50 protein-coding genes and 1 riboswitch are annotated in these 55939 nt (G+C 70.1%); of the genes, 36 read left to right on the top strand and 14 right to left on the bottom strand.

Going from position 1 to position 55939, the window contains the following annotated elements:
• Positions 1–229: 229 nt before the first annotated feature.
• Genes ACILR4_RS09760 through ACILR4_RS09740 form a run of 5 tightly spaced genes read left to right on the top strand, consistent with a single transcriptional unit; the run spans position 230 to position 4662 of the window.
• Positions 230–1537: a polyhydroxyalkanoate depolymerase gene (locus tag ACILR4_RS09760; protein ID WP_395700655.1), complete on the top strand. Its 1308-nt coding sequence runs from the start codon at positions 230–232 to the stop codon at positions 1535–1537.
• Between the two features lie 8 nt (positions 1538–1545).
• Positions 1546–2238: an electron transport complex subunit RsxB gene (rsxB, locus tag ACILR4_RS09755; RefSeq protein WP_395700654.1), complete on the top strand. Its 693-nt coding sequence runs from the start codon at positions 1546–1548 to the stop codon at positions 2236–2238.
• Positions 2235–3143, top strand: a complete 909-nt coding sequence (locus ACILR4_RS09750; RefSeq protein ID WP_395700653.1) for a DMT family transporter — start codon at positions 2235–2237, stop codon at positions 3141–3143. The genes rsxB and ACILR4_RS09750 overlap by 4 nt, the downstream gene beginning before the upstream one ends.
• Positions 3140–3775: an endonuclease III gene (nth, locus tag ACILR4_RS09745; protein ID WP_395700652.1), complete on the top strand. Its 636-nt coding sequence runs from the start codon at positions 3140–3142 to the stop codon at positions 3773–3775. The genes ACILR4_RS09750 and nth overlap by 4 nt, the downstream gene beginning before the upstream one ends.
• Positions 3772–4662: a cobalamin-binding protein gene (locus tag ACILR4_RS09740; protein WP_395700651.1), complete on the top strand. Its 891-nt coding sequence runs from the start codon at positions 3772–3774 to the stop codon at positions 4660–4662. The genes nth and ACILR4_RS09740 overlap by 4 nt, the downstream gene beginning before the upstream one ends.
• Positions 4663–4670: 8 nt before the next feature.
• Here the strand turns inward: ACILR4_RS09740 and ACILR4_RS09735 are convergent, their stop codons facing one another.
• From ACILR4_RS09735 to ACILR4_RS09725, 3 genes are read right to left on the bottom strand one after another with little or no spacing between them, the layout of a single operon-like run.
• Entirely contained in the window at positions 4671–5414 is a 744-nt protein-coding gene (locus ACILR4_RS09735; RefSeq protein WP_395700650.1) for an ABC transporter ATP-binding protein, read from the bottom strand.
• A complete protein-coding gene (locus ACILR4_RS09730; RefSeq protein ID WP_395700649.1) occupies positions 5411–6346 on the bottom strand; it encodes a FecCD family ABC transporter permease in 936 nt (311 codons plus the stop codon). The genes ACILR4_RS09735 and ACILR4_RS09730 overlap by 4 nt, the downstream gene beginning before the upstream one ends.
• Positions 6347–6367: 21 nt before the next feature.
• Positions 6368–8233, bottom strand: a complete 1866-nt coding sequence (locus ACILR4_RS09725; RefSeq protein ID WP_395700648.1) for a TonB-dependent receptor domain-containing protein — start codon at positions 8231–8233, stop codon at positions 6368–6370.
• 88 nt (positions 8234–8321) lie between these two features.
• Positions 8322–8564: riboswitch (cobalamin riboswitch) on the bottom strand.
• A 46-nt stretch (positions 8565–8610) separates the two neighbouring features.
• On the opposite strand from ACILR4_RS09725, the gene ACILR4_RS09720 reads away from it, so the two are divergent.
• The 4 genes from ACILR4_RS09720 (at position 8611) to ACILR4_RS09705 (ending at position 10734) form a co-directional block, all read left to right on the top strand.
• A complete protein-coding gene (locus ACILR4_RS09720; RefSeq protein WP_395700647.1) occupies positions 8611–8838 on the top strand; it encodes a DUF904 domain-containing protein in 228 nt (75 codons plus the stop codon).
• Positions 8835–9158, top strand: coding sequence for a cell division protein ZapA (locus ACILR4_RS09715; RefSeq protein WP_395700646.1), 324 nt, complete (start codon positions 8835–8837; stop codon positions 9156–9158). Before ACILR4_RS09720 ends, ACILR4_RS09715 begins: the two co-directional genes overlap by 4 nt.
• Before the next feature lie 294 nt (positions 9159–9452).
• Positions 9453–9917: an EVE domain-containing protein gene (locus ACILR4_RS09710; RefSeq protein ID WP_395700645.1), complete on the top strand. Its 465-nt coding sequence runs from the start codon at positions 9453–9455 to the stop codon at positions 9915–9917.
• A gap of 4 nt (positions 9918–9921) precedes the next feature.
• Positions 9922–10734: a sulfite exporter TauE/SafE family protein gene (locus tag ACILR4_RS09705; protein WP_395700644.1), complete on the top strand. Its 813-nt coding sequence runs from the start codon at positions 9922–9924 to the stop codon at positions 10732–10734.
• Positions 10735–10749: 15 nt separating this feature from the next.
• Here ACILR4_RS09705 and ACILR4_RS09700 read toward each other — a convergent pair whose 3' ends face one another.
• Both ACILR4_RS09700 and ACILR4_RS09695 read right to left on the bottom strand, forming a co-directional pair.
• Positions 10750–11766 (bottom strand): GGDEF domain-containing protein, encoded by a 1017-nt coding sequence (locus ACILR4_RS09700; protein WP_395700643.1) that lies wholly within the window; start codon positions 11764–11766, stop codon positions 10750–10752.
• Between the two features lie 163 nt (positions 11767–11929).
• Positions 11930–13201 (bottom strand): ANTAR domain-containing protein, encoded by a 1272-nt coding sequence (locus tag ACILR4_RS09695; RefSeq protein WP_395700642.1) that lies wholly within the window; start codon positions 13199–13201, stop codon positions 11930–11932.
• A gap of 277 nt (positions 13202–13478) precedes the next feature.
• Between ACILR4_RS09695 and ACILR4_RS09690 the strand changes: the two genes are divergently transcribed.
• Positions 13479–14741, top strand: a complete 1263-nt coding sequence (locus ACILR4_RS09690) for a nitrate/nitrite transporter (protein WP_395700641.1) — start codon at positions 13479–13481, stop codon at positions 14739–14741.
• 101 nt (positions 14742–14842) lie between these two features.
• Here the strand turns inward: ACILR4_RS09690 and ACILR4_RS09685 are convergent, their stop codons facing one another.
• A complete protein-coding gene (locus tag ACILR4_RS09685; RefSeq protein WP_395700640.1) occupies positions 14843–16558 on the bottom strand; it encodes a protein kinase domain-containing protein in 1716 nt (571 codons plus the stop codon).
• A gap of 71 nt (positions 16559–16629) precedes the next feature.
• Between ACILR4_RS09685 and nirB the strand changes: the two genes are divergently transcribed.
• From nirB to ACILR4_RS09630, 11 genes are all read left to right on the top strand, one after another.
• Complete coding sequence (gene nirB, locus ACILR4_RS09680) at positions 16630–19101, top strand: nitrite reductase large subunit NirB (protein ID WP_395700639.1); 2472 nt, start codon at positions 16630–16632, stop codon at positions 19099–19101.
• Positions 19102–19112: 11 nt separating this feature from the next.
• Positions 19113–19493, top strand: coding sequence for a nitrite reductase small subunit NirD (gene nirD / locus ACILR4_RS09675; RefSeq protein WP_395700638.1), 381 nt, complete (start codon positions 19113–19115; stop codon positions 19491–19493).
• Between the two features lie 17 nt (positions 19494–19510).
• Entirely contained in the window at positions 19511–22282 is a 2772-nt protein-coding gene (locus ACILR4_RS09670; RefSeq protein ID WP_395700637.1) for a molybdopterin-dependent oxidoreductase, read from the top strand.
• Positions 22283–22357: 75 nt separating this feature from the next.
• Positions 22358–23311: a DNA-binding protein YbiB gene (gene ybiB / locus ACILR4_RS09665; RefSeq protein WP_395700636.1), complete on the top strand. Its 954-nt coding sequence runs from the start codon at positions 22358–22360 to the stop codon at positions 23309–23311.
• Between the two features lie 109 nt (positions 23312–23420).
• The gene (locus ACILR4_RS09660) at positions 23421–24554 is read left to right on the top strand and encodes a sterol desaturase family protein (protein WP_395700635.1); all 1134 of its coding nucleotides are present in this window, start codon (positions 23421–23423) and stop codon (positions 24552–24554) included.
• A gap of 3 nt (positions 24555–24557) precedes the next feature.
• Entirely contained in the window at positions 24558–25772 is a 1215-nt protein-coding gene (locus tag ACILR4_RS09655; protein ID WP_395700698.1) for an NAD(P)/FAD-dependent oxidoreductase, read from the top strand.
• Positions 25773–25882: 110 nt separating this feature from the next.
• Positions 25883–26095 carry a 30S ribosomal protein S21 gene (rpsU, locus tag ACILR4_RS09650; protein ID WP_012346814.1) on the top strand — a complete coding sequence of 71 codons (213 nt, stop codon included), beginning with the start codon at positions 25883–25885 and terminating at the stop codon, positions 26093–26095.
• 124 nt (positions 26096–26219) lie between these two features.
• Positions 26220–26666: a GatB/YqeY domain-containing protein gene (locus ACILR4_RS09645; protein WP_395700634.1), complete on the top strand. Its 447-nt coding sequence runs from the start codon at positions 26220–26222 to the stop codon at positions 26664–26666.
• An 11-nt stretch (positions 26667–26677) separates the two neighbouring features.
• Positions 26678–27031, top strand: a complete 354-nt coding sequence (locus tag ACILR4_RS09640; protein ID WP_395700633.1) for a TIGR01244 family sulfur transferase — start codon at positions 26678–26680, stop codon at positions 27029–27031.
• A gap of 150 nt (positions 27032–27181) precedes the next feature.
• Positions 27182–27787: a TRAP transporter small permease subunit gene (locus ACILR4_RS09635; RefSeq protein ID WP_395700632.1), complete on the top strand. Its 606-nt coding sequence runs from the start codon at positions 27182–27184 to the stop codon at positions 27785–27787.
• A complete protein-coding gene (locus ACILR4_RS09630; RefSeq protein ID WP_395700697.1) occupies positions 27787–29547 on the top strand; it encodes a TRAP transporter large permease subunit in 1761 nt (586 codons plus the stop codon). Before ACILR4_RS09635 ends, ACILR4_RS09630 begins: the two co-directional genes overlap by 1 nt.
• Positions 29548–29697: 150 nt before the next feature.
• On the opposite strand, the gene ACILR4_RS09625 is transcribed toward ACILR4_RS09630, so the two are convergent.
• Positions 29698–30777 carry a TRAP transporter substrate-binding protein gene (locus ACILR4_RS09625; protein WP_395700631.1) on the bottom strand — a complete coding sequence of 360 codons (1080 nt, stop codon included), beginning with the start codon at positions 30775–30777 and terminating at the stop codon, positions 29698–29700.
• Between the two features lie 192 nt (positions 30778–30969).
• Positions 30970–32373, bottom strand: coding sequence for a metalloprotease PmbA (gene pmbA / locus ACILR4_RS09620; RefSeq protein WP_395700630.1), 1404 nt, complete (start codon positions 32371–32373; stop codon positions 30970–30972).
• 24 nt (positions 32374–32397) lie between these two features.
• On the opposite strand from pmbA, the gene yjgA reads away from it, so the two are divergent.
• Genes yjgA through ACILR4_RS09605 form a run of 3 tightly spaced genes read left to right on the top strand, consistent with a single transcriptional unit; the run spans position 32398 to position 34700 of the window.
• A complete protein-coding gene (yjgA, locus tag ACILR4_RS09615) occupies positions 32398–32970 on the top strand; it encodes a ribosome biogenesis factor YjgA (RefSeq protein ID WP_395700629.1) in 573 nt (190 codons plus the stop codon).
• Positions 32963–33544, top strand: coding sequence for a molybdopterin adenylyltransferase (mog, locus tag ACILR4_RS09610; RefSeq protein ID WP_395700628.1), 582 nt, complete (start codon positions 32963–32965; stop codon positions 33542–33544). Before yjgA ends, mog begins: the two co-directional genes overlap by 8 nt.
• Before the next feature lie 49 nt (positions 33545–33593).
• Positions 33594–34700, top strand: a complete 1107-nt coding sequence (locus ACILR4_RS09605) for a serine hydrolase domain-containing protein (protein WP_395700627.1) — start codon at positions 33594–33596, stop codon at positions 34698–34700.
• Between the two features lie 3 nt (positions 34701–34703).
• Here ACILR4_RS09605 and cysE read toward each other — a convergent pair whose 3' ends face one another.
• Complete coding sequence (gene cysE, locus ACILR4_RS09600; RefSeq protein ID WP_395700626.1) at positions 34704–35483, bottom strand: serine O-acetyltransferase; 780 nt, start codon at positions 35481–35483, stop codon at positions 34704–34706.
• Positions 35484–35599: 116 nt separating this feature from the next.
• The gene (locus ACILR4_RS09595) at positions 35600–36295 is read right to left on the bottom strand and encodes an RNA methyltransferase (protein WP_395700625.1); all 696 of its coding nucleotides are present in this window, start codon (positions 36293–36295) and stop codon (positions 35600–35602) included.
• 137 nt (positions 36296–36432) lie between these two features.
• Between ACILR4_RS09595 and ACILR4_RS09590 the strand changes: the two genes are divergently transcribed.
• Both ACILR4_RS09590 and ACILR4_RS09585 read left to right on the top strand, forming a co-directional pair.
• Complete coding sequence (locus ACILR4_RS09590; protein WP_395700624.1) at positions 36433–37461, top strand: inositol monophosphatase family protein; 1029 nt, start codon at positions 36433–36435, stop codon at positions 37459–37461.
• 95 nt (positions 37462–37556) lie between these two features.
• Entirely contained in the window at positions 37557–37976 is a 420-nt protein-coding gene (locus tag ACILR4_RS09585) for a peptidoglycan-binding protein (RefSeq protein ID WP_395700623.1), read from the top strand.
• A gap of 48 nt (positions 37977–38024) precedes the next feature.
• Here the strand turns inward: ACILR4_RS09585 and pal are convergent, their stop codons facing one another.
• Positions 38025–38579, bottom strand: a complete 555-nt coding sequence (pal, locus tag ACILR4_RS09580) for a peptidoglycan-associated lipoprotein Pal (RefSeq protein ID WP_395700622.1) — start codon at positions 38577–38579, stop codon at positions 38025–38027.
• A gap of 183 nt (positions 38580–38762) precedes the next feature.
• Between pal and ACILR4_RS09575 the strand changes: the two genes are divergently transcribed.
• From ACILR4_RS09575 to ACILR4_RS09560, 4 genes are all read left to right on the top strand, one after another.
• The gene (locus tag ACILR4_RS09575) at positions 38763–40385 is read left to right on the top strand and encodes an MASE1 domain-containing protein (protein WP_395700621.1); all 1623 of its coding nucleotides are present in this window, start codon (positions 38763–38765) and stop codon (positions 40383–40385) included.
• Positions 40378–40977, top strand: coding sequence for a response regulator transcription factor (locus ACILR4_RS09570; protein WP_395700620.1), 600 nt, complete (start codon positions 40378–40380; stop codon positions 40975–40977). The genes ACILR4_RS09575 and ACILR4_RS09570 overlap by 8 nt, the downstream gene beginning before the upstream one ends.
• A 136-nt stretch (positions 40978–41113) precedes the next feature.
• Positions 41114–43675, top strand: a complete 2562-nt coding sequence (gene mutS / locus ACILR4_RS09565; protein WP_395700696.1) for a DNA mismatch repair protein MutS — start codon at positions 41114–41116, stop codon at positions 43673–43675.
• Positions 43672–44499 carry a peptidase gene (locus ACILR4_RS09560; RefSeq protein WP_395700619.1) on the top strand — a complete coding sequence of 276 codons (828 nt, stop codon included), beginning with the start codon at positions 43672–43674 and terminating at the stop codon, positions 44497–44499. The genes mutS and ACILR4_RS09560 overlap by 4 nt, the downstream gene beginning before the upstream one ends.
• Here the strand turns inward: ACILR4_RS09560 and ACILR4_RS09555 are convergent, their stop codons facing one another.
• Positions 44500–45900: a hypothetical protein gene (locus tag ACILR4_RS09555; protein WP_395700618.1), complete on the bottom strand. Its 1401-nt coding sequence runs from the start codon at positions 45898–45900 to the stop codon at positions 44500–44502.
• 267 nt (positions 45901–46167) lie between these two features.
• Between ACILR4_RS09555 and ACILR4_RS09550 the strand changes: the two genes are divergently transcribed.
• The gene (locus tag ACILR4_RS09550; protein ID WP_395700617.1) at positions 46168–46944 is read left to right on the top strand and encodes a winged helix-turn-helix domain-containing protein; all 777 of its coding nucleotides are present in this window, start codon (positions 46168–46170) and stop codon (positions 46942–46944) included.
• 7 nt (positions 46945–46951) lie between these two features.
• On the opposite strand, the gene ACILR4_RS09545 is transcribed toward ACILR4_RS09550, so the two are convergent.
• Positions 46952–48481, bottom strand: a complete 1530-nt coding sequence (locus ACILR4_RS09545) for a PLP-dependent aminotransferase family protein (protein WP_395700616.1) — start codon at positions 48479–48481, stop codon at positions 46952–46954.
• Between the two features lie 156 nt (positions 48482–48637).
• Between ACILR4_RS09545 and ACILR4_RS09540 the strand changes: the two genes are divergently transcribed.
• Positions 48638–49462, top strand: a complete 825-nt coding sequence (locus ACILR4_RS09540) for a response regulator transcription factor (protein WP_395700615.1) — start codon at positions 48638–48640, stop codon at positions 49460–49462.
• Between the two features lie 38 nt (positions 49463–49500).
• On the opposite strand, the gene ACILR4_RS09535 is transcribed toward ACILR4_RS09540, so the two are convergent.
• On the bottom strand, positions 49501–52242 hold the full coding sequence (locus tag ACILR4_RS09535; RefSeq protein ID WP_395700614.1) for a TonB-dependent receptor: 2742 nt from the start codon (positions 52240–52242) through the stop codon (positions 49501–49503).
• A 289-nt stretch (positions 52243–52531) separates the two neighbouring features.
• Between ACILR4_RS09535 and ACILR4_RS09530 the strand changes: the two genes are divergently transcribed.
• The 4 genes from ACILR4_RS09530 to ACILR4_RS09515 all read left to right on the top strand — a co-directional run.
• Positions 52532–53332 carry an alpha/beta fold hydrolase gene (locus tag ACILR4_RS09530; RefSeq protein WP_395700613.1) on the top strand — a complete coding sequence of 267 codons (801 nt, stop codon included), beginning with the start codon at positions 52532–52534 and terminating at the stop codon, positions 53330–53332.
• A 97-nt stretch (positions 53333–53429) separates the two neighbouring features.
• Positions 53430–54770 carry a dicarboxylate/amino acid:cation symporter gene (locus tag ACILR4_RS09525; RefSeq protein WP_395700612.1) on the top strand — a complete coding sequence of 447 codons (1341 nt, stop codon included), beginning with the start codon at positions 53430–53432 and terminating at the stop codon, positions 54768–54770.
• Positions 54771–54802: 32 nt separating this feature from the next.
• Entirely contained in the window at positions 54803–55693 is an 891-nt protein-coding gene (locus ACILR4_RS09520; protein ID WP_395700611.1) for a dienelactone hydrolase family protein, read from the top strand.
• Positions 55694–55823: 130 nt separating this feature from the next.
• On the top strand, positions 55824–55939 hold a 116-nt coding region (locus ACILR4_RS09515; RefSeq protein WP_395700695.1), incomplete at its 3' end, for a hypothetical protein.

The following is a 55939-nucleotide window of genomic DNA, read 5'->3' as shown; positions in this document are numbered from 1 at the left end:
CCCCCTGACGAGCCCGGCAATGCCGGGCTTTTTCGTGCCCGGACGTGACCCGGTGTCGCCCGCGCGACAGGCTCCCCGGGCAAATGCGGCTGGGAGGCCATCGTTTTTGCCGGATCATCTGGACGCGTGCAGGTTCACGATGCAAGCGTTACCATTGGCGAATTGTTGCGGTGCACAAAATCGCCGGGCAGCCTGTTGAAAGTTATCCCTACCGGAGTGGTTCTGAGCCATGCTGTACCAGTTCTATGAGACCCAGCGCGCGCTGATGGCGCCGTTTTCGGAGTTCGCGAGCGCGGCGTCCAAGCTGTACAACCACCCGCTGTCGCCGTTCACGCACACCCCGATGGCGCAGCGCATCTCGGCCGGGCTGGACCTGATGCACCGGCTGGCCAAGGACTACGAGAAGCCCGAATTCGACATCCGCAGCGCCACGGTGGCCGGGGTCGAGGTCGCGGTGCAGGAACAGGTGCCGATCACCAAGCCCTTCTGCCGGCTGCTGCGCTTCAAGCGCTTTTCGGACCACGCACCGGTGCTGGAGCTGATGAAGACGCAGCCCACCGTGCTGGTCGTGGCGCCGCTGTCGGGCCACCACTCGACCCTGCTGCGCGACACCGTGAAGATGCTGCTGCAGGACCACAAGGTGTTCATCACCGACTGGACCGATGCGCGCAACGTCTCGACCGACGAAGGTCCGTTCCACCTGGACGACTACATCGCCTACGTGCAGGAGTTCATCCGCCACATCGGGCCTGAGGTCAACGTGATCTCCGTCTGCCAGCCCACCGTGCCGGTGCTGGCCGCCGTGTCGCTGATGGCCACGCATGGCGAGTTCACGCCCCGCACGCTGACGATGATGGGCGGCCCGATCGATGCCCGCAAGTCGCCCACCGCGGTGAACAACCTGGCGATGAACAAGAGCTTCGAGTGGTTCGAGAACAACGTGATCTACCGCGTGCCGCCGAACTTCCCCGGCGCCGGCCGCCGCGTGTACCCGGGCTTCCTGCAGCACACCGGCTTCGTGGCGATGAACCCGGACCGCCACCTCAGCTCGCACTACGACTACTTCCTCGACCTGGTGCGCGGTGACGAAGACTCGGTCGACGCCCATCGGGCGTTCTACGACGAGTACAACGCGGTGCTCGACATGCCGGCGGAGTACTACCTCGACACGATCAAGACCGTGTTCCAGGACTTCGCGCTCGTCAACGGCACCTGGGACGTCGACGGCACGCTGGTGCGGCCGCAGGACATCAGCACCAGCGCCTTGCTGACGGTGGAAGGCGAACTCGACGACATCTCGGGCGCGGGCCAGACCCGCGCGGCCCACGATCTGTGCACCGGCATCCCGAAGGCCCGGCAATTCCACTACGACGTCGAGGGCGCCGGCCACTACGGCATCTTCTCGGGTCGGCGCTGGCGCGAGAAGGTGTACCCGGAGATCAAGGCCTTCATCGCACGCTTCAATGCGCCCGAAGCCCCGGTCCAGGCCGAGGCGCCGAAGTCACCCGCCCGCAAGCGCGCCCCCCGGAAGGGATAATCCGGCGGGTGACCGTCACCGCCGCGCCGCCCTCTTCCAACGGCCTCGCCGACCGCATCGACGCCGCACTGCCGCAGACGCAGTGCACGCGCTGCGGCTTCCCTGATTGCCGCCGCTACGCCGAAGCCGTGGCGGCCGGCGAGGCCGCGATCAACCGCTGCCCGCCAGGCGGCGCCGAGGGCATTGCGCGCCTGGCCCGCATCACCGGCCAGCCCGTGCTGCCGCTGGACGCCGAGCGCGGCCACGAAGGCCCGCTGAACCTGGCGGTCATCGACGAAGCCTGGTGCATCGGCTGCACGCTGTGCATCAAGGCCTGTCCGGTGGACTGCATCATCGGCGCGCCGAAGTTGATGCACACGGTGATCGACGAGCTCTGCACCGGCTGCGAGCTGTGCATCCCGGTGTGCCCGGTGGACTGCATCTCGCTGGCCCCGGTCAGCGGCGATCGCACCGGCTGGGCAGCCTGGTCGCAGGCGCAGGCGGACGCGTCACGTGAACGTTATGCCTTCCACCAGCTGCGGGTCGAGCGCGACAAGCGCGAGAACGACGAGCGACTGGCCGCCAAGGCCGCGGCCAAGCTGGCCGACCTGCCCAGCCACACGCGGCTGACCGACCCCGACGCGATAGAAGCCAAGCGCGCGGTCATCGAGGCGGCGCTGGCCCGCGCGAAGGCGCGGCAGTCCGAAGGCGGCCCGCGATGAACGGCGCCGGCCTGACCCGCCTGCAATCCGGCGGGCTGTTGCTGCTGGCGGCGCTGATCTGGGGCTCGGCCTTCGTCGGCCAGTCGCTGGGCATGGCCGGCGTGGGCCCGCTCACCTTCACCGGCGTGCGCTTTGCGCTCGGCGCCTTCGTCGTGCTGCCGCTGGCCTGGCGCGAGCGTTCGCAGCTGCAGGCCGCCGGGCGCCGGCTGCAGCGGCGCGATGCGGGGTGGATCGTGCTGCTGGGCCTGCTGCTGTGCACCGGCGTCGTGATGCAGCAGATCGGGCTGATGAGCACCAGCGTCACCAACGCCGGCTTCCTGACCGCGCTCTACGTGCCGCTGGTGCCGCTGCTGGCCTGGCTGGTGCACCGCCAGCTGCCGCACTGGAGCGTCTGGCCCGCGGCCGCCGGCTGCCTGGCCGGCACCTGGCTGATGACCGGCGCCTCGCTGCAGCAGCTCTCGCGCGGCGACCTGTGGGTGCTGGCCAGCGCCCTGCCCTGGGCCCTGCATGTGTTGCTGGTCGGCCATATCGCCAACCGCCTGCACGGCGCCTATGCGGTGGCCTGCGGCCAGTTCAGCATCTGTGCGCTGCTGAGCCTGATGCTCGGCGGCGTGCTGGAGCCCATCACGCTCGATGGCCTGCGCCTGGCAGCGGGCGCCATTGCCTACACCGGCATCGTCTCGGTCGGCATCGGCTTCACCCTGCAGGTGATCGGCCAGCGCCACGCGCATCCGGCCGATGCCGCGATCATCCTGTCGTCCGAGACCGTCTTTGCGGCCACCTTCGGCGCGCTGTTCATGGGCGACCGGATGGGCGCCACCGGCTTCGCCGGCGCCGCGCTGATCCTCGGCTGCATCCTCGCGGTGCAGATCCAGCCGCTGCTCAATTCCCGACGCAACGCATGAAGACCGCCGACATCGAACCCTTCTTCGCCACGCTGGCCGCCGCCAACCCGCAGCCGGCCAGCGAGTTGGAATACACCAGCGTGTTCGAACTGCTGGCCGCGGTGCTGCTGTCGGCCCAGGCCACCGACGTCGGCGTCAACAAGGCCACCCGCAGGCTGTTCCCGGTGGCCCACACGCCGCAGCAGATGCTGGCATTGGGCTACGACGGCCTGTGCGACCACATCCGCACCATTGGCCTGTACCGCAACAAGGCCAAGCACCTGCTGCAGACCTGCCAGATCCTGGTCGAGCGCCACGGCGGCGAGGTGCCCCGCAGCCGCGCCGAGCTCGAGGCGCTGCCCGGCGTCGGCCGCAAGACCGCGAACGTGGTGCTGAACGTCGCGTTCGGCCAGCCGACGATGGCGGTGGACACGCACATCTTCCGCGTCAGCAACCGCACCGGCCTGGCGCCGGGCAAGACGCCGCTGGCGGTGGAACTGCAGCTCGAAAGACGCGTGCCTGAGCACTACCGCATCGAGGCGCACCACTGGTTGATCCTGCACGGCCGCTATGTCTGCGTCGCGCGCTCGCCGCGCTGCCATGTGTGCACGGTGCGGCCCTGGTGCGACACCGGCCGCCAAGGCGGCGCATGAAGCGATTGCGCTGCGCCTGCGCATGTGTGGTGGTGCTGGTGTGGGCGCTGCTGGCCGGCCCCCTGGCCAGCGCCGCCCCGGTGACGGTGCGCGACGATGCCGGCCACGTGCTGAGCCTGCCCGCGCCGGCGCACCGCGTCGTCGCGCTGGCACCGCACCTGGCGGAACTGGTGTTCGACGCTGGCGCGGGCGAACGCCTGGTCGGCGTGATGCGCTACAGCGACTTCCCGCAGGCCGTCAGCCGCCTGCCAGTCGTCGGCGATGCGTTCGCGGTGAACCTCGAAGTCATCGCGTCGCTGAAGCCCGACCTGCTGCTGATGTGGTCCAGCGGCGTGAATCCGCGCCAGCAGCAGCGCCTGCAGACATTGGGCGTGACGACCTTCGACAGCGAGATCGGCAGCATCGAGGCGCTGGGCTCGACGCTGCGCCGGCTGGGCACCCTGTTCGGCACCGAGGCCATCGCCGAAGCCGCCGCGCAGCGGGCTGAGGGCCGCTGGCAGGCGCTGAAGGCGCGCTATGCCCAGCGCCGGCCGGTGCGGGTGTTCTACCAGCTGTGGCACGAGCCGCTGATGACGGTGAACCGCCAGCACCTGATCGCGCAGGCCATCGAGGCCTGCGGCGGCATCAACGTGTTCGGCCAGCAGCCGCTGTTGACGCCGACCATCAGCTGGGAGGCCGCGGTGGCCGCCGACCCGCAGGTGGTGATCACCGGTGCCGGGCGCGACGAGCCGGCGCGGCTGGAAGCCTGGCAGCGCTTCGGCCGGGTCGAGGCGGTGAAGCGCGGCCTGGTGATCGCGCTCGATGGCGAGCAGCTCGCGCGCATGACGCCCCGCTTCATCGACGCGGCGCAGTCGCTGTGCGAAGCAATCGACCGCGCACGCCGCTAGCACGCCTGTTACGCGGCCACCCAGACGCCGCCGGCCTCGCGCCAGGCACAACCGTACACCGCCGCCAGCCGCGGCGCGCGAATCATCTCGTCGCAGCGCCCGGCCGACCAGTGCCCCTCACCGTGCAGCGCCAGCACGTGGGTCGCGGCGCGCAGGATCCAGTTCACGTCGTGGGCACTGGCCACCAGCGCCGCCCCGCTGGCGCTGGTGGCCAGGCCGGTCAGCCACTGCGCCACCAGCGCCTGGTGCGCCGGGTCCTGGAACGAGACCGGTTCGTCCATCAGCATCAGCGGCGCGCCTTGCAGCGCGCACTGCGCCAGGGCCACGCGCTGGCGCTCGCCGCCCGAAAGCTGCATCACGCCGCGCTGCGCCAGGTGGGTCACGTCCAGCTGCGCCAGCACCGCCTCGGCCGTCAGCGCGCCGGGGCGCACCATGCTCAGGCTCAGCAGGCGCTCCACGCTGATCGGGAAGCGGTCCACCGCCTGCTGCGGAGCATAGGCACGGGCCCAGGCCGCATCGGCTGCCGGCCATTCGGCCTGTGGCCGGCCGAGCCAGCGGACCTCACCGTGGCGCTGCGGCACCGGCAGGCCGGCCAGCGCGCGCAGCAGGGTGCTCTTGCCAGCGGCATTGCGGCCGATCACGCACCAGCGCTCGCCGGGGTGCACCCGCCACTCCAGGTCCCGCACCAGGCAGCGGCCGGCCGCGTGCAGGCTCAGGCCGCGCGTCTCGAGCAAGGCGGGCGCCGGCGTCATCGGCCACCTCGCGCCAGCACGGCAATGAACAAGGGCGCGCCGACGAGCGACATCACCGCGCCCACCGGCAACTCCAGCGGCGCGACGACGGTGCGGGCCACCAGGTCGGCCAGGGTCAGCAGGGCCGCGCCGCCGATCGCACTCATCCACGCGAGGTCGCGCGTGCGCTGCACGCCGATCAGGCGCAGGGCCTGCGGGACCACCAGGCCGACGAAGCCGATCGCGCCGGCGCTGGCCACCGCGAGCCCGGCCGCCAGCGAAGCGCCGACCAGCAACAGCCAGCGAAGCCGCCGCACCGGCTCGCCGAGCAGCGCGGCCACCTCGCTCCCAAGCATCAGCCGGTCGATGCCCGTGTCATGCCAGCTCAGCAATGCGACGAAGACCAGCGCCGCCGCGCCGCAGGCCAGTCCGCCCTGCGCGCCCGAGAGGTCGCCCACCAGCCAGAAGATCGCGCCGCGCAGGCGCTGGTCCGGCGTCACCGCCAACAGCAGGGTGGCCACCGCGCCGCACAGCGCGGCCAGCATCGCGCCGGTCAGCACCAGGCGCGGCGAGGCATCGTCGGCCGAGGCCAGCGCGCTGCGCGTCAGCGCCAGCAGCAGGACACCGGCGGCGAGCGCGCCGAGACCGGCGCCCAGCCAGAGGCTGGCGCCGACCATCAGGGCCAGCAAGGCGCCGACCGATGCGCCACCCGAGGTGCCCAGCACGTAGGGATCGGCCAAGGGATTGCGCAGCAGCACCTGCATCGCCAGCCCGGACAGCGCCAGCAGCGCGCCGACGCCGACGGCCGAACCGACCCGCGGCGCGCGCAGCGCGACGATCAGCTCGGGGTCGAAGCCGGCACTGCCCAGCGCCAGCCCGGCGCCCACCGACAGTGCCAGCAGCCCCAGCAGGCCGGCAGCCAGCGCGGCCAGGCGTGCACCGGTCAGGCCCATGCGATTCCGCCTAACGCAACATCAGAGCGGCAGCCTGTAGCGCAGGCCGGCGAAGAAGCCGCGCGCGGGCTGGTCATAGCCCTTGGCCGTCTCGTAGTGCACATCGGCCACATTCTCGATCCGGGCGAAGGCCTGCCAGGCCCGCGAGACGTCCCACTGCAGCGTGATGTCGCCCACCGTGTAGGCCGGCAGCGTGATGTCACCGCTGTCGGGTCGGTCGCCGGCATGGCGCAGCGCCACGCCGGCGCGCCAGCCCTGGCCCAGGTCCTGCGTGAGGTTGAGCGACGCCAGGATGTCGCTGCGCCGCAGCCGGCGCGCACCGGTGACGCCGTCGATCGCGCGCTGCGACGTCAGGCTCGCGCGCAGGTCGGTGGCGCCGAAGCGGCCGGTATACGACAGCTCCAGCCCACGGTTGCGCGTCTTCGCGAGATTCGAGAACGTGAAGGTGCTGAAGTCGTAGTCGATCTCGTCGGCGATGCGGGTGCGGAACAGCGTCGCGCGCAGTCGATGGTTGGTCACGGCCCACTGCAGGCCCAGCTCCACGCTGTGGCTGAACTCGGGTTTCAGGTCCGGATTGCCCGAGTACGGCGCGTACAGGTAGCCCAGCGGCGCCACGCCGAAGGCATTGGCCACGCTGGCAATCGCCTTCCAGGCCGGATCGAACTGCCAGCCCCAGGCCAGGCTGCCGCTGGTGCGCGAGTCGCTGCCTTCGACATGGTCGTAGCGCAGGTTGGCTGCCAGCTCGTGCGTGCCGAAAGTGGCCCGCGCGCCACCGAACAGCGCCGAAAGGCTGCGCGCGTGGTCGTAGACGCCGCCAAAGCCGTCGTCCGCGCCGATGCGCTGGCGCTGCTGGTCCAGGCCGGCGTTGAGGTTCAGGTGCTCGGACAGCTTGAACGCGTTGTCCCAGTTCAGCGAATCCACCGTCGTGCGGTAGCGCGCGTGGTAGCCGAAGTCGCCCGTGGTGTCGTCGTGCACTGTCTCGCGCTGGCTGGACAGACGCACGCGGCTGCTCCACACGCGGGTCCAGCTGTCGTCGCTGCCGACGTGGACCAGGTGCTTCGCGGTGTTGGCATGCTGCAGGTCGGTCGGCGCGCCGAACTTGCTGTCGTAGTCCAGCCTGCCCTCGGTGTAGACCCAGCCGGCCGACAGGCGATGCTGGCCGCTCCATTCGTGCGATAGATTCAAGGTGGCGCTGGTGTTGCCGTAGCCATCGCGATCCGGGTTGGCGTTCGGCACCTCGGCTGGATTGATCGCCGAATACCCGCGGTCGTGCAGGCCCGAGAGGCCCAGCGACAGCTGCGTGGCACCCCAGCGCTGGTTGAAGCCGGCCGAGGCGTGCACCAGCCCGCGCGAGCCGGCCTCCAGCGTCACGCCGGCGCCCGACGCGGCGCCATTCGTGAAGACCTGGATCACGCCGCCGATGGCGCCCGCGCCATACAGGGCCGAGGCGTTGCCGCGCACGATCTCGATGCGCTCGACCTGGTCGAGCATCAGATGCTCGATGCCGATCTGGCCGGTGGCATCCTGGCGCGACAAGGGCACGCCATCGACCAGCACCAGCACCTGGCGCGACTGCGCGCCGCGCACGAACAAGGAGGTGGCCGTGCCGCGCGGGCCATTGCTGGCGAACTGCACACCGGCTTCGGTGGCCAGCAGCGAAGCCAGGTCGATGGCCTGCGCGCGCTCGATGTCGCTGCGCGTGATCACCGTGGTGTGCGGCAGGGTGTCGGCCAGTGACTGCGGGCCGCGCGCGGCGGTGACCACCACGGCCTGCAAGGGTGACGAGACGTCCTGCGCTGCAGCGGCGCTGCAGACGAGGACGGGACAGACGGCAGCGCAGGCAGCCAGCCAGGGCGTGGCGCGAAGCGCCAGGGAGGGGACGGACATGATGTGGAACGGAACCCGATGACAGGACCGGCCCGCGCTTCCCCGCGCGGGCACTGGCAATGTGGCCCGGCACCACGCAGCAGCACGCGTTGCCGAGCCCCCTGTTGGCCGGTATCCGGGCTGGCGGAGGCAACCCCTGTGGCCTTCCCGGCGACCGTGGTCGCCAGTGGCTTGAAGTCACAGGAGCGGAGGCTGGATCAGCCTCGTCCGCTTACCGTTGCGGGGGCAGCGCAGGTTGGGTGGCCGTCCGTGGGACGACCGCCTTCCTGCTTCCCGTTTAACCCACCGGCGACCGAAGCGCCGACGGAGCACCAACAGCCGGCATCCTACCAGCGCCGCCTACAATGGAAGGCTCCACAGCTGGCGGCGGGCGGCCCATGTCCAGATTCGACGAACTTGCCGAGCGCATCGAGCGCCTCGTGCTGCGCCACGAGGAACTGAAGCGCACCAACGCACTGCTGGAACAGCAGCTGGCCAGCGTGACGGGCGAGCGCGACAGCCTGCGCTCGCGCCTGCTGGCCGCACGCAACCGCATCGACGCCTTGATCGAGCGCATTCCCGCCGACCAGACCATCATCGCCGAGGCCGGCGAACCCAAGGCATGAAGCAGATCGAAGCCACCATCCTCGGCCAGAGCTACGTGCTGGCCTGCCCACCCGGCGGCGAGGCGCTGCTGCTCGAAGCCGTGAACATCGTCGACCGCGAGATGAGCGCGATCCGCGACGCCGGCAAGGTGAAGGCCCGCGAGCGCATGGCGGTGCTCGCCGCGCTGAACCTTGCCTACCAGCGCGCCGAGCAGGCCCAGACCGCGCCGGCACCGGCCGCGAGCAGTGCGCGCAGGGCGCCCGATGCGCCGGCCGGCGATGTCGATGCGCTGATTCGCCGCATCGACGCGGCGCTCGGCGACGACGGCCTGCTGCTGTGAAGAATTGATCGCCGAACGACCTGCATTCACTTGTCCGAACCGCGGCGCGACGTGCTTAAAATGTCTTCGTCCGGCGTGTCAGCGTGGGTTTTATATTTCCTTGAACCGATGCTCAATGAGCTAGGGCTTGGAACATTGCCTGGCAGGTGCGATCGTCTCGCGTCAGATGAACCCGAAGCCTTGCTGACCTCGCCCACCTGAATCTGACCACTTGGGTTCAGGAATGCGGCCCACGGGGCATGCCGGACACCCTCCCTCTCCTTCGCTCCGTCGTCACCTCCTCCGCGCAGCACGATGCCCAGCTACTGGCTGATGAAGAGCGAGCCTGACGAGTGCTCGATCGACGACCTCGCTGCCGCGCCGCGGCAGACGGTGCCCTGGGTCGGTGTGCGCAATTACCAGGCGCGCAACTTCATGCGCGACGCGATGCGTGTCGGCGACGGCGTGCTGTTCTATCACTCATCGTGTGCGGAGCCCGGCATCGCCGGCCTGGCACAGGTGGCCAGCTCCGCCTACCCGGACGCAACGCAGTTCGACCCCGACAGCCCCTACCACGATCCCAAGTCCCGGCCCGAGGAGCCGCGCTGGCTGCACGTCGACGTGAAGCTCGTGCGCAAGACCCGGCTGCTGTCGCTGAAGGACATGCGCGCGCTGCCGCAACTGGCCACCATGCGCGTGCTGCAGCCCGGCAACCGGCTGTCGATCACACCGGTCACGCCGGCCGAATGGCAGGCCGTGAACACCTGGCTGAAGGGCTGAGCGCTTGTTCCTCGATCCACTGGTGATTGGCGGGCTGCTGCTGCTGGGCAGCGTGGCGGGCTTCCTGGCCGGCCTGCTGGGCGTGGGCGGCGGCATGATGATGGTGCCCTTCCTGACCTGGTTCCTCACCGCGCACGAGGTCGATGCCGGCCTGGCGGTGAAGATGGCCATCGCCACCTCGATGGCGACGATCCTGTTCACCTCGGTCTCCAGCGTGCGCGCCCACCATCGCCGCGGCGCGGTGCGCTGGGACCTGTGGCGCGCGATGGCGCCGGGCATCGTGATCGGCGGCCTGGTCTCGGGCGGTGCGGCCTTCGCGCTGGTCAAGGGCCGGGCGCTGGCGCTGTCGTTCGCGCTGTTCGTCGGCTTCGCCGCCACGCGCATGCTCTTCATCAGCAAGCCGCGCAACACCTGGCCGCTGCCCGGTCCACTGGGCCTGGCCTCGGTGGGTGCGGGCATCGGCTGCGTCTCCGGCCTGGTGGGGGCCGGCGGCGCGTTCATGTCGGTGCCGTTCATGGGCCGTTGCGGCATCCCGATCCACCAGGCGGTGGCCACCAGCGCGGCCATCGGCCTGCCGGTGGCGCTGGCCAACACGGTGGGCTACGTGATCGGCGGCTGGCAGGTGCACAGCCCGGTGCCGGGCAGCCTGGGCTTCCTGGTGCTGCCGATGCTGCTGATCATCGCGCTGGCCAGCATCAGCACCGCGCCACTGGGTGCGCGCCTGGCGCATGCGATGGATGTCTCGCAGCTGAAGAAGGTGTTCGCGCTGCTGCTGTATGGCCTGGCCGGCTACATGGCCTGGCGCGCCTTCGGCTGACCCTGCGGCCCGGCTTCAGCCGGCACCGAAGCGGATGCTGGCCAGCGCCACCGAGTTGCCGCCACGCCGGCGCGCGGCCGACAGCGCCGCCTCGCACGCGGCGATCACCTCTTCCTGCGTGTGCGCGGTGTGCGGATAGCTGGCCACGCCCATCGAGACGGTGAAGCCCAGTTCCTGCCCCTCGATCGCAAGGATCTGCGTCGCGCACTGACGGCGCAGCCCTTCCATGCGCGAATGCGCGGTGGCCAGGCCGACGCCCGAGAGCAGCACCGCGAAGCGCCGGTCGTCGATGCGGCACGACGCATCCATCGCGCGCGTGTTGCCACGCAACAGCCGGCCCATCGATTCGTGGATGCGCTCGAACGCGCGGTCGCCGAAGGCCTGGGCCTTGTCGCTCAACGGATCGATCTCCATGAACACCAGCGCGAACTCGCGGTGCTCGCGCATCGAGAGATCCACCTCGCGGCGCATCTGGTCGTCGAAGTGGGCGCGGGTCGAGAGGCCCGTGGCCGAATCCCGCAGGCCCTGCTCGCCGAACTCGCGGCGTAGCGCGACATTGGCCTGCTGCTGCTGTTCGAGTTGCTCGAGCGCGGCCTTCAGCTGGGCTTCGCGCTGGCGCTGCGCCAGCAGGTCCTGCCAGATGCTGCACAGCACACGACGGCCTTCGAACTGGCAGGCCAGGCGCAGCACCGACCACTCCTGGCGCTCGCCGCGCCAGTCGAACTTGTGCTCGCTGCTCAAGGCCGCGCCGTGGGCCAGCGCGGTCTGGTCCGCCGAGCGCAGCGAGGTGGCCAGCGCCGCTTCCAGCAACTCGGCATCGTGGTGGCCGATGAGCTCGGCGGCGCTGCGCCCGAAGAAGGCGGCCAGCGCGGCATTGGCATGCAGGTAGCGCCCGTCCGCCGCGTCCTTGATACCGACCATCCAGCCACGCTGGGCGGCCAGCGCCGCCAGGCCCTGGCCCAGCACGGCCAGCAAGGCCGCATCGGTGGGCATGGCGCCGGACCCGGCGGTCGGCTCGGACAGGGCATTCATGGGCGGGGGATGCACGGGCAGCAACAGGGGCGATGCGATCGATCGGAAGGGCTCATGTCATTCTGGACAGCGCTGGCATGGCAGATCAAGCCATCGGGCTGCCGTGCTCCCTAGGTTCGATCATACCTATCGGCCCCTCTGGACGGGACTGAAGCCGCCGGTCTCAGCCCAGCAGCAGCTGGATGCTGTGCTCGTACAGCGAAGTCAGGCACTCGAAGCTCTGCAGCAGGGCCTCGCTGTCGCGCGCCAGCACCAGCCGGCTGTCACGCTGCCGGGCGTCTCGCATCGCGCCCAGCATGCGCTGCCACTGGCCGCGCGCCACGGCCAAGGCTTCGCGGATCTCCTGGCTCGTGAGGGGGGCCTGTTCCAGCTGCAGCAGCGCGGTGTCGAACTCGTGGATGGCCGCGAGGGCGGCATCGGCATGCAGCTGCCCCTGCCCTGCCGGCAGCAGCCCGGCCAGCAGGGCCTGCTTGGCCAGGCGCTGGCTCAGCATGCGCTGGCGACCACTGAGGTTCACCACCTGCAGGTTGCGGCGGCCGCTGGCGGCCTGCAGTCCGTCGGTCAAGGCCTGGGCCGCTTCCAGCAGGGCCTGTGCCTGCAGGTCGAGTTCGGCCAGGTCGGGCGTGCCGCTCCCGCCCTGCAGCACGCCTTGCAGGTCCTGCCAGGCCTGCAGCGATTGCGCAAGCAAGGGCTGCAGCGGCTCGGCCAGCGCCAGCGCGGCCAGCTGGTCGATGTTGGCCTGCCCGCGGGTCAGCGAATCGCGCAGCATGTCCTCGGCCGCCGCGCGCTCGACGCCCGCCTGCGACAGGGCCAGCGCCTTGACGATGCGCTGCGACAGCATGCGCAGCTGGCCGGCGCGGTTCACCGCATCGGCGGCCTCGGCGGCCTCGATCAACGCGCGCGACACCTCACCCACGCGCAGGTTGGTCTGCATCGAGGTCGTGCGCAGCAGCGCGAAGGCATCGGGCTCGCTGAGCTGCTGCGCACTCATCAGCATGCCCTTGGCGCGGTCGACCCACTTGCGCTCCTCCAGCCGCGCGAGGGCACCGGAGAGCTCTCGCTGCAGGTCCTGCACCTGCTGGAAGCGGGCGCGCGCCCATGGCAGCGCCATCCGCAGGCCCGGTGCCAGGGCCGGCCCGGCCGCCAGGTGCATCACCCCGCCGGCCAGGGCCCTCTCGGCCAGCGCCGGCGGCAGCGAATCGCAACACAGCAGCACCGGCACCGCGCGGGCGGCCTGCAGCAGCACCAGCGCGTCGAGCAGTGCCGCATCCACCACGCTGGTGTCGACCACGACCGCTTCAGGTGCGAGGCGAACGGCTTCGCGCACCAAGTTGCGCCATGCCGTGGCGCCCGCCACCCGCAGGCCTTCGGCGCGCAGGCGCTCTGCCAGGTCCTGGGCAGCCGCATCTTCGGGACAGGCGATCAACAGCAGCATCGGCGGGTTCTGCGAGGCAGGGAGGGCATGAGCAGCGGCAAGCATAGGCCAGCTTGGCACGGCCGCGGCGGCAGGTGCGCAGCCGCCATGCGCGCCGGGCGGCACGCTTATTGCGACGAGGGCTGCGCCGGGCGTGACGATGCGCCCTGGGCCGGTTGCCACCGGCCGCAGCCGGTCTCCCCGGCTGTGCCGCGATCTCTCCCGGGCCCTTGCGCCCCGGCCCGCCTGTCGCCCCGTGGCCCCGCGCCGCGGCCCGCCGGCTCTCTTGCCATCCACCATGTCGACCTTCAAGACCTTCCTGCGGGCCGGGCACGCCCCGACCCTGTTCGCGTCATTCCTGTACTTCGACTTCTGCTTTGCCGTCTGGGTGCTCAACGGCGCCATGGGGCCGTTCATCAGCGAGTCCTTCTCGCTCTCGCCGGCCCAGAAGGGCTTCATGGTCTCGGTGCCCATCCTGGCCGGCGCCCTGATGCGCTTCCCGCTCGGCGTGCTGTCCCAGTACATCGGGCGCAAGAACGCGGCGATGGTGGAGATGACGCTCATCGTCGCGGCACTGGCCTTCGGCTACTTCTTCGTCAACAGCTACGACACCGTGCTGGCGATGGGCGTGCTGCTGGGCATTGCAGGCGCCAGCTTCGGCGTGGCCCTGAGCCTGGGCTCGGGCTGGTTCCCGGCGCGCTACAAGGGCCTGGCCATGGGCATTGCCGGTGCCGGCAATTCCGGCACCGTGCTGGCCGTGCTGTTTGCGCCGCCGCTGGCCATGAAGTTCGGCTGGCAGGCCGTCTACGGCATGGCCGCGCTGACGATGGTGCTGCCGCTGGCCGTGATGTGGATCTGCGCGAAGGAGCCGCCGGATCGCGAGCACCAGACGCTGCGCCAGCACGTGAGCTGCCTGTTCGAGAAGGACGGCTGGGCCTTCAGCCTGATCTACATCGTCACGTTCGGCGGCTTCATCGGCCTGGCAAGCTTCCTGCCGACCTACTTCTACGACCAGTTCAAGGTCAGCAAGGTGGAGGCGGGCCAGCTGACGATGCTGGCCACGCTGATGGGATCCGGCGTGCGCGTCGTCGGGGGCTACATCTCCGATCGGGTCGGCGGCATCAACACGCTGGGTGGCGTGCTGTTGCTGGTGGCCGGCTCACTGGCGCTGTGCGGCCTGATGGGGGGCTCGCTGGTGTTGACCACGCTGCTGTTCATGCTGTGCTTTGCCGCGCTCGGTGCCGGCAATGGCGCGCTGTTCCAGCTGGTGCCGCTGCGCTGGCCGCTGACCACCGCCGTCGCCGGCTCGATGATCGGCGAGGTAGGGGCACTGGGCGGCGGCTTCCTGCCGAACGCGATGGGCCTGTCCAAGCAGTATTCCGGCAGCTACCTCGGCGGCTTCCTGGCCTTCACCGCGCTGGCGCTGTTGATGCTGGCGATGCTGCGCGTGGTGCAGATCCGCTGGACCCGCACCTGGGCCGAAAAGGGTGGCCGCGCGCGACCCACGTCAGACGGCGTCCACGCCCCGGCCGCCACCCGCCCGCTGGAGCGCCGTGCGTGAACACCCGCGCGCGTCAAGCAGACACCGCGGATCCGGCTCCGCCGGGCTGGTGGTGGCGCCCCCCTGGGGTGGAAGCGCCGAAGGCGCTCCGGGGGGGAGCCCTAACGGGGCAGGAAGAGCAGCCAGACGATCAGCAGGACATTGAAGCCGACCGACACGGCCAGCGCGATCTTCCACAGCGCGGCCGGGTCGCGCTGCACCAGCGGCGTGGCGGGCGGCGCGGACAGCGGGCGCGAGGCGCCACGCTCCAGCGCCAGCAGCAGTTCCTCGGCGGTCTCGAAGCGCAGGCGACGGTCGCGCGCCACGGCCTTCAGCACCGCATGGTCGAGCCAGATCGGCAACTCGGGCCGGATGCGCGATGGCGCTTGCGGGTCGCGCCGGAAGCGGGCGGTCTGGTAGGGCTCGACCTCGCCGTACGGCAGTCGGCCCGTGAGCCAGCGGTACAGCGTGACGCCCAGCGCGTAGAGGTCGCTCATCGCATCGGCGGCGCTGCCTTCTTCGCCCGCTGCCCATTGCTCGGGGTTCATGTAGCTCGGCGTGCCGGCATGCAGGCTGCGCACCGCGGCCGGCTCGTTGCCGGAGACGGCCACACCCAGGTCCAGCAGGCGCCACTGGCCGTCCTCGGCCAGGTGCAGGTTGCCGGGCTTCACGTCGCGATGGATCACGCGCTGGCGATGCAGCCGGCCCAGGGCCCGCGTGATCGCGATCGCGCCCTGCACCACCTCGTCGATGCCGAAGCGCCGGCCCTCGGCCAGCAGCTGCTCCAGCGTGGCACCGCTGTGCCAGTCGAACACCACGTAGAAGCAGCTCGGCGCGCGCTGCGGCCGCACGCGCACGAAGCCCTGGCCATCGCGCTCGGTGACGGTCTGGCCCAGCCAGGCCTCGTGCGCCAGCATTCCGCGTTCCTCGGCGTCGGAAGCCCGGCTCTCGTGCAGGGTCTTGATCGCCACCAGCTCGCGCGTGGCCGCGTCACGTGCCTGATAGAGCCGGTGTACGCCGGTGTCGGCCACCAGCGCGGTGATGGTGTAGCCATCGACCGCATCGCCCACCTTCCAGCGCGGTGCGGCCGGCAATTGGCGGCCCTGCAACAGCGCATCGTCCAGGCGCTGGCTGGCCAGGCCCTTCACCTGCACCACCAGCGCGCTGGCGTTGTCGCGGCTGCCGGCCTCGAGCGCGGCCTGCACGATGGCTTCGCTCACCTGCTGCGCCGGTTCGGCCGCACCCAGCAGCCGGGCCAGGCGCGCGGGCTTCAGCGTGCCGTGCACGCCGTCGCTGGTCAGCAGCAGCACGTCGCCCACCTGCAGCGCGCCCTGGTGGAAGTCCACCCGCACGGTGTCTTCCAGGCCCAGTGCGCGCGTGAGCTGGCTGCGCAGGTCCGGGTGCGCCAGTGCATGGTCCTGCGTCAGGCAGCTCAGCTCGCCCTCGCGCAGCAGCCAGGCGCGCGTGTCGCCCACATGCGCCACCGTCCAGGTCTGGCCCTGCAGCACCAGCGCGGTCAGCGTGGTCAGGCCCGAGGCATCGTCGCTGCGGCGGCGGTTGTGGTCGGCCAGCCAGGCGTTGTGCGCGCCGATCAGCCGGTCCAGCGCCACCGTGGTCTCCCAGGTGGCGGGCACCGCATGGAAGTCGTTGACCAGCGAGATCACCGCCGTCTGCGCCGCGGCGCGGCCATGGCCGCCGGCCGAGACGCCATCGGCCACCGCGGCAATCAGCCCGCGGCCGGCCTCGTGCGCGGGCGCCTGCAGCACGGCGGCGAAGTCTTCGTTGTGCTCGCGGCTGCCGCGTTCGCTGCAGCGGCCGATGTCGACGTGAAAGCTCATCGGGTCGCGATTCTCGCCGCGGCCCTGGCACCTTGATTGCTACTTCCTCCCAGCTTGCTGGAGATTCGACGATGAAGAAGATGAAACTGGTGATGGTGGGCAACGGCATGGCCGGCGTGCGCACGCTGGAAGAGCTGCTGAAGATCGCGCCGGATCTCTACGACATCACCGTGTTCGGCGCCGAGCCGCATCCCAACTACAACCGCATCCTGCTGAGCCCGGTGCTGGCCGGCGAGCAGACGATCGACGAGATCATCCTGAACCCGCTGTCCTGGTACCAGGAGAACGGCATCACGCTGCACCTGGGCAAGAAGGTCGTGAAGGTGGACCGCACCCGGCGCCTGGTGATCGCCGAGGACGGCACCAGCGCCGAGTACGACCGCCTGCTGCTGGCCACCGGCTCCAACCCCTTCATCCTGCCGGTGCCGGGCAAGGAGCTCGAGGGTGTGATCGCCTACCGCGACATCGCCGACACGCACACGATGATCGAGACCGCCAAGACGCACAGGCATGCGGTGGTCATCGGCGGTGGCCTGCTGGGCCTGGAAGCGGCCAACGGACTGATGCTGCGCGGCATGCAGGTGACCGTGGTGCACATCATGCCGTGGCTGATGGAGCGCCAGCTCGACGACGTGGCGGCCAAGCTGCTGCAGAAGAGCCTGGAAGACCGCGGCCTGAAGTTCATGATCGGTGCGCAGACGCAGGCGCTGATCGGCGACCAGGACGGCGGCAAGGCAGGCCGCGTGATGGCGGTGCAGTTCAAGGACGGCACCGAGGTCCCGGCCGACCTGGTGGTGATGGCCGCCGGCATCCGCCCCAACACGCAGCTGGCCGAAAGCATGGGCCTGCTGTGCAACCGCGGCATCGTCGTCAACGATACGCTGCAGACCACCACCGATCCGCGCATCTACGCGGTCGGCGAATGCGCGGCGCATCGCGGCATCGCCTACGGCCTGGTGGCGCCGCTGTTCGAGCAGGGCAAGGTCTGCGCCACGCACCTGGCGCAGTTCGGCATCGGCCGCTACACCGGCAGCCAGACCTCGACCAAGCTCAAGGTCACCGGCATCGACCTGTTCTCGGCCGGCGACTTCATGGGCGGGGAAGGCGCCGAGGAGATCGTGATGAGCGATCCCTTCGGCGGCGTGTACAAGAAGCTGGTGATCAAGGACGACCAACTGGTCGGCGCCTGCCTCTACGGCGACACGGTGGACGGCAGCTGGTACTTCAAGCTGCTGCGCGAAGGCCGCAAGGTGAGCGACATCCGCGACAAGCTGATGTTCGGCGAGTCGAACATCGGCGACGTCGGCCATGAGGGCCACAACAAGGCCGCGGCGATGGCCGACTCGGACGAGGTCTGCGGCTGCAATGGCGTCAACAAGGGCACCATCTGCAAGGCCATCAAGGACAAGGGCCTGTTCACCTTGGATGAGGTGCGCAAGCACACTAAGGCCAGTGCCTCCTGCGGCTCCTGCACCGGGCTGGTCGAGCAGCTGCTGATGTTCACCGCCGGCGGCGACTATTCCGCCGCGCCGAAGAAGAAGGCCATGTGCGGCTGCACCGACGCCAGCCACAGCGAGGTGCGCGAGGCCATCCGCCAGCCGCTGCCCGACGGCTCGAAGCTGCTGACGATCGACGGCGTCTACAGGACCCTGGGCTGGCGGACACCGAATGGCTGCGCCAGCTGCCGACCGGCCATCAACTACTACCTGATCTCCACCTGGCCGAAGGAGGCCAAGGACGACCCGCAGTCGCGCTTCATCAACGAACGCTCGCACGCCAACATCCAGAAGGACGGCAGCTACTCGGTGATTCCGCGCATGTGGGGCGGCGAGACCACCGCCGACGAGCTTCGCCGCATTGCCGACGTGGTGGACAAGTACAAGATCCCCACGGTCAAGGTCACCGGCGGCCAGCGCATCGACCTGCTGGGCGTGAAGAAGGAAGACCTGGTCAACGTGTGGAAGGACATCGGCATGCCCTCGGGCCACGCCTACGCGAAGGCCTTGCGCACGGTGAAGACCTGCGTCGGCTCCGAGTGGTGCCGGTTCGGCACGCAGGACTCGACGCAGATGGGCAAGGACCTCGAGCGCGCGCTGTGGCGCATGTACGCGCCGCACAAGGTGAAGTTGGCGGTCTCGGGCTGCCCGCGCAACTGCGCCGAGGCCGGCATCAAGGACGTCGGCGTGATCGGCGTCGACTCGGGCTGGGAGCTCTACGTCGCCGGCAATGGCGGCATCAAGACGGAAGTGGCGCACTTCTTCGTCAAGGTCAAGACCGCCGAGGAGGTGCTGGAGTACGCCGGCGCCTTCCTGCAGCTGTACCGCGAGGAAGGCTGGTACCTCGAACGCACCTGCCACTGGATCAGCCGCGTCGGGCTGGACTACGTCAAGCAGCAGGTGCTCGACGATGCGGAACGACGCAAGGCGCTGTGGGCGCGGCTGCAGTTCGCGCTGGATGGCGAGCCCGACCCGTGGTTCGAGCACGAGAAGGCCGCGCTGGACACGCGGCAGTTCACCCCGCTGGGCGAATCGGTGAACGCATGAAGGCCGAGACCATGAGCGACTGGAAGCCGATCTGCCACATCGACGACATTCCCGTGCTGGGCGCGCGCCGCGTGGCACGCCCGCAGGGCCTGCCGGTGGCCGTGTTCCGCAATGCCGAGGACAAGGTGTTCGCGCTGCTCGACCGCTGCCCGCACAAGGGCGGCCCGCTGAGCCAGGGCATCGTGCATGGCGAAAGCGTGGCCTGCCCGCTGCACAACTGGAGCATCGGCCTGGCCGACGGCTGCGCGCGCGCGCCGGACGAAGGCTGCACGCCGCGCTTTGCCTGCAAGGTGGAACAAGGCACGGTGTTCCTCGATGCCACCGAGCTCGCCGCCAAGGCGCTGGACCTGCCCGCACCGCTGGCCGGTCCCCGGCACAAGGCGGCGGTCTGAGGAGCCGGGCGGCAGCCATGCGCGAAACCCGATCCACCTGCCCTTACTGCGGCGTCGGCTGCGGCGTGATCATCGAATCCACCGGTGACCAGATCACCGGCGTGCGCGGCGACCCCGCGCATCCGGCCAACTTCGGCCGTCTTTGCAGCAAGGGCAGCACGCTGGCGCTCACCGCCACGCAGGCCATCACGCAGCAGGTGCGGCTGCTGCAGCCGCAGCGCCGGCCCGCGCGCGGGGCGCCGCCCCAGCCGGTGGGCTGGGACGGGGCGATGGCCGAGGCCGCCGAGCGCATCGCCGGCACCGTGCAGCGGCACGGTCCGGATGCCGTGGGCTTCTACATCTCGGGCCAGCTGCTGACCGAGGACTACTACGTCTTCAACAAGCTGGCCAAGGGCCTGCTCGGCACCAACAACATCGACACCAACTCGCGCCTGTGCATGAGCAGCGCGGTGGCCGGCTACAAGGCCACGCTGGGCGCGGACGCGCCGCCTGCGTGTTATGACGACCTGCAGCACGCGGCCACCGTCTTCGTCACCGGCGCCAACCCGGCGTGGGCCCACCCGATCCTGTTCCGCCGGCTCGAGGACGCGCGCCGTGCCAACCCGGCGCAGAGGCTGATCGTCGTCGACCCGCGCCGCACCGAGACCGCGGCGATGGCCGACCTGCACCTGCAGCTGCTGCCCGGCAGCGACATCGCGCTGTACCACGCGATGCTGCACGTGATGCTGTGGGAAGGCTGGACCGACACCGCCTACATCGCCGCGCACACCAGCGGCTTCGACGCGCTGAAGGCCCGCGTGCGCGAGTTCACGCCGAAGGAAGCCGCGGTGGCCACCGGGCTGAAGGCCGAGGACATCGTGCAGGCCGCGCGCTGGTTCGCCACCGCGCCGGCCACCCTGTCGCTGTACTGCCAGGGCCTGAACCAGAGCAGCAGCGGCACCGCGAAGAATGCCGCGCTGATCAACCTGCACCTGGCCACGGCCCAGATCGGCCGCGCCGGCGCAGGCCCGTTCTCGCTGACCGGCCAGCCCAACGCGATGGGCGGGCGCGAAGTCGGCGGCCTGGCCAACCTGCTGTCGGCGCACCGCGACCTGGCCAATCCCGAGCACCGGTCGGAAGTGGCGCGCCTGTGGGGCGTGCCCGACGTGCCCGCCAAGCCCGGCAAGAGCGCGGTGGAGATGTTCCAGGCCGCCGCCGACGGCGAGATCAAGGCACTGTGGATTGCCTGCACCAACCCCGCGCAGTCGATGCCCGACCAGGCCACCGTGCGGCGCGCCCTCGAACGGGCCGAATTCGTCGTCGTGCAGGAAGCCTTTGCCAGCACCGCCACCGCACGCCATGCCGACCTGCTGCTGCCGGCCACCAGCTGGGGCGAGAAGGACGGCACCGTCACCAACAGCGAGCGCCGCATCAGCCGCGTGCGGCCGGCCGTCGCCGCGCCGGGGCAGGCACGGCACGATTGGGCCATCGTGCTCGATCTGGCGCGGCGCCTGGAAGCTCGCCTGCGGCCGGGGCAGCCTACGCTGTTCCCCTACGAGGGCCCGGAGTCGATCTGGAACGAACACCGCGAATCCACGCGCGGCCGCGACCTCGACATCACCGGCCTGAGCTACGCGATGCTCGACTCCGCCGGCCCGCAGCAGTGGCCGCTGCGCGAAGGCGCGCCAGCCGGCCGCGCCCGACTGTATGAAGACGGGCAGTTCCCCACTGCCGACGGCCGCGCGAAGTTCTTCGACACGCCCTTCGTGCCGCTGGCCGAACCACGCGACGCGCGCTACCCGTTCAGCCTGACCACCGGCCGGCTGCGCGACCAGTGGCACGGCATGAGCCGCACCGGCACGCTGGGCCGGCTGTTCGGCCACCAGCCGGAACCCTCGGTGGACCTGCATCCGCAGGACATGGCGCGGCTCAACCTGCGCAACGGCGACCTGGTGCACCTGACCTCGCGCCGCGGCTCCATCGTGCTGCCGGCGCAGGCCAGCGAGGCCATCGCCCCGGCCCAGGCGCATGTGGCCATGCACTGGGGCGACGAAGTGGTCGGCGGCCGCGGTGCCTCGGGCCGGCCGATGACCGGCATCAACGCACTGACCAGCGCCGCGTTCTGCCCGACATCGATGCAGCCCGAGCTGAAACACACCGCCATCAAGGTGCTCAAGGCCGAGCTGCCCTGGGGCCTGCTGGCCGCGGCCTGGCTGCCGGAATCGCAAGCACTCGAAGTACGTGGCCAGCTGCATGCGCTGATGGGCCACTTCGACTACGCGGCGGTGGTGCCCTTCGGCCATGCCGAGACCGGCGTGATGTTCCGTGCCGCTGCCGCCGATGCACCGCCGCCCGAGGTGGTGCCGCAGATCGAGTCGCTGCTCGGCCTGGGCCGCCTGGCCGCTGATGTCCTGCGCTATGAGGATCGCCGTCAGGGCCAGCGCCGTGCGATGGGCCTGGAGCGCCAGGGCGCCGACACCTTCCTGCGCAGCTTCGTGCTGGCCGGCGACGTGGCCGCCGAGGGCTGGGTGCGTGCCCTGCTGCAGGACCGCGTGCCGGCCCAGGCCTATGGCCGCCTGCTGCTCAAGCCCGGCGCCAAGGCCCCGGTGGCCTTGGCACCGCGCGGGCGACAGGTCTGCAGCTGCTTCAACGTCAGCGAGCCGGCGATCATCGACACGCTGGCGCGCTGCGGTGGCACGCCCGAGCAGCGCCTGGCCACGCTGCAGCAGCAGCAGCGCTGCGGCACCAACTGCGGCTCGTGCATTCCCGAGCTGAAGCGCTTGGTGAATACCACGGCCCTGGCCGCTTAGCGCCGGCGCAGAATCCTGTGCAGCGCCGGCCTGAAACTTGCGACGGACCGGCCTGAGACAAACAGGGGTTTCGAGATGGGCATCGCTGCCTACATCAAGGAGATCGGGCGCGGCCATGAAGGCGCCCGTTCATTGAACCGTGACCAGGCGCAGGACCTGATGGGCCAGGTGCTCGACGGCAGCGTGACCGACCTGGAAATCGGTGCCTTCGCGCTGGCCATGCGCATCAAGGGCGAGACGGTCGACGAACTGATGGGCTTCTTCGACGCGGTGCAGGCGCGCGCACTGGCCATCGCCAGCGACCGGCCGGTGATCGTGATCCCCAGCTACAACGGCGCGCGCCGGCTGCCGAACCTGACGCCGCTGCTGGCGATGCGCCTGGCCCAGCAAGGCGCGCGGGTGCTGGTGCACGGACCGCGCCACGACCCGGCCCGCGTCACCAGCTTCGAGATCTTCCAGGCGCTCGGCCTGCCGACGGCCGACGACGCCGCGGCGGTGCACGAATGCTGGCGGCGTCGCGAGCCGGCCTTCACCACCACCGAGGCGCTCAGCCCGGCGCTGCAGCGCCTGCTCGACGTGCGCTGGGTGGTGGGCCTGCGCAATTCCGGCCACACGATCGCGAAGCTGCTGCGACCGATCGCCGGTGCGCGGGCGCTCGGCCTGGCCAGCTACACGCACCCGGAGTTCGGCCGGCTGATGGGGGATTTCGCCGAGCGCACCGAGGCCGACCTGATGCTGCTGCGCGGCACCGAGGGCGAGGCCGTGGCCGACCCACGGCGCTGCCCGAAGCTCGATGTGTGGCTGCATGGCCTGGCGCAGCCCGACCTCGGCTGCCCGGCGCAGGAAGGCTCGCTGGCCGAACTGCCGGTGCTGCCTCGCAGCATCGACGCGGCCACGGTCGCGGTCTACATCCAGGCAGTGGCCTCCGGCGAGAAGCCGGCGCCCGCGCCGCTGGAGCGCCAGGCGGAACTGCTGATGCGCTCGCTGGCCCGGCTGGACGAAGGGCGATTGCGCGAAATTCGCGCTTGAGGCGCCGATAACGCCAATCTGGTGCGGCCACCGAAGCCCGGGGGTCCGCCTGGCGCCACGACGGCCGGGGTCGGATAATCCGCGGCTTGCCGACCCTCACCGCCCGCCGATGGAACCGCTGGACAAACTGAACCGCCTGACCGAATCGCATGGCGAGATCCGCCCCGGGCACGGGATGGTGACCGGCATCATCGCGTTGTCCCTGGGCATCCTGTGCTTCCTGGCGGTGCTGGCCTTCCATTTCCCGCAGTACCTGACCACCCCCGAACTGCGCAAGAGCTACGACGTCGAGATCATGCGCAAGCTGCTGTACACCGCGATGGTGGTGGCCGGCGGGCTGTCGCTGTTCAACATCGTGTTCGGCCGGGCGCGGTGGCTGTCCTCGGCCGGCTTCCTGCTGGTGGTGCTCACCGCCGTGCTGGGTGGGCACAAGGTCGACGTCGATCCCAACTTCCCTGACCACACGCCCTACATCGGGCTGGACTGGTTCATCCTCGACCTGCTGGGCTCCTCGCTGATCTTCATCTTCATCGAGAAGCTGTTTGCGCTGCGGCGCGAACAGCCGGTGTTCCGCGCCGAATGGCAGACCGACTTCCACCACTTCATCGTCAACCACATGGTGGTGGGCTTCGTGCTGCTGGCCACCAACCTGATGGTGCACAAGCTCTTCGGCTGGGCGGCGAAGGACGGCATCCAGGGCTGGGTGCAGAACCTGCCGTTCTGGGGCGGGCTGTTCCTGATCATCCTGGTGGCCGACATGGTGCAGTACTGGACCCACCGCGCGTACCACGAGGTCCCGCTGCTGTGGCGGCTGCACGCGGTGCACCACAGCGTCAAGAGCATGGACTGGATGGCCGGTTCGCGCCAGCACATCCTGGAACTGCTGATCACCCGCACCCTCGTGCTCGCGCCGATCTACGTGCTGGGCTTCAGCAAGGACGTGATCGATGCCTACATCGTCATCGTCGGCTTCCAGGCGGTGTTCAACCACGCCAACGTCAGCGTGCGGCTGGGGCCGCTGCGCTACCTGATCGTCACGCCCAACTTCCACCACTGGCACCACTCGCAGGACGACGAGGCGATCGACAAGAACTACGCCGCGCATTTCGCCTTCCTCGACCACCTGTTCGGCACCGCGGTGCAGTCCGATCGAGAATGGCCGCACCAGTACGGCGTGGTCGGCGACTACGTGCCGAACGGCTTCTGGAAGCAGTTCAAGTTCCCCTTCGTCTGGAAGGGCTGAGTCCTGCAGTTCGACGCGGTCGTCATCGGCGCGGGCGCGGCCGGCCTGTTCTGTGCGGGCCGCGCGGGCCAGGCGGGCCTGCGCGTGCTGCTGCTCGACCATGCGGAGAAGGTCGCCGAGAAGATCCGCATCTCGGGCGGCGGGCGCTGCAACTTCACGAACCGTGACGCCGGCCCCGCGAACTTCCTGTCAGCCAATCCGCATTTCTGCCGCTCGGCGCTGGCACGCTTCACGCCCGCCGACTTCATCGCGCTGGTGCGGCGCCATGGCATCGGCTTCCACGAGAAGCACCGCGGCCAGCTGTTCTGCGACGACTCCAGCGAGCAGATCATCCGCCTGCTGCTCGATGAATGTGCGGCCGGCGGCGTCACGCAGTGGCAGCCTTGCGCGGTGCAGGCGGTGCGGGCGGCCGCCGGTGGCGGCTTCGAGCTCGACACCGCGCGTGGCAGCGTCCGTGCCGCTTCGCTGGTGGTCGCCACGGGCGGTCTGTCGATCCCGAAGATCGGCGCCAGCGACTTCGGCTACCGGCTGGCGCGGCAGTTCGGCCATCGCATCGTCGAGACCCGGCCGGCGCTGGTGCCGCTGACCTTCGACGCTGCCGACTGGGCGCCCTTCGTGCCGCTGGCCGGCGTGGCGCTGGAGGTTGGCATTGCCACCGGCAGCGGCCGCGCCGCCGGCCACTTCACCGAGGACCTGCTGTTCACGCACCGCGGACTCAGCGGCCCGGCCGTGCTGCAGATCTCCAGCTACTGGCGGCCCGGCGAACCGCTGCAGATCGACCTGGGCCCCGGGCAGGACCTGGCCGCCGTGCTGCGCGAGGCCAAGCTGCACTCGCGCCGCCAGCTGGGCAACGAGCTGGCCCAGCACCTGCCACAGCGCCTGTCGGCCACCTGGCTGTCACTGCAGCAATTGCCGGCCGAGCGACCGATGCCCGAGCTGCGCGACCGCGATCTGGAGCGCCTGGCGCAGTCGCTGGCGCAGTGGCGGCTGCTGCCCAGCGGCACCGAGGGCTACCGCAAGGCCGAGGTCACGGCCGGCGGCGTCGACACCCGCGAGCTCGATTCACGCAGCATGGAAAGCCGGCGCCAGCCCGGCCTGCATTTCATCGGTGAAGTGGTCGATGTCACCGGCTGGCTGGGCGGCTACAACTTCCAGTGGGCCTGGGCCAGTGCGGCCGCTTGTGCCGGCGCCTTGGCATCAGCGAAAAAATCGCAGTAGAATCGCTGTCTTTGCTAGCAAACCGCGTGTCGATTCCCCGGCCCTGTTCCGGAATTGGGGCCGAGACCTTCAGGAACACCGAGCGCAATTCTTTAGGATTCACGAGTTAAATGACCACGATTCGCGTCAAGGAAAACGAGCCGTTCGATGTCGCCCTGCGCCGCTTCAAGCGCACGATCGAAAAGCTGGGCCTGCTGACCGAACTGCGCGCACGCGAGTTCTACGAAAAGCCCACCGCCGAGCGCAAGCGCAAGAAGGCTGCCGCGGTCAAGCGCCACTACAAGCGTGTCCGCAGCATGCAGCTGCCGAAGAAGCTCTACTGAGCTTCGGTGGCTCGAGAAGCTGTACTGAACGGCTTCCAGCTCGCTTGATGCCAGACGCCCGCGCGGGACGCCGCAGCGGGCGTTTTGCTTTCTGCCCCCTTTCTTTCCAGCCCGACACCCCACCATGAGCCTGAAAGACCAGATCGCCGACGACATGAAAGCCGCGATGCGCGCCAAGGAATCCGATCGCCTGCTGACCATCCGCATGCTGATGGCCGCCATCAAGCAGCGGGAGGTCGACGAGCGCATCACGCTGGACGACGCCGGCATCGTCGGCATCGTCGACAAGCTGATCAAGCAGCGCAAGGATTCCATCACCGCATTCGAGGCTGGCGGCCGCGCCGACCTGGCGGCCAAGGAGAGCGCCGAGGTCACCGTGCTCCAGGCCTACCTGCCCGCCCGCATGAGTGCCGATGAGGTGCAGGCCGCGATCAACGCGCTGGTTGCCGAGCTCGGCGCCAGTGGCCCGGGCGACATGGGCAAGGTGATGGGCGCGGCCAAGACCCGCCTCGCCGGCAAGGCCGAGATGGCCCAGGTCTCCGCCGCGGTGAAGGCCGCGCTGTCGAAGTAAGCTGTGCACCCATGATCAACACCTCGAACCTGATCCGACAGCTCACGCCGGACTTCTGCGTCGCGCCGCAACTCGACGCCGACGCGATGGCCGAGCTGGCCGCCATGGGCTTTCGCAGCGTGGTCAACAACCGGCCCGACTTCGAAGGCGGCCCCGACCAGCCCACCAGCGCCAGCGTGCAGGCCGCGGCCGAAGCGGCCGGCCTGGTCTACCGCTACCTGCCGGTGAATGGCGCCTACCAGTCGCCCGAGGAGATTGCGACGATGGCGCGCCTGCTGCAGGAGCTCCCGGGCCCGGTGCTGGCGTTCTGCCGTTCGGGCGCACGCTCGACGCGCTTGTTCATGGCTGCGACGCAGTCCCCCTGAGGTCGCATCGGCCCGATCAGGGCTTTCCCTAGACGGCATCGATATTCAGATGCCGTTCAGGGCCTTCTCCGTACAGTACGCGCCGAAAGTCGGGGCTTTGCCGCAAGGCAATCGCTCCGGCAAGGTTTGCCTCACTTTCACGGAGACAACGTGTCCCTCCTCCTCCAACTCTCCAGATGGATAGACCGGCTCAGCGAGCTGGTCGGTCGTAGCGTCGCGTGGCTGGTATTGGCCGCGGTATTGATCAGCGCCATCAACGCCTCGGTGCGCAAGGCATTCAACACTAGTTCGAACGCCTTCCTCGAGATCCAGTGGTACCTGTTTGCAGCGGTGTTCCTGCTGGCGGCCGGCTACACCATGCTGCGCCAGGAGCACGTCAAGATCGACGTGATCCTGCACCGCTTCTCCCGGCGCACGCAGATCATGGTCGAGATCTTCGGCATCGTCGTCTTCCTGTTTCCCTTCTGCCTGGTGGTCATCGATTTGGTGTGGCCCCTGGTGCTGAGGGCCGAGATGTCGGGCGAGATGTCTTCGAATGCCGGCGGCCTGATCCGGTGGCCGGTATACGCACTGGTTCCCGTGGGTTTCGCGCTGCTCGGGCTGCAGGGCATCTCTGAACTCATCAAGCGCATCGCGTTCCTGATGGGCCTGATCGACGACCCCACCAAGAAGAAGCAAGCCAAGACCGCCGAGGAAGAGCTTGCCGAGGTGATCCGCCAGCGTGCCGAGGCCGAGGCCCAGGGAGCCACGAAATGATGGAATTCCTGCAAGCCAACATGGCGCCGGTGATGTTCGCCGGCCTGATCGTGTTCCTGCTGATGGGCTTCTCGGTGGCGTTCTCGCTCGCCGCCTGCGGCCTGTTCTTCGGCTTCGTCGGCATCGAGCTCGGGCTGCTGCCCGCTTCGCTGATGCAGGCCCTGCCGTTGCGCATCTTCGGGATCATGCAGAACGACACGCTGCTGGCGATCCCGTTCTTCACGTTCATGGGCCTGATCCTCGAGCGCTCGGGCATGGCCGAAGATCTGCTCGACACCATCGGCCAGTTGTTCGGCCCGATCCGTGGCGGCCTGGCCTTCGCGGTCATCCTCGTCGGCGCGATGCTGGCCGCGACCACCGGCGTGGTGGCCGCCTCGGTCATCTCGATGGGCCTGATCTCGTTGCCGATCATGCTGCGCTATGGCTACGACCGGCGCGTGGCCTCGGGCGTCATCGCGGCCTCGGGCACGCTGGCGCAGATCATCCCGCCCTCGCTGGTGCTGATCATCATGGCCGACCAGCTCGGCCGCAGCGTGGGCGACCTTTACAAGGGGGCGTTCATTCCCGGCTTCGTGCTGACGGGGCTGTACATCGGCTTCATCGTGCTGGTGGCAATCTTCCGGCCCTCGTACGTGCCGGCGCTGCCGGCGGAAGCGCGCACGATCCGTGAAGACAATGGCTCGGCCGGCCTGCGCTCCTTGCTGCTGCTGTTCATCGCGTCCACCGGCCTGGCGATCACCTACGCGAAGACGAGGCCGGACTCGACCCCGACCGACGAGCTGATCGTCGTCTCGATGTGCGTGGGCGTCGGTGTCGCCTTTGTCCTGTCGGTCATCAACCGCGTGTTCAAGCTGGGCCTGCTATCGAAGATGGCCGAGCGCGTCACCTTCGTGCTGATCCCGCCGCTGGCCCTGATCTTCCTGGTGCTGGGCACCATCTTCCTCGGCGTCGCGACGCCGACGGAAGGCGGCGCGATGGGCGCGACCGGCGCGCTGCTGATGGCCCTGGGGCGCAGGCGCCTGGACCTCAAGCTGCTGAAGCAGGCGATGGACTCGACGATGAAGCTCTCCTGCTTCGTGGTCTTCATCCTGCTGGGCTCGACGGTGTTCAGCCTGTCGTTCCAGGGCGTCGACGGTCCGAAGTGGGTCGAGCATCTGCTGACCAGCCTGCCGGGTGGCCAGCTCGGCTTCCTGATCGTCGTCAACATCCTGGTCTTCGTGCTCGCGTTCTTCCTGGACTTCTTCGAGCTGTCGTTCATCGTCGTGCCGCTGATCGGCCCGGTGGCCGAGAAGCTGGGCATCGACCTGGTGTGGTTCGGCGTGCTGCTGGCGGTGAACATGCAGACCTCGTTCATGCATCCGCCATTCGGCTTCGCGCTGTTCTACCTGCGCAGCGTGGCGCCGCACGAGGACTACAAGGACCGCGTCACCGGCAAGACGGTCCCGAAGGTCACCACCGGCCAGATCTACTGGGGGTCCGTGCCCTTCGTGCTGATCCAGATCATCATGGTCGGCTTGATCATCGCGTTCCCGAACCTGGTGTCCGGCGGTCTCGGCAAGAAGGCCGATCTCGACACGACGAACATCCAGCTGGAGGTGCAGCCCAGCGACTACAAGCAGAACTCGGATGCCGACAACGCCAAGCTCTTCGGCAACGAGCCGGCTGCGTCGGCCCCGGCGGGCGCCGCCAGCGCGCCGGAGCAGACCGAGGACCCGATGGAGGCGGTCAAGCGCTCGCTCCAGTCCGAGCCCAAGAAGTAGTCCGGCCTCACCTGGTGAACAACGCGGCCTCCGGGCCGCGTTTTTTTTGGCCCTGCTGCGGGGAGACGCAGGCGCCGCAATGAAAAAAGCCGGCCTGGGGCCGGCTTTCGTTCGAGGAGAAGGGCCTTCTTCGACGAAGGCGTCTCCCGCTCAGAGCTTCTGGGCTTGCATGAAGTCGTCGAAGCCGGCTTCGGCAAAGCGGAACCACAGGTTCTGGTCGCGGCGGAAGGCCGAGTAGTCTTCGTAGATCTTCTTCCAGCTGGCGTTCTTGCCGCCGATGTCGCTGTACAGCGCCAGCGACTCCTTGAACGCCAGGTCCATCACGTCCTTCGGGAAGCGGAACAGCTTGGTGCCGCTGGCCACCAGCTGCTTCAGCGCGGCCGGGTTGCGTGCGTCGTACTTGGCCTGCATGTCCACATGTGCCACCGCGGTGGCAGCCTCGATGATGGCCTTGTACTCGGCCGACAGGCCTTCGTAGGCCTTGGTGTTGATGAAGAAGTCCAGTTGCGGACCGCCTTCCCACCAACCGGGGTAGTAGTAGAACTGGGCCACCTTGTTGAAGCCAAGCTTCTGGTCGTCGTACGGGCCCACCCATTCGGCCGCGTCGATGGTGCCCTTCTCCAGCGACTGGTAGATCTCGCCGCCCGGGATGTTCTGCGGCACGCCGCCCATGCGGTCGATCACCTTGCCGGCGAAGCCGCCGACCCGGAACTTCAGGCCCTTGATGTCGGCCACCGACTTGATTTCCTTGCGGTACCAGCCACCCATCTGGGCGCCGGTGTTGCCGCCGAGGAAGTTGATGATGTTGTAGTTCTTGTAGAACTCGCGCATCAGCTTCAGGCCATTGCCTTCGATCATCCACGCCGTCATCTGGCGCGAGTTCAGGCCGAAGGGAATCGCGCAGCCCAGCGCGAAGCACTCGTCCTTGCCGAAGAAGTAGTACGGCGCCGTGTGGCACATCTCGACGGTCGCGTTCTGCACGCCGTCCACCACGCCGAAGGCCGGCATCAGCTCGCCGGCCGCATGGGTGGAGATCGTGAACTTGCCGCCGGAGAGTTCACCGACCTTCTTCGCGAACACTTCGGCCGCGCCGAAGATGGTGTCGAGCGACTTCGGGAAGCTCGAGGCCAGGCGCCAGCGCAACGTGGCTTGCGCGTGAACCGCGGGGGCGACGCCCGCTGCGAGCACGCCAGCCAGGCCGGCGCTACGAACAAAGGAACGACGTTCCATGCATATCTCCTAGGCAAAAACGCAGTGAAGTGCGCGGCATTCTAGGAGTCGGCCTCGCGAGTACGGACAGTGAAACCCCGGTCATCGACAACGCACGAACCCCGCGATCGCCACGCGGCCGGTCGCGAGGCTAGGCCGCGCAGCTTGAAACTTCCTGAACTTCGGGAAAGTCCGGAGCGGGTTTCAATCATGTCACGTGCCGGCGATCTTCATGCGCTCGATCAGCATCGAGCCGACCGTCTTGCCGCCCATCGTGTAGGTGTCCGTGCCCAGCGCGACGATCTGCTTGAACATCTCGCGCAGGTTGCCCGCGATCGTCACCTCGTGCACCGGATGCACGATGCGCCCGTTCTCGACCCAGTAGCCGGCCGCGCCGCGCGAGTAGTCGCCGGTCACGTAGTTGACGCCCTGCCCCATCAGCTCGGTGACGAAGAAGCCACGGTGGAGCTTGCGCAGCATCTGCTCCAGATGGTCGCCGGGCTGCGTCAGCCGGCTGCCGAGCTTCAGGTTCTGCGAGCCGCCGGCATGGCCGGTGGTCTTCAGACCCAGCTTGCGGGCCGAGTAACTGGAGAGGAAGTAGCTCTGCACCACGCCGCCGTCCACCACGCGGCGGCGGCGCGTGCGCACGCCTTCATCGTCGAAGGGCGCGCTCGCCTTGCCTTTGCGCAGGTGGGGCTCTTCGTCCAGGTCGAGGTGTGCGGCCAGCGCCTGCTGGCCGATGCTGTCGAGCAGGAAGGTGGCGCGACGGTACAGCGCGCCGCCGCTGGTGGCCTGCACATAGGCGCCCAGCATGCCGGCGGCCAGCGAGGACTCGAACAGCACCGGCGCCTCGCGCGTCGCGATCTTGCGACCATTCAGCCGCGACAGGGCACGCTCGGCCGCATAGCGCCCGACCGCCTCGGGCGAGGCCAGTTCCATCGCATCGCGCATCGAGCTGTACCAGGCATCGCGCTGCATGTCGGTCTGGCCCTTGGCCGTGCGCATCGTGGCAATCGGCGCCACCGAGATCGAATGGCGCGAACTGGCGTAGCCGCCACGAAAGCCGCGCGAATTGCCGGCCCAGAAGTGCGACTGCTGCGCCGAGGTGGCACCGCCTTCGCTGTTGGTGATGCGCCGATCGGTGGCAAAGGCGGCGTCTTCGCAGCGGCGCGCCAGCGCGGCCGCGCCCTCCGCGTCGACCGCCCAGGGATGGAACAGGTCGAGGTCGGCCGCCGCCTCTTCGTGCGTGGCCAGGTCCTCGGCATCGGGCAGCCCGGCCGCAGGATCCTCGGCGGTGAAGCGGGCGATGTCATAGGCCGCGCGAACGGTCTGCCCGAGCGCGGCCTGCGAGAAATCGGAGGTGCTGGCATTGCCGCGGCGCTGGCCCAGGAACACCGTGACACCGAGCGACTTGTCGCGGTTGCGCTCGACGTTCTCGATCTCGCCCTTGCGCACCGACACCGACAGCCCCGCGCCCTCCGATACCTCGGCCGCCGCATCGCTGGCGCCGATGCTGGCCGCAATGGCCAGCGTGTCTTCGATGATCTGCTGGAACTGCTCGCGCGTGAACGCGAAGCCCTGGGACTTGGTGCTGCCGGACATGGGGCGCTGGCTCATTCGAGGTGGGCGACAATCATAGCCATGCGAGCCCATGGCCCCGACCCGATCGACGACAACGCTGCCGAGGACGCGCAGCGCCCCAGCAAGACCCAGCTGAAGCAGCAGATGCACGGGCTGCAGCAGCTGGGCGAAGAACTGGCCAGCCTGCCAGAGAGCCGGCTGGCCGCGGTGGAGATGCCCGAGGCCCTGCGCCAGGCCATCCTCGACTATCGCCGCACCAAGTCCCACGAAGGCCGGCGCCGTCAGCTGCAGTACGTGGGCAAGCAGATGCGCTTTGCCGATGAGCAGCCCCTGCGCGAGGCCGTGGCGGCGTTCAAGCTGGGCTCGGCCCAGGACACCCTGCAGTTGCACGAGGCCGAGCGCTGGCGTGACGAGCTGATCGCCGACGATGCCGCGCTGACGCGCTGGGCCGAGCGCTACCCGCAGTCGGACCTGCAGCGCCTGCGCAGCCTGTTGCGTGCTGCCCGCAAGGACGCCGCCGCGGCGCCCGAGCAGCGCAGCGGCCGCGGCTACCGCGAGTTGTTCCAGTTCATCAAGCCGTGGCTGCAGGCCGACACGGCTGCAACCGAGCCATCAGAAGACGACCATGAGTGACTTCGACCCGGTCCGCATCGGCGTAATGTCCATCAGCGACCGCGCGTCCAGCGGCGTCTACGAGGACAAGGGCATCCCGGCCCTGCAGGAATGGCTGGGCCGTGCGCTGCGCAACCCGATCGAGTGGCAGCCGCGCCTGATCCCCGATGAACAGGCCGGCATCAGCGCCTGCCTGCGCGAGCTGGTGGACACGGTGCAGTGCGACCTGGTGCTGACCACCGGCGGCACCGGCCCCGCGCCGCGCGACGTGACGCCCGAAGCCACGCTGGCGGTGGCCGACAAGGAGATGCCCGGCTTCGGCGAGCAGATGCGCCAGATCAGCCTGCGCTTCGTGCCCACCGCGATCCTCTCGCGCCAAGTGGCGGTGATCCGCGGCAAGGCGCTGATCATCAACCTGCCGGGCCAGCCGAAGTCCATTGCCGAGACGCTGCAAGGCCTGCCCGATCAAGGTGTGCACGGCATCTTTGCCGCGGTGCCCTATTGCATCGACCTGATCGGCGGACCCTACCTCGAGACGGACGAGGCGGTCTGCAAGGCCTTCCGCCCGAAGTCGGCGATCCGGCCGGCACGATAGACCCGACAGGCCCCATAGGCCCGATAGGCCCGATAGGCCCGAACGCACGATGCGGCGAAGGTCGGTCCCCGGCGCGCTGGGCCTGCTGGCCGCCAGCAGCATCGGGCATGGCGCCGCGGCCGGCGTGGACGCGGACGACCGCCAGGGCTGGACGATCGATGCACCGGCGCGCCATGGCGTGTCGGCCGCAGCGCTGGAGGCGCTGCGACACCACCTGGCCCGCGACGAGCCCGGCATCCGCGCGCTGCTGCTGCTGCGCCATGGCCAGCCGGTCTTCGAGTACATCCGCGATGGCCTCGAGGCCCATACCCTCCACCCGGTGCACTCGGTCACCAAGAGCGTGGTGTCCACGCTGGTGGGCGTGGCGATTGCGCGGGGCAGGCTCGACACTGTCGAGCGCACCTTGCCGACGCTCCTGGCGGAAGCCGCTGCCGGAGGCGCCGCGCCCGAGGTCGCCCGCATGCGGCTGGCCGACCTGCTGACGCAGCGCAGCGGGTTCGAACGCCTCGGTGACCGACAGGGCTGGTACAACGCCTACGTCACGCGATATCCGCACAGCCCGGTGATGGCGGTGGCACTGCGCCGTCCGGTGCAGGCAGCGCCCGGCAGCCGATTCCTCTACAGCAATCTCGACACCCACCTGGTGTCGGTGGCCCTCGGCCGGCTGCTCGGCATGCCCTTGGCAGACTTCGCGCGCGACGCCCTCTTCGCGCCGCTGGGCATTGCCGACTGGTCTTGGCCGGCCTTGCAGGGCCAGACCGCCGGTGCCGGCAACCTGATGCTGGGCGCGCGCGATCTGGCGCGACTGGGCCAGCTGTGGCTTCAGCAGGGCCGCTGGGGCGGACGCCCGCTGGTGGACGCGGCATACATGGCGGAGGCCACGCGCAGCATCGTCACTGACCTCGGTCCCGAGTTCCCCCAGCGCGGCCCCAGCCGGCTGGGCTACGGCTACCTGTTCTGGACCGCGGAAGGCCTGCGCCCGGGATGGAAGAGCTTCTATGCGGCTGGAACGGGCGGCCAGTTCGTGCTGGTCGTGCCGACCCATCAGGTCGTCATCGTGGCGCTGACCGATCCCGACGACTGGTCGCCCGACAAGAGTTCCGCCCGCACGGCCGCGCTGGTGCGCGACCGTGTCGTGCCGGCCATTGCCGACTGAGCGCTACTTCACCAGCCGGTTCAGCTGCTCGGCGTCGAACTGCTCGGTGCGATTGGCATCCTGCGGCACGCATTCGGCGGCCGGCAGTTCGCGTGCACCGGACGAGAGCTTCTCGATCGCCGCCCACAGCAGCGCGATCTGGTGCTCGTGGCTCGACGCGTTGTCGATCAGGCCCTTCATCGCCTGCGCGACCGGGTCGGTGCCCTGCGTCACGCCGTACGCCGAGAACCCCATCTTCGCGGCCGTTTCCTCGCGTGCGGCATCCACCGACTTCTGCACGATGCGCGCCGGGATGCCCACCGCGGTGGCACCCGCGGGCACCGGCTGCAGCAGCACCGCGTTGGAGCCCACGCGCGCGCCGTCGCCCACCGTGAAGCCGCCCAGCACCTTGGCGCCGGCGGAGACGATGACGCCCCGGCCCAGCGTCGGATGACGCTTGGCACCCTTGGTCAGCGAGGTGCCGCCGAGCGTCACGCCCTGGTAGATGGTGCACTCGTCGCCGACCTCGGCCGTCTCGCCGATCACCACGCCCATGCCGTGGTCGATGAACACGCGCCGGCCGATCGTCGCGCCCGGGTGGATCTCGATGCCGCTGAAGAAGCGGCCCAGATGCGACAGGAAGCGCCCCAGCCACTTGAAGCCGTTCACCCACGCCGCGTGCGCCATGCGATACCAGATCAGCGCGTGCAGGCCCGGATAACAGGTCAGCACCTCCCAGGTCGAGCGTGCCGCAGGGTCGCGCTCGCGGATGGTGGCGATGTCTTCTCGCAGGCGGCTGAACATGGCGTTGGTCCGTGCGGAGCTCCGGCCAGCACCGGAGCGGGGAAGGAAGCTGAGGAGTCAGTGTATGCGGCAGCGCCAAAGTCCGCAGCGCGGGCGCGGTGGCAGCGCTTCTGCTATCACCGCGGGCTGCCGCGCCCGACCGCACGGGCAATGCCGCGCAGGATGTGCAGCTCTTCGCGCGTGAGCTGCGCCCGATTGAGCAGTTGCTGCAGGCGCGGCATCAGGCGCTTGGGTGCCGCAGGGTCCAGGAAGCCGATGGCCTCCAGGGCCGCGCGCCAGTGCTCGAGCGCGCCCATTACCTCGGGCAGGGTGGCACGCTCTGGGTCCGCGGTGCGCGGCTGCACGTCGAAGCCGCCGAGCGCCTGGCGCCAGTCATAGGCCAGCAGCTGCACCGCCTGCGCCAGGTTCAGCGAGCCGTAGGTCGGATGCGTCGGGATGCTCAGGCAGGCATGGCAGCGGTACACGTCGTCGTTGGCCAGGCCGTAGCGCTCGCTGCCGAAGACGAATGCCACGCGCTGCCCTTCCTGCGCGAGCGCCGGCAGCCGCTCGCGCGGGGCGAAGGTCGGCGGGCCGAAGTCGCGCGGGGTCATCGCGGTGGCGCAGGCGTAGGTGATGCCCTCCAGCGCCTCGGCCAGGCTGCCGACGATGCGGGCACGCGCCAGGATGTCGGCCGAGCCCATCGCCATCGCCACCGTCTCCTCCTGGCTCAACACATCGGGAAAGCGCGGCTGCACCAGCACCAGGTCGGCGAAGCCCATCACCTTCATCGCCCGCGCCGCCGCGCCCACGTTGCCGGGGTGGCTGGTGTGCATCAGCACGAAGCGTGTCGTATCAACGGGCAAGGCAGTCACGGCTGGCTAAAATCACGGGCTTTCGCGGACGCGCATTGTCGCCTCGCACGCTCTTTCCCTCCGCTGCCCCTTTCCCGTCGCCGTCTCCAGGACTTGCCATGTCGCAACAGCTGCACCCCATGCTCAACATCGCCATCAAGGCCGCACGTGCCGCCGGGGCGATCATCAACCGGGGCTCGCAGGACCTGGACATCCTGAAGGTCACGCACAAGGGGCCCAACGACTTCGTCAGCGAAGTCGACCAGGCGGCGGAAGCGGCCATCATCGAGATCCTGCTCGGCGCCTACCCCGGCCACGGCATCCTGGCCGAGGAGTCGGGCCGCGCGCATGGCGCGAAGAACAGCGAGTTCACCTGGATCATCGATCCGCTGGACGGCACCACCAACTTCCTGCACGGCTTCCCGGTGTACGCCGTGTCCATCGCGCTGGCGCACCGCGGCGTGGTGCAGCAGGCAGTGGTCTACGACCCGACGCGCAACGACCTCTTCTACGCCTCGCGCGGGCGCGGCGCGTACCTCAACGACAAGCGCCTGCGCGTCAGCCGGCGCACCCGGCTGTCCGATGCGCTGGTCGGCACCGGATTCCCGTTCCGCCGCGGCGACAGCTTCCAGCGCTACGTGAAGATGTTCGAGACGGTGATGCAGGCCTGCGCCGGCGTGCGCCGCCCGGGCGCGGCCGCGCTGGACCTGTGCTACGTGGCCGCGGGCTGGTACGACGGCTTCTTCGAGACCGGCCTGAACCCCTGGGACATGGCTGCCGGCTCGCTGATGATCACCGAAGCCGGTGGCCTGGTCGGCAACTTCACCGGCGAGGCCGATTTCCTCTACCAGCGCGAGCTGGTGGCCGGCAATCCGAAGGTCTATGGCCAGCTGGTGCAGCTGCTGGCGCCGTACACCGCCGTGATCAAGGCCGACGCGCCCGCGGCCGATGCCACGGTGCCGGCCGCCGACCCCGATGCGGCGGCGCAAGCCCTGGCGGCCGCCATTGGCGCGGCGCCGGCCGAAGACGCCCCGCGCGAGCGCAAGCCGGTGCGCATCCGCAAGGTCGAGGCCCCGGCCGAGAGCGCCGCCGCACCGGCCGCACCCGCCACGCCGGCGCGCCGCGGCCCGCCCCGGCCGCGCGGCTGACCCCGCCCCGGGAACGCCCTTACGGTGCTACCCAGGGGTCACCGGCGGGCCATGCCGGAAGAATGCTGCCGCAACATGACCCGTGCGGACAGCCGATGCCGAGCTCCTCTTACCTGACCCGAATGTCTCTGCTGGTGGCCGCGGTGGCGCTGGCCAGTTGCGGCACTGCGCCGCCTGCAGCCACCCCCGCCGACACCCCCGCGCCGAGCGCGGCACCTGCGCCCGCTGCCGACGCGATGCCGCCTGCCGCGCCGCCGCCGGCCGCGCATCCCGAGCCTGCCCCGGCACCAGCCCCGGCGGCCGAGATGCCGGCCAGCAACGCGCCGATGTCCGTGCGCGAAGCGCAGCAGCGACTGACCGAACTGGGCTACAAACCCGGCGTTGCCGACGGCAAGGCCGGCCCCCGTACGCGCGAGGCCCTGAAGCTGTTCCAGAAGGACAACGGCATGCCGCCCACCGGGCAGCTCGATGCCGAAACGATGCAGCGCCTGCGCAGCGCGCGCGCCGCGCGCTGACGCGCCGCGGCACAGGATCGGCGCGGCACGGGCCGCGCCTTTCGTGGATTACTTGCCGGCGGCCGCGACGATGTCCGCGCGCCGGTTCTGCGCCCAGGCCTGTTCGTCGTGGCCAAGGGCCTTCGGCTTCTCCTTGCCGAAGCTCACGGCCTCGATCTGGGCAGGCTTGACGCCGTAGATCTGCAGCGCCTTCTTCACCGCGTCCGCGCGCCGCTGGCCGAGGGCCAGGTTGTATTCGGTGCCACCGCGCTCGTCGCAATGGCCCTCGACCCGCACCTTCACCGCCGCGCTGCGCGACAGCTGCTGGCCCTGACGCTCGACCACCGGCATCCATTGCCCGGAGATCGCCGCTTCATCGAACGAGAAATAGACGCTGCGATCGGCGCCGGCGGACGCGTTCGCGTCGCTGCGCGTGGCGGGCACCGTCTGCGGCGCCACGGACGAGGTGGCCCCCGTGGCGGGCGTGGCGGCAGGCCGCGACCCCTGTGCGCCGGTGGCCGGCGTCGGCGCCACCGGCGCGGTTGCGGTGGTCGGCGTGCTCGAACAGGCGGCCAGCAGCAGCGGGCCGAGGACCAGTGCGCTAACAATCAAAGGACGTGACATCGGAAAGGCGACTCCATCGAAGATCCCGACACGGAACCGGCACCGATACCGCCCCCGCCGGGCGAGAACACGATTGTGTTTCGCCCTCCGCCGCGGTCGCCTGGGGTCGTGCCGTAAGGGCAATCCCGCAGGCCTTCGCGGGCCGCACGGGCGGCACCCGGCGCAGCGGCGATGATGCGGGGCGTGAACGCGCCAGCCGACCCGTCTTCGCTGCCCCGCCGACTGTCCGGCCCGCCGGCCGCCCTGGCGCTGGGCTACGTGGTGCTGTGCTTCCTGCTGGACTGGCTGAGCTACGTGCACCCGATGCGCGGTACGCAGATCACCGCCTGGCAGCCGCAGGCCGCGCTGTCGGTCGCGCTGCTCACGCGTTACCCGTCCGCCTGGTGGCTGGTGGCCGGCACCCTGGCCGGCGCCGCCGCGGCCCGCATCGGCCCGGCCCCGCCGCCGTGGGAGGCCGCCGCCGCACTGGCAGCCACCCTCGGCGTGGTGCTGGCCGCCGCCGCACTGCGCCGCTGGTTCGGCCCGCTGCCGCGCATCGCCACGCGCAAGGCCTTCCTGACGTTCATGCTGATCGCCGCCGCCGCCGCGGCACTGGACGCGCTGCTGTACGTGGGCACCATCGCGGCGGCCGGCTTCCTGGACACCGACCGCCTGTCGCTCGCGCTGCTGCGCCGCTGGACCGGCGAAGCGGTGGGCCTGATCATCTCGCTGCCGGCGGTCTTCCTGCTGGCCGACCGCACCCGGCGCGCGCAGCTCGCGGCGATGCTGCGCAGCGTGGAATGGTGGCTGGTGGCCGGCACGGCGCTGGTGGTGGCCTGGATGGTGTTCCTGCGGCCCGCCGAGGAGCAGTTCATGGTCTTCTACCTGCTGTTCCTGCCGGTGGCCTGGGGTGCCGCGCGCTTCGGCCATGTCGGCGCGGTGGCGTCCGCGGCGCTGGTGCAGGGCCTGCTGTTCGCCGCGGTGCAGTCGGCCGCCTACCAGCCGATCACGGTGTTCGAGCTGCACCGCCTGCTCACCGCGCTGGGCGCCACCGGCCTGCTGCTGGGCGCCACCGTGGAGGAGCGCGAGCAGGCCGAGCAGGCCCTGCGCGCGTCGCTGCATGCCGCGGCCGCGGCCGACATGGCCGCCGCGCTGGCGCACGAGCTCAACCAGCCGCTCACCGCCCTGCGCACCTATGCCCGCGCCGCGCAACTGCTGTCGCAGCGGGATGCTGCTGCCCCAGCCCCTGCCGGCACGCCCAGCCTCGCGGACGTCAGCGCCAAGCTGGTGGCCGAGGTCAACCGCGCCGGCGATGTGATCAAGCGCCTGCGCGACTTCTTCCGCCACCGCGGCACCGCGCTGCAGGCGGCGCAGATCGAGACCATCGTGGCCCAGGTGCTGGGCTCGCAGGCGCTGCATGCGCAGACCGCCGGCGTCGGGCTGCACAGCGAGATCGAAGCCAGCCTGCCGGCGGTGTGGATCGACGCGGTGCAGATCGAGGTGGTGCTGCGCAACCTGGTCGCCAACGCCATCGACGCCGCCGCGGCGGGCCCGGCCGGCGCCGACGAGCCGCAGGTGGTGGTGGGCGCCGCGGTGCGCGGGCGCCAGCTGGTGGTCGACGTGCGCGACACCGGCGCCGGCCTGGCCCTGGACGAACTGCCGCAGGTGTTCGAATCGCGCCCGTCCAGCAAGCCGGGCGGCATGGGCATCGGTCTGGTGATCAGCCGCTCGATCGTCGAGGCCCACGAGGGCCGCCTGTGGGCCGAGGCCGGCCCGGGCGGCAAGTTCTACTTCAGCCTGCCCCTGACGGAAGCCGAGCATGGATGAGCCGCCCGTGCACCAGCGCACCGTGTTCATCGTCGACGACGATGCCTCGGTGCGCGACTCGCTGTCACTGCTGCTGAGCCTGCGCGGCTATGCCACCGCGGTGTTCAGCAGCGCCGAGGCCTTTCTCGGCGTGCTCTCGCCGCGCTGGCAGGGCTGCGTGGTGGCCGACATCCGCATGCCCGGCATCAGCGGCCTGGCCATGCAGCAGGTGATGGCCGAGCGCGGCGTGCAGCTGCCGGTGATCATCATCACCGCGCACGGCGACATCGCCGCCGCGCGCCAGGCCTTCAAGGCCGCGGCGGTGGATTTCCTCGAGAAGCCCTTCGACGACGACCTGCTGCTGCAGGCCATCGACGCCGCGCTGGCCGGGCTGGCCAGCACGCCCGCGGCCACGCCGCCGCGCGGCAGCGCACTGTCGCCGCGCGAACGCCAGGTGTACGAGCTCATCGTGGCCGGACTGGACAACCGCAGCATCGCCGAGCGCCTGGGCATCAGCCCGCGGACCGTGGAAGTGCACAAGGCCCGGCTGATGGCCAAGCTCGGCGCGCGCAACCTGGCCGAGCTGATCCGGATCTCGACGCAGTCGCGCTGAGCGCGCGCAGGCACAATGCCGGCCCGGGCGCGGCAGCGTCCCGGCGCCGACCCCGTCCTGCAGAGCCATCTTGTCCAGCCACCCGTCCCTCGCAACAGCCGCCAGCGCCGGTGCCGACCTCTCGGCACACACGCCGATGATGCAGCAGTACCTTCGCATCAAGGCCGAGTATCCGGACACGCTGGTGTTCTACCGGATGGGCGATTTCTACGAGCTGTTCTTCGACGACGCGCGCAAGGGCAACCGCCTGCTCGACATCACGCTGACCAGCCGCGGCCAGAGCGCCGGCGAGCCGGTGGTGATGGCCGGCGTGCCGGTGCATTCGGTCGAAAGCTACCTCGCGCGCCTGATCAAGCTGGGCGAGGCCGTGGCCATTGCCGAGCAGGTGGGCGACGTGGCCACCGCCAAGGGCCCGGTCGAGCGCAAGGTGGTGCGGGTGGTGACCCCCGGCACCGTGACCGACACCGAGCTGCTGAACGAGCGCGTCGACACGCTGCTGCTGGCCGTCAGCAAGCAGCGCGCCACCTGGGGCCTGGCCTGGCTGGGCCTGGCCAGCGGCCAGCTCGGCGTCACCGAATGCGGCGAGAAGGAACTGGCCGGCTGGCTGGCACGGCTGGACCCGGCCGAGCTGCTGGTCAGCCAGGAGCTGGTGGACGCACTGCCGCCGGCCATCGCGCAGCACCGCGCCGCCCGCACCGCGCGCCCGGCCTGGCAGTTCGACAGCGCGCTGGGCCAGCGCAAGCTGTGCGCGCTGCTGAAGGTGGCCTCGTTGCAGGGCTTCAATGCGCAGGACCTGGCCGTGGCCCAGGCCGCCGCGGCCGCGCTGCTGAGCTTTGCCGAGCACACCCAGGGCCAGTCGCTGGCGCATGTGCAGACGCTGGAGGCCGCGCGCGCCAACGAGCTGATCGAGCTGCCGCCGGCCACCCACCGCAACCTCGAACTGGTGCAGACGCTGCGCGGCGAAGACGCCCCCACCCTGCTGTCGCTGCTGGACAGCTGCAAGACCGGCATGGGCAGCCGCGCGCTGCGCCACTGGCTGACGCACCCTTTGCGCGATAGGAGCAGCGCCTCCCAGCGCCACGAAGCCATCGCCGCGCTGCTGGACCGAGGCTGCGAGCCGCTGCGCGAAGCCCTGCGCGGCATCAGCGATGTCGAGCGCATCACCGCACGGCTGGCGCTGCGCCAGGTGCGCCCGCGCGAGCTGTCGGGCCTGCGCGCGACCTTGCTCGCGCTGCCGGCGCTGCGTGCGGTGGCCCCCGCGGCCAGCCCGCTGCTGCAGAGCCTGCACGCCGCGCTGTCGCCGCCGCCGGAGCTCGCCGCGCTGCTGGCCCGCAGCATCGCCGAGGAGCCGGCGGTGCTGCTGCGAGATGGCGGCGTCATCGCGCCCGGCTTCGATGCCGAGCTCGACGAGCTGCGCGGCATCAGCCAGAACTGCGATGCCTTCCTGATCGACCTGGAAACCCGCGAGCGCGCGCGCACCGGCATCGGCAACCTGCGCGTGCAGTACAACCGCGTGCACGGCTTCTACATCGAGGTCACCAGCTCGGGGCTGGACCGCGTGCCGACCGACTACCAGCGCCGCCAGACGCTGAAGAATGCCGAGCGCTTCATCACGCCCGAGCTGAAGGCTTTCGAAGACAAGGCGCTGTCGGCGCAGGAACGGGCGCTGGCGCGCGAGAAGTGGCTGTACGAGCAACTGATCGACCAGCTGCAGGCGCAGCTGCCGGTGCTGGGTGCGCTGGCCCGCTCGCTGGCCGCGCTGGATGCGCTGGCCGCGCTGGCCGAGCGCGCTGCCACGCTGGACTGGTGCCGGCCCGAGTTCGTGCCGCAGCCCTGCATCGAGATCGAGCAGGGCCGCCATCCGGTGGTGCAGGCGCGGCTGGCCGAGACGGGCGGGCCGGATTTCATCGCCAACGACTGCCGGCTCGACGCCCGCACCCGCATGCTGGTGATCACCGGCCCGAACATGGGCGGCAAGAGCACCTACATGCGCCAGGTGGCACTGATCGTGCTGCTGGCCTCGATGGGCTCGTTCGTGCCGGCCAGGGCCTGCCGGCTCGGGCCGATCGACGCCATCCACACCCGTATCGGCGCGGCCGACGACCTGGCCAATGCGCAATCGACCTTCATGCTCGAGATGACCGAGGCCGCCGCCATCGTGCACGGCGCCACCGAGCACAGCCTGGTGCTGATGGACGAGATCGGCCGCGGCACCAGCACCTTCGACGGCCTGGCGCTGGCCGGCGCCATCGCCAGCCACCTGCACGACCGCAACCGCGCGTTCACGCTCTTCGCGACGCACTACTTCGAGCTCACCGAGTTCCCGGCGCGGCACGAGCGCGCGATCAACGTGCACGTCTCGGCGGTCGAGAGCGGCCACGACATCGTGTTCCTGCACGCCATCGAGGCGGGCCCCGCCAGCCGCAGCTATGGCGTGCAGGTGGCGCGGCTGGCCGGCATGCCCGCGCCGCTGCTGCGCCAGGCGCGTGCCGCGCTCGAGGCGCTGGAAGCCCAGCAGCGCGCCGGCCAGGCGCAGGTGGACCTGTTCGCCGCGCCGCCCGCCGCCTCGGAACCCGAGCCTTCGGCCATCGAGGCCGCGCTGGCCCGCATCGACCCCGATGCGCTGACGCCGCGCGAGGCGCTCGACGCGCTGTACCGACTCAAATCCCTGCAGCCGCAGAAAGGCCCTGCACCATGACCTATTGCATCGGCATCCGCCTCAACGCCGGGCTGGTGTTCCTGTCCGATTCGCGCACCAACGCCGGCATGGACCAGATCAGCACCTACCGCAAGATGATGATCTACGAGAAGCCCGGCGAGCGCTTCATGGTGATGCTCTCGGCCGGCAACCTGAGCATCAGCCAGTCGGTGCGCGAGATCCTGCAGGTCGAGAAGCTCGACCGCGGCCCCGACCTGCCGCCGCTGACGATCTGGAACGCCGATAGCATGTTCGACGCCACCCGCGTGCTCGGCGCCGCGGTGCGCCGCGTCTACGAGCAGGACGGGCCGTCGCTGAAGGCCGCCGGCGTCGACTTCAATGCCTCGATGATCTTCGGCGGCCAGATCAAGGGCGAGGCCATGCGCATGTTCCTGGTCTACTCGGCCGGCAACTTCATCGAGGCGACGCGCGAGACCTGCTTCTTCCAGATCGGCGAGAGCAAGTACGGCAAGCCCATCCTCGACCGCGTGCTGACGCCCGCCACGCCGCTGGACGAGGCCGCCAAGTGCGCGCTGGTGTCGATGGATTCGACGCTGAAGTCCAACCTCTCGGTGGGCCTGCCACTGGACCTGCTGGTCTACCGCGAAGGCACGCTGGAAAGCCGCGAGTTCGTCTGCATCGACAACGACAACCCGTACTTCGCGATGATCCACGACACCTGGGGCCAGCGCCTGCGCGAGGTGTTCGAGGGCATCGAGGACCCGCGCTGGGACGGCGGCCACACCGCACACCCGCTGATGGACGGCAGCCCGCGCTACGAGCCGATGCGCAAGATCACGCACCCGGGCGAGCGCATCGTCTGATCAGGGGTTCTTGCGGATCAGCGTGCCCTGGGCGGTCTGCGCATCGGCCTGGAACAGGCCTTCCCAGCGGTCGCCGTTGCGCCACTGCATCGTGCCCTGGCCCTGCTTGAGCCCCGCACGCCAGCCGCCGTTGTACTGATCGCCGTTCTTCCAGCTGTACACGCCCTGGCCGTCGGGCACGCCGCGCACGAACTGGCCGCGGTAGGTGTCGCCGGACGCGAACTTCAGCAGCCCCAGGCCGTTGGGCAGGCCGTCCTGCACCTCGCCTTCGTAGACGTTGCCGTTGGCAAAGCTCAGCACGCCGCGGCCGTTGGCCTTGCCCTTGACCCAGGCGCCGTCGTACTTCTGCCCACTGAGCCAGATGTACAGGCCCTGGCCATCGGGCTCGCCATGGCTGAACTGGCCGCTGTACAGGTCGCCCGAGGCATAGACCATCTTGCCGGTGCCATGCGGCTCGCCGTTGACCACCGGACCGTCGTACTGGTTGCCATTGGCAAAGCGCAGCGAGCCATTGCCTTCGGGCCGGTCCTGCACCCATTCGCCGCTGTAGCGCTGGCCGGTGGTCCAGGTGAACTCGCCCTGGCCGTGGCGCTGGCTGTGCAGCACGTCGCCATCGTAGATCTCGCCGTTGGCCCAGATGATCTTGCCGCGGCCGCTGTAGGTGGTGGCGCCGAAGTCGGTGCTGAACAGGCCGACCAGCCGCGCGCCGCCGGTCATCTGCACGTCGACCAGGCGTGCCGCGGTGGACAGCACCGTGGTCGCGCCAGCCGGGCGTGCCACCGGCACCGCCGGGGCCGGCGCGGCCGGCCGCGCGGCAGGCCCGGTGGCCGCGTCATTTGGCGGGGAGGACGTGGCGGGCACCGTGACGCCCACCACCGGCGGCCGTTCGCGCGCACCCTCGGGCGTGTTGGCCTGCACACGGCGTGCGTCGCCCGCCGCCTGCTCGCGGCGCTGCACCGCCAGGCGCTGCTGCGCGCCGGTGCAGCGCTCGGCCGCCAGGTCCCAGGTGGACTCCACCTTGCGGAACAGCAGCGCGGCGTCCTGCCAGCGCTGCTCGCTCGCGGCCTGCTCGGCCAGCAGCTGCAGCGCGCCGGCGTCCTTCTGGGTCGCGGTGCAGGCGACGTTCTCGGTCTGCTGGTCGACCACCGCATCGCGCGCGAGCTGGCTGTCGCCCAGGTTGCGCTGCGCACGTTCCTTGGGCCGGCCGTCGCACACCTCCACCGCCTGCTGCCACCAGGCCACGGCCAGGTCGAACAGGCGCACCAGTTCCTTGTTGTCGAGCTTGTTGGAGCGGGCCGTGGCGGCCTTCAGGTCGGCGGCCATGGCCTGGTCAGTGGCCACCGCGCAGTCGCTGGCCTGCGCCCAGCCCGGACCAGCCCAGCCCAGCAGGCCAGCCAGCACCGTGCACGCAAGCACCCCACGTAGGCGACGATCCCCTGCCAATGCACACCCCGCCAAAGTCATGTCGTGTTTCCGGTCGCGCTGGCGCGGCTCACCGGCTGTGAAAAGTGTAGCCGTCTGTCCGCCGCCCCCGATGGCACTAATCCCGTAGGCGTGGGTGCGGCGCATCACAGGCCGCCGCGCGGGTCGATGCGTGCCGATTGGCCTTGACGCGAACGAAGAATTGGCCCTTGTCGCCACCGGCCGTCCGGCGGTACACCCTGCACCATGCCTCAGATGCTGCTCCATCCGGCGGCGGCCCTGCAGCCGTTGGCGCGCGGCAGCCGGTCGATTGCGCTGGCCTGCGACGATCCGGCCGCCGCGCTGCCGTGGCGCCGCGCCCTGGCCGAAGAGGGCCTGGCGCTGAGCGACTGGCCCTGGCTGCAACCCGTCCCGGCCGGCGCAGCGGGCCCTGGCGCGCCCGGCACCGCCGCGATGCGCGCCGATGCACTGGTGCTGCACCTGGCCCGCGGCGTCACGGAACAGCTGGGCCGCCTGCGCGAGCTGTCGGCGCGCCAGCCCGAACTGCCGATCGTCGTGGTCTGCCGCGGCCTGCGTGAGCTGGACCACGTGCTCGCGCTGGAGATGGGCGCCGACGACGTGTTCGACGCCAGCCTCGGCGCCGCGGTGGCCGCGGCCCGCCTGCGCGCGTTGTGGCGCCGCACCCGGGCCGCCGAGGCGACGCCCGCGGTGCCCGACGAGCTGCACTTCGGTCGCCTGGCGCTGCTGCGGCGCGAGCGTGCCGTGCTGCGCCACGGGCTGCCGGTGGAACTGACCGAGGGCGAGTTCGAGCTGCTGTGGCGCCTGGCCCTGCAGGCCGGCCAACCGGTCTCGCGCCAGGTCCTGTTGCGTGAGTTGCGCGGCTTCTGCGACGAAGGCCCGGACCGCTCGATCGACAGCCGCGTCTACCGCCTGCGCGGCAAGCTCGGCGACCGCCAGGGCGCGCCGCAGCGCATCCGCACGATCCGCAACTGCGGCTACCTGTTCTCGCCGGTGCCGGAGTAAACGCGGCTCAGGACATCGCCGCACCGGGCTCGAAGCGCCGCAACACCTGGCCGATCACGCCGACGGTCTCGGTGATCGTCGCTTCGTCGGTGCCGCCATAGCCGAGTGCCAGGCCGTTGACGCTGCGTTCGTGCCAGCAGATCGACGACAGTGGCACCGCGCCGATGCCCAGCTTGCGCAGCGCGCGGAACACCTCGATGTCCGGTGCGAAGGCCGGCAGGTGGATCGCCGCATGCATGCCCTCGGCCGTCGGCCCCAGCCGGGCCCAGCCGGGCAGCCAGGCCCGGGCCGCCGCCAGCAGGGCCTCGCGCCGCGCGCGGCAGCGCTGGCGCAGCTCGCGCAGGTGGGCGCTCATGTGGCCTTCCTCGATGAAGGCCGTCAGCGCCAGCTGCGTGGCCACGTGCGCATGCTCGCCCAGCAGGCCGCGCATCGCGGTGAAGGTGGTCACCAGCTGCTGCGGCACCACCACGTAGGCCAGGCGCAGCGAAGGGAACAGCACGCCTTCGAAGGTGCCCACCAGCAGCACACGCTCGCCATGGTCCTGCGTGTACAGCGCCGGCGGCGGCACGCCCTCGTGGACGATCTCGGTGTTGTAGTTGCCCTCGATGATCCAGCTGCCCTGCTCGGTGGCCCAGCGCAGCAACTCGGCGCCGCGCGCGGCCGTGGTGCGGATGCCCAGCGGGTGCTGGCCCAGCGGATGCAGGTAGACCAGCCGCGCGTCCTGCGCCAGGCGCCTGCCATGGGCGACGTCCAGGCCCTGCCCGTCGAACGGCACGCCGATGGCGCGCGCCTTCAGCACCTCGAACAGCACCGGCAGGCTGGCATGGCCGGGGTCTTCGAGCCAGACCTTGTCGCCCGGCTCGAGCAGCACGCGGGCGATCAGTTCCACTGCCTGCATCGGGCTGTTGACGATGAGGATCTGGCCGGCCTCGCAGTGCACGCCGCGCGTCAGCGCCAGGTGGCGTCGGATCGCCTCGCGCAGCTGCGGCAGGCCGGCCGAAGGGCCGTAGTTCAGGTGGCTGCGATAGGGCTCGCTCCAGGCCCGGTTCATCAGCCGGCGCCAGGTGTCGAGCGGGAAGTCCTGCGTCGGCACGTTGCGCGGGTGCAGCGTGGGCAGCGCGAACAGCTCGGTCGCCACTTCGAGCCGCGACCACTGCCCCAGGTGCGGCGCGAAGCGTTCGATCACCCGCTGCGCGGAGGCACTGGCCGGCCGCTCGGCAGCGGGGACCTGGGCTGGCACGGCGCCGGCCGGCAGCGGATTGGCCACGTAGCTGCCGTCGCCGACACGGCGCTCGATCAGGCCTTCGCTCTGCAGTTGCTCGAAGGCCTCGTCGACCGCGCCACGCGACACCGCGCAATCGGCCGCCAGCCGGCGCGCCGAAGGCAGGCGCGTGCCGGGCCGCAGGGTGCCGCTGCGCACGCCCTCCAGCACGGTGCGGTAGACCCGCACGCGCTGCGCCAGCGACATGCCCGGTTCCCCCTGCAGGGACTGGATGAACACGCTCGCCACCTGCTTCATCGCCATCGGCTCTGCCATGGGCCTTGGACTCTAGTCAGCGGGCCCTCGAATGCCATCGCCATGTGACGAACGGCGAAATCCGGGGGCTCAATGACGGAACCGGGATTGGCCGTCGCAGCGGCGCCGGATTGGCCCTTGCGGGGCCCGCGTCGGCGCTGAAATCATGCGCGCACGATGATCCGCGACAACTCCGTGCTGGACCCGTGGCGAGGCGCCGCCACGCGCCAGCCCTCCGCTTCGAACCCGCCGACCACCGGGTCCGAGTGGCCGGGCCAGACGCCTTCGCTGGTGCTGTTCGTCGGCGCCGGCGTGCGACCCGAGCCGGCCCTGTCAGACACGCTGGCGCAGGCCGGGCTGCGTTGCGCTGCGGCGAGCAGCGTGGCCACCGCGCTGCAGGCCTGCGCCAACCTGCAGTTCGACGCGCTGGTGCTCGATGCCGCCGTGCTGGCGCCCAGCCTGGCGCTGGCACTGGCCGGGCTGCAGCCGCTGGCGGGCTGCCCGCTGCTGGTGGTGTCGGCGCAGCCGAGCGAGGTCGACGAGATCGTCGCGCTCGAGCACGGCGCGGCCGCCTACCTGCCGCAGCCCTTCTCGCCGCGGCGGCTGCGCGCGCACCTGGTGGCCCTGCTGCGCCAGCGGCCGGGCGTCGATGCGGACGACGACAGCGTCAGCGACCCCAAGCGCCGTGGCCAGTGGCTGCTGGACCCGATGCTGCGCGAACTGCGCTGGAGCGGCCAGAGCGTGGCGCTGACCGAATGCCAGTTCGCGATCCTGCGCTGCCTGGCCACGCAGGCCGGCCGCGTGGTGCCGCGTGCCGAGCTCGAGGCGCGCGTCACCGGGCCCGACAGCACGCTCACTGCGCGCAGCATCGACGTCTACCTGCACCGCCTGCGCCGCCGGCTCGACGAGGCCGGGGTCGACGCCTTCGAGATCCAGTGCGTGCGCGGCCGCGGCTACCGGCTGCTGGAGCGCAGGCGCGAAGCGGCGCTGTCGCTGAGCTGAGCCGAGCCGCCGCCGCACCGGCGGCGGCCCTTGGCCGCTCAGTTGAAGGTATAGCGCAGGCCGGCGTAGATGAAGCGCCCGCGCGGGTCGGCGTACTGCGGGTCGTAGCCGGCCTGGAACGACACCTGGCCACCGCCATTGGTGTAGGGCGGGTCCTTGTCCAGCAGGTTGCGCACACCCAGCATCAGCCGCATGTTCTTCACGCCGGTGTAGGCCACCTGCAGGTCGAAGGTCTGGTACGAGCCCACCGTCGGCGTATCGCCGCTCACCGTGCTGGGCAGGTCGGTGTAGTGCTTCTGGTAGTTCTGCGTGAAGGTGACATCCCAGTCGCCGCGCGCCCAGTTGGCCGAGATCACGTGCTTCCAGCGCGGGATCACGCCGCCGGTGGCCGCATTCACCGCATCGACATTGCCGGTGAAGCTGCCGTCCGGGTTCTGCGTGTCGTACTTGATGAAGTAGGTGCCGTTGGCGCTGAGGTTGAGCTTGCCCATCGCCCCCAGGCCGAAGCTGATGCGGCCATCGATGTCGACGCCCGTCACCTTGGTCTCGCCGAGGTTGATGTTGGTGCCCGAGATGCTGGTGATCGGCCCGGGCAGGTTCGGGAACGCGGCATCGCGCGGGCCGCGCGTGATCAGGTAGCCGTACTTCGCCGTGTCGCCCAGGATCACCGCCGCCGGCACGCCGTTGGTGATGGTGTCCTTCACGTCGTACTTGAACCAGTCGATGCTGACCGAGCTGTTCGGGCTCGGCTCCAGCACCAGGCCCAGCGTGGCGCTGCGCGAGCGCTCGGGCTTGAGCGCCGGGTTGCCGCCGATGGTGGTGGAGAACTGCGTCTGGCAATCGTTGCCGCCGCCGGTGGTGGGGCAGCGGTCGGGGTCGGAGAGGCCGGGCGGCGTCACCGTCAGCGTGTTCGGCAGGTACAGGTCCTGCAGGCTCGGCGCGCGGAAGCCCTTGGTGGCCGAGCCGCGCAGCAGCACCTGCTTGACCGGCCGCCACTTCAGGCTGAGCTTGGGCGTGGTGGAGCTGCCGACGTTCTCGTAGTCGTCCCAGCGCACTGCGGCGCCGGCTTCCAGCTCCTTCGTGATGGGCACGCTCACCTCGGCGAACGCGGCCTTCACGTCGCGCGAACGGTCGGTCTTCAGGAAGTTGCCGCCGTAGCCCGAGATGTCGCCCGTCTGGATCGTCGGATTCGGGTCGAACAGGTAGGTCTCGCGGCGGAACTCGGCGCCCACGGCCAGGCCCAGCGGGCCGCCGGGCAACTGCGTGAGCTCGCGCGAGGCCTTGGCCTGCAGGCTCTGCAGCTTGGAGTTGATCTTGAACGCATCGCCGACGAAGTTGGCGGCCTGGATCTGCTGCACGATGTCCGGCGTGTTCTCGCCCCAGAAGTTCACGTTGCCGCTGTTGAGCAGCGGCAGGATCTTCGTCAGCGCCGGGTAGCCGCCATTGACCTGCTCGGTCACCTTGCTCTGGCTGTGCAGGAAGGTGGCATCGAAGTCCCAGCCCGCCGCCGTGCCGCGGACGCCCAGCACCGCGCGCGGCGCGGTGGAAATGTCGGTGAGGTCGCGGTCGCCGCTGAGATTGGCGCGCCAGCGCACCAGGATGTCGGGCAGCGCCGCGGTCGGGCCGACCACGCTGCGCACATAGGCCGTCGGGTAGTACTTCGCGCTCGGGTGCAGCAGGATGGTGGAGAAGCCGTTGTACGGGTCGACGTTGAACAGCGGGTGGTTGTCGGGCAGCGCGAACTGGTCCGAGATCGGCACCGGCTGGATGATGGTGCGGATCTTGTTCTTGTTGTACGAGGCTTCGGCGAACAGCTCGATGTCCTGCGTCAGCGCGAACTTGGCCGAGGCGAACAGGCTGGTGCGCTCGCTCTCGGGCAGCAGCGTCACCTGCGGCGAAGGGTCGTAGCGGCAGATGTTGGCCGGGTTGTTCAGCGGATCGACGACCGAATACGGCCCGGGACAGATGCCCGCCGCCGGGTTGAGCGTGCGGCCCGAATCGTCCAGCAGCACGATGTTGGCCGGGAAGGTGTTGCCCGAGGTCACGTCGTTGCCCTGCGCGACATTGATGCCGGACTTCGCGAACTCGCGGTCGGCGCCGCGCAGCCCGCCCTCCTTCTGCAGCGACGCCGTGACCATCACGTTGAAGCGGTCCTTGCCCAGGTCGCCGAAGCCCCAGGTCAATGCGCCGCGCTTCAGCGAGGCGCCGCCCTGGGTGGTGTCGCCGGCGGTCAGCGCCACTTCGCCGCCACGGTAGTCGCTGCGCAGGATGAAGTTGACGACCCCGGCAATCGCGTCGGAGCCGTACACCGCCGACGCGCCGTCCTTCAGCACCTCGACACGCTCGATCGCCGCCAGCGGAATGCTGTTGACGTCCACCGAGACCGAGTCGCCGGTGAAGCCGATGCCGTAAGGCGCGATGCGCCGGCCGTTCAGCAGCACCAGCGTGCGCAGCGAGGTCAGGCCGCGCAGCGAGATCGCCGAGATGCCACCGGTGGTGGAGCCCGAGGCCGACGAGCTGGTGATGCCACCCGAGCTGGCGACCGCGGTGATGCTCTGCAGCAGCTGCTCGACGTTCACGGCGCCCGATCGCTCGATGGTCTTGCGGTCGATGATCTGCACCGGCAGGGCCGATTCACCGTCGATGCGCTTGATCGACGAGCCGGTGATTTCAACCCGCTGCGGGGCGTCCTGCGCCATGGCCAGGCCATGGCCCGCTGCCAGCAGACCCAGGCAGCTCAGGCGCGCGGCCACCGCGATCCTGCTCGAGCTCGATGTCATGAGAGTTCTCCTGTCCGACAAGTGGGTGCCCAGCGCTCCCTGCGCCCGGGCGAAATGCCAATCTAGGCAGCGGCGGCGGACGCGTCTGAAGCGGCGCATGACATCGGCGCGACGCGGCGCGACAGCCCGGCGGGCGCGTGTCACGTCCCGTCGCAGCGCGTCACCGTTGCGACCTTCGCCAGCGGGCGCGACGGTCGAACCGCCCCTTCGGCCGGCACGGTGCAAACCCGGGGCTGTGGCGCACAAGGCACACTGTGTGCCCCGCTGTCACCGACCCGCCCCTGTCCGCATGCCCGCCACCCTGGTCTTCTCGCACGCCAACGGCTACCCGGCCGGCACCTACCGCCAGCTGTTCCAGCACTGGCAGGCCGCGGGCTGGCGCGTGGCGGCGATCGAGAAGTTCGGCCACGACCCGCGCTACCCCGTCACCAACAACTGGCCGCGCCTGCGCGACCAGCTGATCGACTTCGTCGAGGCGCAGCACACCCGGCCGGTCTACCTGGTGGGCCATTCGCTGGGCGGCCTGCTGAGCCTGCTGGCCGCCAGCAAGCGGCCCGAGCTGGTGCTGGGCCTGGTGCTGCTGGACAGCCCGGTGTTCACCGGCTGGCGCGCGCACAGCGTGCAGATGCTCAAGCTGAGCGGGCTGATGCCGCGCGTGTCGCCCGGCCGCATCTCGCAGACGCGGCGGCATGAATGGCCCTCACGCAAGTCGGCCGCCGCGCACTACGGCGCCAAGTCCATCTTCGCGCGCTGGGCGCCGGGCGTGCTGAACGACTACCTGGCCTGCGGCACCGTGCGCCACGGCGGCAAGACGGTGCTGGCCTTCGAGCGCGAGGTCGAAACCCGCATCTACAACACGCTGCCGCACCACCTGGGCCGCCTGCTGCGCAGCCACCCGCTGCGCTGCCCGCTGGGCTTCATCGCCGGCACGCGGTCGAACGAGATCCGGCAAGGCGGGCTCGAAACCTCGCGCGCCCTGGCGGGCGAGCGCTTCCGCTGGATCGAGGGCACCCACCTGTATCCGATGGAGAAGCCTGCCGAGACCGCTGCGCTGGTGCTCGAACTGCTGCACACGATGGGCGCCCGCTGATGGCGCCCGCTGCGGCATCTACGTAGCGACATCTACGTAGCGACATCGCGGGTTTTCCCGCAGAAGATGGCGGTCCCGCACCGACGGAGATCGCATCATGGAGACAAGCCCCGCAACCGGCGGCCGCAAGCCGCTGTACCAGTCGCTCTACGTCCAGGTCATCACCGCCATCGTGATCGGCGTGCTGCTCGGCCACTTCTGGCCCGCCGCCGGCGAGGCGATGAAGCCGCTGGGCGACGGCTTCATCAAGCTCATCAAGATGATCATCGCGCCGATCATCTTCTGCACTGTCGTGGTCGGCATCGCCGGCATGGAAGACATGAAGAAGGTCGGCAAGACCGGCGGTCTGGCGCTGCTGTACTTTGAGGTCGTCAGCTCGCTGGCGCTGGTGATCGGCCTGCTGATCGTCAACGTGGTGAACCCCGGCGGCGGCATGCATGTGGATGCCAAGGCGCTGGACACCAAGGCCATCGCGGCCTACACCGGCCCCGGCAAGATGGCCGGCACCACCGAGTTCCTGCTCAACATCATTCCCAGCAGCGTGATCGATGCCTTCGCCAAGGGCGACATCCTGCAGGTGCTGCTGTTCTCGGTGCTGTTCGGCTTTGCGCTGCATGCCTTCGGCGGCCGCGGCACGCTGGTGTTCGACCTGGTCGAGAAGACCTCGCACGTGCTGTTCCGCATCGTCGGCATGATCATGAAGGTCGCCCCCATCGGTGCCTTCGGCGCGATGGCCTTCACCATCGGCAAGTACGGCGTGGGCTCGCTGCTGTCGCTGGGCCAGCTGATGGCCACTTTCTATGCCACCTGCCTGATCTTCGTTTTCGGCGTGCTGGGCGTCGTCGCCCGGGTGCATGGCTTCTCGGTCTGGCGCTTCGTCAAGTACATCAAGGAAGAGCTGCTGATCGTGCTGGGCACCAGTTCCAGCGAGAGCGTGCTGCCGCGCATCATGGCCAAGCTGGAGAACGCCGGCGCGCGCAAGTCCGTCGTCGGCCTGGTGGTGCCCACAGGCTACTCGTTCAACCTGGACGGCACCTCGATCTACCTGACGATGGCCGCTGTCTTCATCGCCCAGGCCACCGACACGCCGATGACGCTGGTGCAGCAGCTCACCTTGCTGGCGGTGTTGCTGCTCACCAGCAAGGGCGCGGCCGGCGTCACCGGCTCGGGCTTCATCGTGCTGGCGGCCACCTTGTCGGCGGTAGGCAACGTGCCGGTGGCCGGGCTGGCGCTGATCCTCGGCATCGACCGCTTCATGTCCGAAGCGCGCGCGCTGACCAACCTGGTGGGCAACGGCGTCGCCACGCTGGTGGTGGCCAAGTGGTGCGGCGAGCTCGACGAGGCCCGGCTGCAGGCCACCCTATCGAACCAGGCCCCGGCCGAAGCCGAGGAGCCCGAGGAAGTGCTCGACCGCCACGACGACAGGTTGGCGGCATGAAGGCCGCGCGGGCCTGACGCACACTGGCCCGCATGGTCCTGTGCCGCGCTGTTGCCCTGCTCGCCTGGCTGGCCGCCGCCGCCGGGCTCGGCGCCGTCGCGCAGGCCGCCACGCCGGAGACGGTCTACCTGCCATCCGCCGACGGGCAGACCGAGCTGGTGGGCTACCTGTTCGTGCCGCCGCACGCATCGGGCGGCGGCGCCAGACACCCGGCCGTGGTGCTGCTGCACGGCCGCGCCGGGCCCTACTCGAGCCGGGTCAATGCCGGCTGCACGATGGTGGCGCGCGGCACGGCTTCGCCATGCGGCGCCGGCAGCCTGACGCAGCGGCACATGAGCTGGGCCGCGTTCTGGTCCGAGCGCGGCTACGTCACGCTGCTGGTCGACAGCTTCGGCCCGCGCGGCCGCGGCCACGGCTTCGGCCGGGGCACGCACGACGACCCCGAGCGCGAGGCGGTGAACGAGAAGACCGTGCGCCCCCTCGATGCCGAGGGCGGCCTGGCCTGGCTGGCCGCGCGGCCCGACGTCGACCCGCAGCGCATCCTGCTGCAGGGTTGGTCCAACGGCGGCAGCACGGTGCTGAACACCCTGCAACGCCAGGCCACGGGCCGGCATGCCGGCCCGCGCATTGCCGCCGCGCTGGCCTTCTACCCTGGCTGCGGCCCGCAGGCGCTGCTGGCCCGCAAGCTGACACTCGATGCGCCCCTGCTGCTGCTGCTGGCCAGCGAGGACGAAGAGGTCTCGCCGAAGATCTGCCAGGACGTCGCGGCGCGCACCCCGGGCAATCCGAGGGTCATCGTCTACGAAGGCGCGACGCACGACTTCGACGATCCCGGCAAGTCGCGCCAGTCGGTGGCCGGCAACCGCCGCGCGCGCGACGATGCGTTCAGCCAGGCCGCCGCGGCCTTCGGCACCACGCGCTGAAAGCCCGGGCCGGCCAGCGGCAAGCAGGGCTTGCCCTCGGGAGGGCACCGCAGGCCCCCCCGTATAATCGCGCTTTACCACCAGAGCATTCGTGTGGCCCGGTCGAGGCCGATACCGAATGCGGCATGACATGACCAAGTACGTCTTCGTCACCGGCGGTGTGGTGTCTTCCCTCGGCAAGGGCATCGCGTCGGCGTCGCTGGCCGCGATCCTCGAATCGCGCGGCCTCAAAGTCACCCTCATCAA

Origin of the sequence: Aquabacterium sp., assembly GCF_044226965.1 — a bacterium.
In the GTDB taxonomy this organism is placed as follows: domain Bacteria; phylum Pseudomonadota; class Gammaproteobacteria; order Burkholderiales; family Burkholderiaceae_C; genus Pseudaquabacterium.
Note: the sequence above shows the minus strand (reverse complement) of the source record. Positions and strands in the feature narration are given on the sequence as shown.

What these genes read in the sequence shown, in the direction of transcription:
- ACILR4_RS09760 (WP_395700655.1), top strand. Translation starts at nt 230, where the DNA reads ATGCTGTACCAGTTCTATGAGACCCAGCGCGCGCTGATGGCGCCGTTT.
- ACILR4_RS09750 (WP_395700653.1), top strand. Translation starts at nt 2,235, where the DNA reads ATGAACGGCGCCGGCCTGACCCGCCTGCAATCCGGCGGGCTGTTGCTG.
- nth (WP_395700652.1), top strand. Translation starts at nt 3,140, where the DNA reads ATGAAGACCGCCGACATCGAACCCTTCTTCGCCACGCTGGCCGCCGCC.
- ACILR4_RS09740 (WP_395700651.1), top strand. Translation starts at nt 3,772, where the DNA reads ATGAAGCGATTGCGCTGCGCCTGCGCATGTGTGGTGGTGCTGGTGTGG.
- ACILR4_RS09735 (WP_395700650.1), bottom strand. Translation starts at nt 5,414, where the DNA reads ATGACGCCGGCGCCCGCCTTGCTCGAGACGCGCGGCCTGAGCCTGCAC.
- ACILR4_RS09730 (WP_395700649.1), bottom strand. Translation starts at nt 6,346, where the DNA reads ATGGGCCTGACCGGTGCACGCCTGGCCGCGCTGGCTGCCGGCCTGCTG.
- ACILR4_RS09725 (WP_395700648.1), bottom strand. Translation starts at nt 8,233, where the DNA reads ATGTCCGTCCCCTCCCTGGCGCTTCGCGCCACGCCCTGGCTGGCTGCC.
- ACILR4_RS09720 (WP_395700647.1), top strand. Translation starts at nt 8,611, where the DNA reads ATGTCCAGATTCGACGAACTTGCCGAGCGCATCGAGCGCCTCGTGCTG.
- ACILR4_RS09715 (WP_395700646.1), top strand. Translation starts at nt 8,835, where the DNA reads ATGAAGCAGATCGAAGCCACCATCCTCGGCCAGAGCTACGTGCTGGCC.
- ACILR4_RS09710 (WP_395700645.1), top strand. Translation starts at nt 9,453, where the DNA reads ATGCCCAGCTACTGGCTGATGAAGAGCGAGCCTGACGAGTGCTCGATC.
- ACILR4_RS09700 (WP_395700643.1), bottom strand. Translation starts at nt 11,766, where the DNA reads ATGAATGCCCTGTCCGAGCCGACCGCCGGGTCCGGCGCCATGCCCACC.
- ACILR4_RS09695 (WP_395700642.1), bottom strand. Translation starts at nt 13,201, where the DNA reads ATGCTGCTGTTGATCGCCTGTCCCGAAGATGCGGCTGCCCAGGACCTG.
- ACILR4_RS09690 (WP_395700641.1), top strand. Translation starts at nt 13,479, where the DNA reads ATGTCGACCTTCAAGACCTTCCTGCGGGCCGGGCACGCCCCGACCCTG.
- ACILR4_RS09685 (WP_395700640.1), bottom strand. Translation starts at nt 16,558, where the DNA reads ATGAGCTTTCACGTCGACATCGGCCGCTGCAGCGAACGCGGCAGCCGC.
- nirB (WP_395700639.1), top strand. Translation starts at nt 16,630, where the DNA reads ATGAAGAAGATGAAACTGGTGATGGTGGGCAACGGCATGGCCGGCGTG.
- nirD (WP_395700638.1), top strand. Translation starts at nt 19,113, where the DNA reads ATGAGCGACTGGAAGCCGATCTGCCACATCGACGACATTCCCGTGCTG.
- ACILR4_RS09670 (WP_395700637.1), top strand. Translation starts at nt 19,511, where the DNA reads ATGCGCGAAACCCGATCCACCTGCCCTTACTGCGGCGTCGGCTGCGGC.
- ybiB (WP_395700636.1), top strand. Translation starts at nt 22,358, where the DNA reads ATGGGCATCGCTGCCTACATCAAGGAGATCGGGCGCGGCCATGAAGGC.
- ACILR4_RS09660 (WP_395700635.1), top strand. Translation starts at nt 23,421, where the DNA reads ATGGAACCGCTGGACAAACTGAACCGCCTGACCGAATCGCATGGCGAG.
- rpsU (WP_012346814.1), top strand. Translation starts at nt 25,883, where the DNA reads ATGACCACGATTCGCGTCAAGGAAAACGAGCCGTTCGATGTCGCCCTG.
- ACILR4_RS09645 (WP_395700634.1), top strand. Translation starts at nt 26,220, where the DNA reads ATGAGCCTGAAAGACCAGATCGCCGACGACATGAAAGCCGCGATGCGC.
- ACILR4_RS09640 (WP_395700633.1), top strand. Translation starts at nt 26,678, where the DNA reads ATGATCAACACCTCGAACCTGATCCGACAGCTCACGCCGGACTTCTGC.
- ACILR4_RS09630 (WP_395700697.1), top strand. Translation starts at nt 27,787, where the DNA reads ATGGAATTCCTGCAAGCCAACATGGCGCCGGTGATGTTCGCCGGCCTG.
- ACILR4_RS09625 (WP_395700631.1), bottom strand. Translation starts at nt 30,777, where the DNA reads ATGGAACGTCGTTCCTTTGTTCGTAGCGCCGGCCTGGCTGGCGTGCTC.
- pmbA (WP_395700630.1), bottom strand. Translation starts at nt 32,373, where the DNA reads ATGAGCCAGCGCCCCATGTCCGGCAGCACCAAGTCCCAGGGCTTCGCG.
- yjgA (WP_395700629.1), top strand. Translation starts at nt 32,398, where the DNA reads ATGCGAGCCCATGGCCCCGACCCGATCGACGACAACGCTGCCGAGGAC.
- mog (WP_395700628.1), top strand. Translation starts at nt 32,963, where the DNA reads ATGAGTGACTTCGACCCGGTCCGCATCGGCGTAATGTCCATCAGCGAC.
- ACILR4_RS09605 (WP_395700627.1), top strand. Translation starts at nt 33,594, where the DNA reads ATGCGGCGAAGGTCGGTCCCCGGCGCGCTGGGCCTGCTGGCCGCCAGC.
- cysE (WP_395700626.1), bottom strand. Translation starts at nt 35,483, where the DNA reads ATGTTCAGCCGCCTGCGAGAAGACATCGCCACCATCCGCGAGCGCGAC.
- ACILR4_RS09595 (WP_395700625.1), bottom strand. Translation starts at nt 36,295, where the DNA reads ATGCACACCAGCCACCCCGGCAACGTGGGCGCGGCGGCGCGGGCGATG.
- ACILR4_RS09590 (WP_395700624.1), top strand. Translation starts at nt 36,433, where the DNA reads ATGTCGCAACAGCTGCACCCCATGCTCAACATCGCCATCAAGGCCGCA.
- ACILR4_RS09585 (WP_395700623.1), top strand. Translation starts at nt 37,557, where the DNA reads ATGCCGAGCTCCTCTTACCTGACCCGAATGTCTCTGCTGGTGGCCGCG.
- pal (WP_395700622.1), bottom strand. Translation starts at nt 38,579, where the DNA reads ATGTCACGTCCTTTGATTGTTAGCGCACTGGTCCTCGGCCCGCTGCTG.
- ACILR4_RS09570 (WP_395700620.1), top strand. Translation starts at nt 40,378, where the DNA reads ATGGATGAGCCGCCCGTGCACCAGCGCACCGTGTTCATCGTCGACGAC.
- mutS (WP_395700696.1), top strand. Translation starts at nt 41,114, where the DNA reads ATGATGCAGCAGTACCTTCGCATCAAGGCCGAGTATCCGGACACGCTG.
- ACILR4_RS09560 (WP_395700619.1), top strand. Translation starts at nt 43,672, where the DNA reads ATGACCTATTGCATCGGCATCCGCCTCAACGCCGGGCTGGTGTTCCTG.
- ACILR4_RS09550 (WP_395700617.1), top strand. Translation starts at nt 46,168, where the DNA reads ATGCCTCAGATGCTGCTCCATCCGGCGGCGGCCCTGCAGCCGTTGGCG.
- ACILR4_RS09545 (WP_395700616.1), bottom strand. Translation starts at nt 48,481, where the DNA reads ATGGCAGAGCCGATGGCGATGAAGCAGGTGGCGAGCGTGTTCATCCAG.
- ACILR4_RS09540 (WP_395700615.1), top strand. Translation starts at nt 48,638, where the DNA reads ATGATCCGCGACAACTCCGTGCTGGACCCGTGGCGAGGCGCCGCCACG.
- ACILR4_RS09535 (WP_395700614.1), bottom strand. Translation starts at nt 52,242, where the DNA reads ATGACATCGAGCTCGAGCAGGATCGCGGTGGCCGCGCGCCTGAGCTGC.
- ACILR4_RS09530 (WP_395700613.1), top strand. Translation starts at nt 52,532, where the DNA reads ATGCCCGCCACCCTGGTCTTCTCGCACGCCAACGGCTACCCGGCCGGC.
- ACILR4_RS09525 (WP_395700612.1), top strand. Translation starts at nt 53,430, where the DNA reads ATGGAGACAAGCCCCGCAACCGGCGGCCGCAAGCCGCTGTACCAGTCG.
- ACILR4_RS09520 (WP_395700611.1), top strand. Translation starts at nt 54,803, where the DNA reads ATGGTCCTGTGCCGCGCTGTTGCCCTGCTCGCCTGGCTGGCCGCCGCC.